Origin of the sequence: Allobacillus salarius, assembly GCF_007559425.1 — a bacterium.
GTDB lineage: Bacteria > Bacillota > Bacilli > Bacillales > Alkalibacillaceae > Allobacillus > Allobacillus salarius.
In genome coordinates, this window is sequence record NZ_VMHE01000001.1 from 1 (window position 1) to 57,671 (window position 57,671).

The following is a 57,671-nucleotide window of genomic DNA, read 5'->3' on the forward strand; positions in this document are numbered from 1 at the left end:
TTGAACCGCCGTATACGGAACCGTACGTACGGTGGTGTGAGAGGTCGGAGGTTAACTACCTCCTCCTACTCGATTTATTCAATAATCGTATTTTTTACATACTTTAATTTTTGCTCCGCTGAATATGTTCGACGTCTTAATATAAATGGATATATGTTGAGGAATATCTAATTATATAAAAGGGAAGTGATTAACAGAACATAGAAAAGCGAGGGATTTACAAGTGAAATGGCGAGGAAGGAAGCAGAGTAGCAATGTAGAAGATCGTCGCGGTCAAAAGGTATCTCGTAAAGGTATTGCAGGGTTAGGTGGAGCAGGTCTCATTATTATAGTAGTATTTGCTCTCATTACAGGGAATCCGATGATGATATTAGAGCAACTGCTAGGCATACAAGGAGAACAGCAATCTACAACCGTGCCATATACTGAATCAAAAGAAGATGAAGAACTTGCAGATTTCGTTTCCGTTGTGTTAAATGATACAGAAGCAGTCTGGTCTGAACGATTCGAAGAAAATGGCATGACTTATAAGGAGCCGACATTAGTACTGTATACGGAGGCAGTTCAAACAGCCTGTGGATTTTCGAGCTCTGCAGTAGGCCCGTTTTATTGTCCTGGTGATCAAAAGCTATATATTGACCTAAGTTTCTATAACCAGCTAAAAACTGACTTCAATGCATCGGGTGATTTTGCAATGGCATATGTTGTCGCGCATGAAGTTGGTCACCACGTACAAACATTGCTTGGTAAAAGTAAAAAATTAAATCAATTACGACAGGAACTAAGTCAAAATAAATTCAATGAGTATTCCGTTCGATTCGAACTACAAGCGGACTATTATGCTGGTGTTTGGGCGCATCATGTTGAAGATTTAGGTTATTTGGAACAAGGAGACATTCAAGAGGCATTGAACGCAGCTTCTGCTGTTGGAGATGACACGATCCAAAAACGGACCCAAGGGTATGTCGTCCCCGATAGTTTCACACATGGAACAGCCGAACAACGACGTACCTGGTTTCAAGAAGGGTACGAAAAAGGTACAATCGAGGGCGGACAACCACTGGATTTAGATCAATAAACTGTCTTTCATTATAAGTTCATTCCATATTTATTTAAAAGATCAATGATTCCGTAACGTGTGTTCCCTTCTCTGCCTGTTACGGTGTCAGCTGTGATTAATGAGTTTAATATAGCTTCTTCCGTAGCTTCGCCGGCAGCTCGAAAAGCATCTTCTAGCAATTCTTCATGGATGAACGAAAAGGATAATGGTTCATGAGCTGAAGAATGGGGTACTGTTGTTGCTGTCGAAAAGCCGATTGCAATATCACCGCTTCCATGACCAATGATTGAACCCGTTCTGGCGAGACCCGTAACCGTTCGCTTTAGAATACGCTTCAGCTGTCGATCGAGCAACGGAAGATCTGTTGCTAGAACAATCATAATAGAACCTTTGTCAGGTGACTTTGAAGCATTTATATGTTTTTCTAATTCTATTCCAATCGGCCGGCCATCAATCGTCAAATCAGTTAGAGTGCCGAAGTTTGATAAAACTAAGATACCTAATGTGTATTGATTTTCTCCAATGTATAATTTTCTTGATGATGTGCCAATACCACCTTTTAAGGAATAACAAACCATTCCTCTACCAGCACCTACAGCACCTTCTTCAACGTAATCTTTTGCATTGTCGATTGCATCGAAAACGTCTTGTCTCGATATCGCTTTCTGGCGGATATCATTTAAGATCATGTCATTGCATTCACCGACAATCGGATTGATCGTTCCGGTCGTGCGGCCAATTTCGGGATTTGATTCAAGCATATAATCAATTAAATAATTCGCAGTTAGTCCGGCGCTTAAAGTGTTTGTCAGTAGGATTGGAGTTTCGATTGTGCCAAGCTCATCTAACTGGGTTAGTCCCATTGTTTTTCCGAACCCATTAATCACATGAGATGCACCAATGACTTTTTCCTGAAATAGATTTCCGGAATGGGGAAGGATGGACGTTACTCCTGTTTGAATAGCTCCTTCATCGATTGTCGAATGACCTACTCGTACACCTTTTACGTCTGTAATCGCATTCTTTTTCCCTGGTTCCATCTGTCCAATCGTAATCCCGTAGTCTCTTAATCGTTTCTGTTGATTCATTTTTTATCACCTACACTGGAAAAGCCCACTTAATCGTGGACTTTAACTTTTATTTTACTGTATTTAAATTTCGAATTTGATTGACTGATTCAGGATTTTCCAAAGCAGATAAGTCACCCGCATCTTCGCCAAGATATGCTGTTCGAATCGCTCGACGCATCACTTTCGCATTGCGTGTTTTTGGTAAATCCTCAACGATATATACTTCACGTGGTGCTATCGCTTTACCCAACCGATTAATGGCATGGTTTGTTAGCTCTTCAATCAATTCGCTTTCAGGTTTGTTTTGATCTTTAATAACGACGAAGGCAACAGGAGATTCACCTTTCACCTCATGTGGGACACCGATTACACCGGCTTCGACAACAGCTTCATGTTCGACATAAATGGACTCTAATTCAGCTGGACCGATTCTTTTACCAGCAACATTCAACGTGTCATCAGAGCGCCCAGTAATCGTATAAAATCCTTCTTCATCGTAAATGACCCAATCGCCATGACACCATGTATCAGGGTAACGATTCCAATAGGTATTTTCATAGCGTTCATTATCTTGATAAAACCCTTTCGTCATACCTACCCACGGTTGTTTAATGACCAATTCACCGACTTCATTTTTTACCGATTGGCCATTTTCATCATAAATATCTACGTCCATGCCAGGAACAGCAGCATTAAAAGCTATCGGAGCGATTGGTTTTACGAGTACATTCGTCAAGATACCTCCGGAAATTTCCGTACCACCTGAGTAGTTGATAATCGGCACTTTACGATTTAGAACCTTTTCAAATAGCCACATCCATGGCTCGTCATTCCAAGGTTCACCTGTCGATCCGACCATTTTTAAGGTTGATAAATCATGCTTTGTCGCATACGATTCGTCCATTGTCATTAACGTACGAATTAAAGTAGGAGAGATTCCTAAATGAGTCACTTGATGCTTTTCAACTAATTCCCAAATCCGACTAGGTTCTGGATAAGTAGGCGTACCTTCGAAAACAGTGATGGTCGCTCCATTCATTAGCCCACCATAGACTAAGAAAGGACCCATCATCCAGCCCATATCCGTATACCAGAAAATATTATCTTGTTCAGTGACATCCATCATGACGCCCGCATCAAATGCTGCCTTAACTGGGAATCCATGATGTGTATGCAATGTTCCTTTTGGTTTACCCGTTGTACCAGAAGTGAAAATGATCATATAAGGGTCATCACCATTTGTATGAACACTTTCGAAATGAGTATCTAACGTTTTTAATTGCTCCCAATCAACATCTCTGTCCGCATCCCTCGAAACTTCTTCATTTGTTCGGCGTACGACAAAGACCTTCTCAATGGAAGGGGAGTCGGCTACTGCTTGATCAGCTTCATCTTTTAAATTGATTTGTTTACCACCACGATGAAAGCCGTCGGCAGTGATTAAATACCTTGCCTGAGCTGCATTGATTCTTGTAGCAATCGCTTCAGACTTATAGCCGGAAAATGCAGGACAAAAGATAGCGCCAATTTTTGAAATGGCGAGCATCGCAATGACCGTTTCCGGAATCATCGGCATAAATATTGTAAATCGATCTCCAAATTTAGCACCTTGAGCGACCAATCCGTTGGCAACTTGATTCACTTGGTCTTGAAGATCTTTATACGTATACGTGATCACTTCTCCATTATCGCCTTCCCAAATAATTGCTTGATTATTTTGCGTTTCTACATCATTTGCAAAGCGATCAAGGGCGTTATAAGCAACATTCATTTTGCCGCCGTCGAACCACTTCGGGTATTTGGTACCGTTTTCAAGATTTAAGACACTTTGATAAGGCTCAAACCATTGCAAGTTTAACTCAAGGTCAACTTCGCCCCAAAATCGTCCGATATCTTGTATGCTTTCACGAAAAAACTCATCATAGTTCTCATGATCAAACCGCTGCATAAAACGGTATAAGCGTGTGTTTTTTACATAATCTGAACTTGGATTCCAAACTGCTTTTGTCACAAAACCCCTCCTGAATTACAGTGTTGAATATTCTGAATATAAATTAATTATAACTTAGATGTGCAATGTTGAGAAGGAAAGACTCATCGAGAGGGGGAGGAGGTTTATCCATAGAATCCGATTGCATTCAATAAAAATACGCCAGTAAATACAACCATTAAAGAACTAGCAATGACTATAGACGTCATTTTCATTTCTTTCGTATCCAACCAAACGAGCAAACCAATGATCAACGTGAATACGAGACCGAAAATGATAGATGCAAAGGGCGTTGTCGGCGTAATAAAATCAAACCAATTAATCGTTAGCATACAATCACCTCAATTATCTGAATTTTATTACTTATATCTTTGCTGATTAATGAATATTTGTCAAATACGTATGTATATGAATTTATTGCAGAACGAACTCAGATGAATGTCGAAGTCGGTTGAATTAATGTGTGAGAGTTTCTTTTTTACTTCGAAGTAGACGGGTTGAACTTCGATCCGAAAACTTCAAAAGGAGGTTTTAAAATGAAAAAAGGGATATACCGAGGTTCATTTTTTGTGATTGGTGTAATAGTAGCTGCTGTATTATTTTTAACAGACATACCTATGGAAGAAAATACAAAATTATGGCTAATGGTGTTTTACATTGTAATCGGGATTTCGGTTACGGAAATTCTAAGAAAGAAACATATAAAAAGAGATAGTGATTAAGGGAAACTTAGGAAATGGCTGCTTTTATTCATTTAAACGTTAACTTCCGATAATATATATTATGTAAACTAAAATTGAGAGTTATTAAGGACAGCGAACTAAACTGTCCTTTTATCGTCGTTAAGTTATTATCATGCTGTTTCTCAAGATCTATCTCATTAAAACTTTCTGACTCATACCTTCCTTTTGCGCATTAACTAACATCGCAACATCTTCATATAAGGATCTCCAATCTTGCAAATCCGGTAATATTAAAAGATTAATATTCATCATATTTATTTACTAACTCATATAACTCTCTAAATTCTTTCTTTCGTTCTTCATCAGATAAACGCTCCGAATCTTCATGAAACGGCATTGCCTCTCTCACTAACCCTTTCAAATATACTCGAATCTGTTCGCCAGTCGATGAGAAGAAATGCACCCCATATCGAGCGATGTGGTTGCCTATCTCTATCTGTGTTTCATAATCAGCACCGATACCTCTATCAACATCCTTTTTCGCTTGTGCGATAAAATCATCAATTGAATCATACTCGGAATCGCTCATCATTTTACTTGAAGTTGAATCAATATAAAGCATAAATTCATCAGCATTCAAAAATGATTTTCCTTTTCCTTTTTCCATCGGTGGATTCGCATAAGCACTAATATATGCCTGCTCTTCGTGTTCACTTAATCTCCCATGAGCTTTTCCTACTTTTCCATCCTGTAACTCCCATATCGTATTATGATGTTCAACTACGTTTGAAAAATCTCCCTGTTTCCATTCCTCTAAAATCTCTCTATAAGTATCTTCATGTTCTAGTCCTTGATATTCGATTTTTTCCAACAACGTATTGATTTTTTCATCAGTCATGAGGATAAATCCTCTTTTCTCATCCGCCTTCACTTTTTGATGGCTCATACGATGAATAAGTGTTTGAACTGTATCATCATCCCACTCATAAATATTCGAGAACGGTTTGTCATCTTTTTTCATATCATCATTCTGTTTAATCGATTCCTCTTTCAAAACTTCAACTTGTTCATCTTTTTCCTCTACACGATCGGAGACCTGCGAATCCTCTTGCGAATCAGCAGAAACACTTCCTGTCGGTTCTTCCTGTGAATCTATCCATAAAAACGCACCAAAAACCAATCCCCCTGCTATGGCTATGACTGATAAAAAAACAGCGACGAACCTTGCTAATCCCTTAAACATTTAATACCTCCCCTGCGATGATTAAAATGTATGGTACTCGAACTCCAATAGAAATAAAATCCCTAGTATAAGTGCAACAATGAATCCAATAGAAGATATAACCAAAACAACCCCCATAAGAATCTTTTTAACCATATAGTCCCCCCCAAAAAAATGATTTGTATTTTTTATTCTATCTTATATGGTAAATATTAACAAACACAAAAAAGAGAGCAGAAATTAAAATCCCCGCTCTCTTTTTGCAATAATGGTAAAATTGTAATTAGGTAGCCTATATACTCGCTTTGTATGATCAAAGTCTATTTTATGAATGGTTGTCTGTTTTTTGTTCGACATTCTTAGTGGACTGTTCTTCTTCTGTTTCACCTTTTTCATCTTTATCATGTTCACTCATTAAATCATTCGTGGACTTCTTGAATTCTTTCAACGTTTGACCGGCCGCTTTGCCGAATTCAGGTAACTTTTTCGGTCCAAATATAACTAATAATAAAATGACAATCAAAATTAATCCTGGTATACCAATTTGACTAAATCCCATTTTGTTACACCTACCTTGCTGAAATGACGTATATTTGTCCTAACTTCTTTTATCATAACATCAAATAAAATCTGGCAAAAGTATTTCTTGTCTCATTCGCTATTTTTAATAAGATAGGACTCCTATTTATTTATAGGAGTCCATGTGCTTGTCATTTATTAGGCTGGATAATCTTGTTACTACCCTCTAGGTGGAAATGGATCGTTTCCATAGCTGTTTGAATCGCTAATTTCACCATTACGATTATGAATGACGTGTTCAGTCTCATCTTTTCGGGCTTTCTCACGTCCTGCGTCAACTGCTAACCCTTTTGTATCATAAAGATCTATCGTCTTTCCGTTCTGAACGTTTTTCCACTCACTTCCATTTGGCACTGTATGAACAGTTGGATTGTTATTTGCCATAATCCTTCACCTCATTTATGTGATGTTACTTCTAATTTTCCCGTTCAGAATTAGAAATAACGATTTAGGATATTAAGTTATTATGACAAAATCGTTATTGTTTTTAACGACCTATAACCGTTTAACGAGATGTACTAACCGATTAAAACCCATGCCTTCTCCACTCACCAATTTTTCCGCCAAGGACGATGATCTTTATACGTTTCGATAACGATTGGGGTTTGTTCTTGCTTAATTGTTCTTTTCTTTTTAAATCGTATAAAAAACAAACTAGCAATGATCAGAATGCTGCTAAAGAGTAAAGTGTACATAATGATTCGCAATAATCCGGGACCGTCAGAATCTTTTGGATTCGGGTTGGCCTTCCCTCCTGCTGTTGAACCGTAAACTGGTTTATCATCAGTTGTGATTTCCTCTGTTGGAAATTGATATTCAAAAATGGATTCATCAGCTTCATTTCTAATTGATAAAAGCCCGTCTGTCGCAATCTCGGTTGTCCAATCTTGTCCCTTTTTTACGGTAAAAGTGAGTGCTTCATCTAAAACGTACTGCTCACCTTCTTCATCTGTGAATTCCTCACCGGATGAAATTGTTTCTGTTTGATATTGATATCCATATTCAATTAATCGCTCGGTATCCATATAAGCGTGTCTAGGATGTTCCGCATTAAGTGTGACTATGACTAACTCAATTCCATCATCCTCAGCGGTTGTTGACAGAGTAAATCCAGCATCATCTGTGTACCCGTTTTTCACACCTGTCACGTCGTCTCGTTGTAAAACGAGTTGGTGATGGTTTCGTAGTGTTGTATCCCAACTTTCACCTACCCACTTTAATTCCCTTGTTCCAACAATTTCCCGGAATGTTTGATTCTCCATTGCATAAGCAGTAATTAATGCCATATCATAAGCTGTTGTTACATGGTCAGGGTCCGGTAGTCCATGAGGGTTTTTGAACGTAGTATTGGTAACTCCTACTTCATTTCGAACAAAATCAGTCATTCGTTTAGCAAAAGCTTCCTCTGATCCATCGAGATGTTCAGCGATAGCAATTCCAGCATCATTTCCAGAATTAATGAGCAATCCTTGGACAAGCTTTTTTAATGTTACCTCTTCCCCTTCCTCTAAATAAACACGTGTCCCTTCTGCTTCTCGTGCATTTTGACTAACGGTGACGATGTCGTCTAAATTGCCTTCTTTAATCGCCAGTAATCCACTAATGATTTTGGTAATGCTCGCCGGGTACATTTCTTTATCTTTTTGCTTTTCATAAAGAATAACACCAGAGTTGGCATCCATTAAAATCGCTGATTCACTATATAATTCAACCTCATCTTCGTCTGCATAAATAGGACTACTATAAAATAACAAGGAAGTGATCATGAATAATAAGATGTTTTTCAGTATATTCATCAAAAAGCTCCTAAACATTATCGATTTTTGTCGTTTTCATCTTACTAAAAGTATAAGGAATCAAAACATATTGTGCAATTGCTTAATAAGAAAATTAAGATTATTACTATCTAATTCAATTGGTATAAGATGCGCTTGTACATCCAAAATATATACAAGAATAGAAAAGTAGGTGGTTGAATGGTTGTTGTTTGGGAATCGCTTCTGATGGTTGTTGCAGGATTATTTTTGTTGCGTTTTGCCGGCAGAAAATCCATATCACAAATGTCACTCGCTCAAACAGTTGTCATGATTTCAATTGGTTCAATCATAATTCAACCTATTGTTGAATCAAGTGTTTGGCGTACATTATTGGCAGCATCAATGTTTATATTGGCGTTAATCATTATGGAGTATTTACAAGTTAAATTTAATTTTATGGAAAATTTCATAACAGGTAAATCAAAAATTGTAATTGAGCAAGGTGAATTAAAAACGAAAAATATGAAAAAATTACGTTTTACTGTTGATCAATTGGAAATGCGATTGCGTCAACAAGGAATCAATCGGCTTAGTGATGTGAAAACAGCGACACTTGAACCGAATGGACAGCTCGGCTATGAATTGTATCCGGATGCAAGACCATTGACTGTAGGAGAATTTAAGGAATTAATGAGTCTATATACAGGTTTGCAAGTTCAACAAAATCGAAATAACCTTCAACAAACGTCAAATATATTTGATGAAATGAAACAAAATACCTATACACCGCAATCTCCTGATCAACTAAAGTAACTTCTAATCAAACATCTGGAAAGAATAACTTCTCTTAAATTTCAAAAGCTATAGGTAAATCATTGAAAAGAGGTTAGCTACATGAGTCATTTTAGTTTAATTCTAAGTAAATTTGTTGCGATGTTAGTTTTACTATATATCATTCTTAACGTCATTTTCGGCGTGAATTTCATGAATGTAGTCTGGGTCACATTAATTCTTTCCATTGCCTCTTACTTAATTGGTGATTTGGTTATATTGCCTCGGACGAATAATATTGTTGCATCGGTTGTTGACTTTGTAATGAGCTTTGGATTGGTTTACTTTTTAGTGGATGCATTCGCGTTTGACAGTAACTTATTTACGGCAAGTTTACTATCTGCGATTGGAGTTACTTTGTTTGAAGCGTTCTTTCACAGTTCGGTTCAAACACAAATAGAAGAAGAAAACAACGTAAATCCTGGGCGATACAATTTACAAACAGAGGTATCAGAAGAAATTGACCCACTCATTGACGATGAGGATCGGGATAATAAATAATTATGGGCAATCGCTCCTGTTCCTACATAATAGGAGTGATTGTTCTCCTAATAACCATTTACCTATGTCATACATACAATAAAACGATGACATAAGGAGGTATGAATTATGGATGAACGCAACTCGCTTTATCAATATGTAGAAGATATGGAAAAGTGGCTCGAACAATTTCAGCATACAATGCATAAGTTGGATAAAAATCCGAGTATCGTTTTCGATAACGAAACTCTCCCAACCATTCAGAAGCAGCTTAACAAGCTAATGACTGATGTGAATTATTATAAAAACACCCCACAAGCACTGTACAAAGATTTAATGAATGACCTACAGAAAGAAGCATCTGCTCTATATAATGGATATCGATCAATCCTGCATTCAAATTCCAAGAAAAATGAACAGAAATCTAAGGTGGAAAAGAAATCGAATTCAAAGAAATCTTCGGAAGAAACGTCAGAGATCGTACCTATAGGAGAGCATAAACTTCCTCCCCTCCCCTATCCTTACGATGCTTTGGAACCATATATCGATAGTGAAATCATGAAGCTACATCATCAAAAGCATCATCAAGGCTATGTTGATGGGTTGAATAAAGCTGAAAAAGAGATGAAGAAAGCAAGAAGGAATGATGATTATGAACTGATTAAGCATTGGGAACGAGAAGCCGCTTTTCATGGAGCAGGTCACTATTTGCATACGATTTTCTGGGACATTATGAATCCGAAAGGTGGCGGAAAACCTAAAGGAGAATTAATGAAGTGGATCAAACAATCTTTCCATAGCTTTGAATCATTTAAAAAACACTTTTCTGAAGCGGCTAAAAATGTGGAAGGTGTTGGATGGGCAATTCTTGTTTGGTCTCCCCGTTCGCACCGGTTAGAGATCTTACAATCAGAAAAACATCAAGTCCTAACGCAGTGGGATGTCATTCCGTTACTTGTGTTAGATGTATGGGAACATGCTTATTATCTACAGTACAAAAATAAACGCGATGAATATGTAGACAATTGGTGGAACGTTGTTTGTTGGGATTCAGTATCTAAACGATTGGAGCAGGCGAAAAAAGTGAAGTGGCAACCTTATTAAAGAACATTAAATCTTGTGTTTGAAAATATGTATATTAACCATAAAAAACCGTCCACTGCCCTATTGGGCTACTATGTGGACGGATTTTTTAGTTTATAATGTTGGTGGTTCATCTTTGGAACCAGGTTCATTTTGATGTGTCTCTTTATTTAATTTCTTTTCAGCTTTACTTAATTGGTTTTTGGCAAATTCTCTACCGCCAATACCAAAGGAAATTGCAAATGCAGTCATTAAACCACCTAGGATTAATAAGAAGCCTAAGTTCACGATGGATGTCGCAAATTTCAGCTGATCAAGTGTCATAAATACAGCGAATACAATGACTACATATTTAATGATTGTCGCAGAAGCCTTGCTTCCAGTGTATCGACGAATCCATTTGTCTAAAAGGTTTGCGATAAAGAAACCAATACCTAAGATCAATAGTGCACTTATTAATAGTGGTAGATACACAAGAATTGCACTACCAATGTTATTCAGTACCTCTAACTGTAGAACGTTTAATGCCTCAACGGTAAAGAATAAAACAATGATGAATTTAACTACGTTTGTGAGTACTCTTGATAAATCGAAGGAAGGCTCTTGAGTTTCACTTACACCAACAGCTTGATAGATTCTGTCGATGCCTGCCCCTTTGAGTACACTAAATAGTAGGTTTCCGACGAATTTCGCAATGTAATAGCCTAATACGACTAGTATAATTGCAACAAAGATGTTCGGAATCATATTTAGAACGGTATTTAAGACTTCTGTTGCTGGTTCTGTAATGGACTTAATATTTAAAGCATCTAATGCCATTGTAATGACTGGAATCAACACTAGAACGTATACGACATTCGCCAATACGTTAGATAAGGCATATTGATTAGGTGCCTCACCTGGTGAGTCAGGATTTAACTTTTGATACCAACCATCGATGTGTAGGCTTTGAAGGAAGTTGAATACTAAATCTTTAATAAGTCTGGCAATAAATACACCTAATACGAGAATGATTGCTGCCCCAATCAAGTCCGGAATGAAGGATAGCATTTGATCCATCATGTTTGTTATCGGCTTGGATACAGAATCCATCCCTAATGCATTAAGAATTGATGGTAAGAATAGGATGAATATGAGGTAGTAAACGATGTTACCGATAATATTGAGAATATCTTCTCCCTGTTCTTTGTTTTGTATAATTGGTGCTTTGCTAATTGCCTTGTGAAAGCCCATTTTAACAAAAACCTTTGTAATGAGGGCTTTAACACCTTTAGCGATAATCCAAGCTAACAATAGAAGTAATAGTGCATAGATGACATTCGGAATTGCTTGGATTATTTTGTCTAACATCGACTCAAGTGAATTTGTAACGTTATCCAATTTCCCACTCTCCTTTATCGTAAAATAATGTTTCATTTAACATATTACCTGCCAGAATGCCGACTAAACATTATTAGTGTTTTTTCAACATTGTTCGGCGAATGTATACATCGACATACAATATATGCTTTTTAAATTTTAAGGAGGATATCAAGTTGGAAAAAGAAAAACGCAATCCATTTAAAACATTAAGTACATTATTGTTGATTTTAGGTGCAATCTACATATTCTTGAATGTCCTACCAATTCATCACGTTAAAGCTCACCCTTTCTTTGAAAATGGGGACAAGCCATTAGTTATTGCGCATCAAGGTGGAGAGCATTTAAGGCCTTCTAACACGATGATCGCCTTTGAGCATGCAACAGAACTTGGAGCGGATGTGCTTGAGACAGATATACATATATCCAAAGATGGGTATTTAATTGCCATCCATGATCCGACAGTTGATCGAACGACAGACGGTACTGGTAGAGTTGTGGATTATACGTTAGAGGAATTGAAGCAATTGGATGCTGGTTATTATTTTGAAAAAAACGGAAAACATCTTTACCGTGGTCAAGGGATTCAGCTGATAACCATCGAAGAATTATTTCAACGGTTTCCAAATATGCGTTTTGTATTAGAAATTAAAAATACAAACCCTGACAATCAAATAGATTCTATTATTAAGAGATTAGTTCATTTAATTAATACATATGAAATGCGGGAACAAGTACTTATCGGATCATTTGACCAAGAAGTAGTCGATCGATTTCGAACTCAGGCAGGTCCTGGAGTCGTAACGTCAGGTGGCAGAGATGAAGTGACGAAGTTTGTTATCTTCAACAAGTTTTTTCTTAAAAATTTTTATCGCCCACAAGTAGAGGCTATACAAATTCCCCAAGCAGAAAGTGGTTTCGATCTAACAACAGAATCTATCGTTACAGGAGCAAAGCGAATAGGCATGAACCTTCACTATTGGACAGTTAATGATCCGAAAGATATGCGAAGATTAATTGAAAAAGGCGCTGATGGCATTACGACCGATCGACCAGATTTACTGATTGAACTATTAAATGAATTAGGTTACTAAACACAAAAAGACTGTAAGGAAGCGATTGCCTCCTTACAGTCTTTTGTAAATTATTGACTCATTTTCTCATAAAACATTTTTGCTTTTTTAACGGCATATCCGCTTCCGCCTTTATCTTGCACGCCTTCCAAGAGAATTCCTAAAACAAAATCAGGTTGATTTTGATCATATGAAATGAATAAACCATTTTGCTCATCATTTTCATCCTCATGGCTAGCTTTTAACTCAGCTGTTCCTGTTTTCCCAGCAATCTCTCTACCATCGATTTCGGCAGCTTTTGCTGTTCCTTCCGTTACAACTTTTCTCAATAAACCTTGTAGGCGTTCGATGTTTTCGCCAGTAGTGATTTCACTGAGCCAAACCTCTGGGGACTCTGATTTGAGCAACAGTGGCTTTTGGACGTTTCCTTCATTTGCAATCCCACCATAAATGGATGACAGGTGAACAATATTAATCAAAACCTCTCCTTGACCGTAAGCAGAATCAGCCAACTGACCTTCAGAACCAAATTCCCCGCTATTGGATATTTGCGACGTAGCCATTGGATAAGCAAATGGAATGGACTCTGCAAAACCTAATGATTCTAGTTCTTTACGGAATGTTTCGCCACCCATTTTTAATCCTTGCATAGCAAAGTAAATGTTATCAGAATGTTTAAACCCTGTTTCCAAGTCGACATTGGTATGATTTGTGCTGACACGAGTTACTTTAAAATCACCCCAAGAATCGTCTTTTTGCCAGCGCTTCTCTTCTATTTTCAATGCCTCGTTTGGATCAAGTGTTCCTGCATTTAATCCCGCAATCGTCGTTAAAAGTTTCATGGTTGAACCAGGTGAATAAGTAGAAGAGAAACGATTAATGAGTGGCTGATTGGCGTCTTCGGATAACTTGCTGTATTCTTCGTCAGTGATTCCGTGAACGAATCGATTTGGATCAAAACTAGGCATACTCACTAAACTCGTTACTTCTCCTGTCTTTGGATCGACTGTTGTAGCCGTTCCCTTCTCTTCTTTCAAAACCGAATATAATTTTGATTGAAGTTCTGCATCAATGGTAACCGTTATATCCTCACCATCTTTTGCTTCCTGCACAGCGATCGGTGTTTTGGACCCATCTGGTTTTTCGATATAAAGCTCAACACCGTTTATACCACGTAGTTGATCTTCATATAACTGTTCCAGTCCTCTTTTCCCAACAATATCACTTGATGAATAACCTTTTCCTTCAAGCTCTTCCAAATCTTCAGCGGTTACTTGTCCGATGTATCCTGTTAAGTGCCCTAATACGTCCTTGTATGGATAGACCCGGTCAACAACAACACGAGATGATACACCGGAAATCGCAACGGCATTTTCCACGATTTCTTCATCATCTAACATAAATTTCTTTACGGGTACAAAATGATTTTCATCGACCCAACTTTGTGTATATTTCTCTTTAATGGACGAAGATGATACATTCAAGATGTTCGCTAATTCTGAAAGAGAATTTTCATTGAAATCCATAGGTGTTACGCCTACTTCATACACTTCACCATTCGCGGCAATGAGATTGCCATTTCGGTCCAATATTTCTCCGCGAGATGCCGGTGTCGTTTGGTATCGGACCTCGTCTTCTGCCTGCATGCCAGGCATGATGAATGAAGGATCCCATTCAACAAACCAACGATCCTCTTCACTTTTTTCATCTTCTTTGTCTTCGTTCAACGGGCGTGTCAATTGTAATGTATTTTCATATTGAATTTGTCCCGCTAATGTGTTGAATGATATTTGAATTGGTACGTCATATTCCGTCATTGTTTCAAGATCTTCATTTTTCAGCTCTTCTACCGGTTCAGTTCGTTCGATAGTAACTTGATCAACAGATAGAGCTTCGTATAAATGATTATATCGCTCAACGAAATCTTCATGAGAGAAAGTTGTCTTTGTATCTTCACTTACATAGCTTTTGTATAATTCTTCAAAGTCATGTTCCATCCACTTCTCTATATAAGCATCAGCTGTTTCGTTTGGGTTTGGATATTGCGTCTCTTCCCCAGTACATGCTGTCAAAAATAATATTATTGTCAAAAATAAAACAATCGTTCTTTTCATTATTGACCTCCTTACTTCTTGAGTCGCCCATTCACCTTGAAACGTTAGCGATAATTATTCAGTACATTTTGTAGCTTTAACGCAAGGCCGATATTCCCATCGACTTTTATTTTTCCCATCATAAAAGCTGAAGTGGCATTCAGTTGCCCATCGATTAATTTATGTAAATTCTCTTCTTTCAGTCGTAAGCTACATTTTGCCTTTTCAGTTGCTTCTGTGCTCAGTTCGGCACCACGTTCAAAAAATTCAACAGAGTACGCTTCGCCATCGTTTAATATAAAATTATAGGTAGCGGACAAATGATCTAATCCACTTGGATCTTCATTCATTTTATTAACCAACGCTTGTAACTTTTCTTTCATCTCATCATCCCCTATTTTTTCTTACTTATTTTCATTATAACAAATATTAAACATTTCGATAGGACTGAAGTTTGAATATGGTCTCTCTAGGGTACTTTATTAATAAACAAAAAGAATGATGAGGTGAAGAAGATGCTTTGGTGGATTGTAGGAATTATACTTGCGATCTGGTTAATTGGTTTTGTACTAGATGTCGCTGGTGGTCTTATTCATTTATTATTAATTGTCGCAGGAATTGTTTTTGTCTTTCAATTGATTACAGGAAAAAGGAAATTATGACGAATCAGTCTTGGGTGTGCATGAGCACTCAAGGCTTTTTTATTTTGCGAAGCCCTTTCAACTGCTATAATTTAGTATTGTTACGGAAGGAGTGCTACTAGATGGATGAGCAAAAAGAAAAAGCCGTGTTCGCCGGCGGATGTTTTTGGTGTATGGTAAAACCATTTGATCAATGGGATGGTGTTTATTCTGTCACCTCTGGTTATACGGGCGGACATGTAGAAAATCCTACATACGAGCAAGTGAAAGAAGGAAACTCAGGTCATTATGAAGCTGTTGAAATTGTGTTTGATGCAAGCAAAATTTCGTATGAATTTATTCTAGACCTTTATTGGAAACAAATTGATCCGCAAGATCCAGGTGGTCAGTTTCATGATCGTGGCCCCCAGTATCGTACAGCGATCTTTTATCAGAACGAAGAGCAAAAATACTTGGCGGAACAATCGAAACGTAATCTAGAACAATCTGGTCGATTTAGTCAACCGATTGTTACAGAGATTTTGGAAGCCACCACTTTTTATCCTGCTGAAGAAGGACATCAATACTTCTATAAAAAGAACGAAGAACATTATTTAAAAGATCGTGAAAAATCTGGTCGAGATGAATTTATCAATCAAAACTGGAACTAAAAAAGCAGCATTCTCGAAATGATCGGGAATGCTGCATTTGTTTATTTTAAGTGTTCATCAAACCAACCGACAATATGATTTAATCTTTCCAGACGCAAGTTGGGCTTCCCTGTTCGTGATAAATTATGGTCAGCTTCAGGAAAACGAACAAATTTCGTTTTTTGCTGACGATATTTTAAAGCGATAAACAATTGTTCTGCTTGCTCGATTGGACAACGAAAATCATTTTCGTTATGAATGATCAATAATGGAGTTTCCATTTGATCGACATAAGCGATCGGTGAGTGTTTCCATAGTTTTTCTACATCCGAAAATTCAGCTTGGATTTGCCAATCGCTGAAATAGTAACCGATATCACTGACGCCGCGGAAACTAATCCAGTTGGATATACTTCTCTGTGTAACGGCTGCTTTAAACCGATTTGTATGACCAACAATCCAGTTTGTCATGAAACCACCATAACTGCCACCAGTTACGCCTAATCGATTTTGATCAATCCAATCATATTGATTCGTAATATAATCGACACCATTCATAATATCTTCATAGTCACCATTTCCATAATCACCTCGTACTGCATCGACGAATTCTTGGCTATAACTATGGCTTCCGCGTGGGTTTACATAGAGGACTGCATAGCCTTTCGCAGCTAATAATTGCATTTCATGGAAAAATGTATTGGCGTAAAACGCGTGTGGCCCACCATGAATATTGACGATCATCGGGTATTTTTTACCCTCTTCGTAGCCGGCCGGTTTCATAAACCAACCGTGAATGGTCCAATCATCTTTACTTGTATAGGAAATGGCTTCAGGTTCAACGACCGTCGTTTTTTCTAGAAAAGCATCGTGAAAGTGAGTGACTTGATCTAACTTCCCCGTTGGAATATCCAAAGAATAAAGCTCGCTTGGACTTGTAGGCGTACTAATCGTTAATAATGCTTGTTGGTTTTCTCCATTCACATCAAACCCATAAATATGGAAGTCATCTTGTAAAGCTGGATACAACTCACCATCGACATTGCCATAATAAAGAACGATGTTTCCTTGTGTTGAAACAGGAAAATAAAAGTCGCGATCGCTAGCCCATACAATTAACTGCAAGACAGGTTGCTGTTGAATATCAGCCACGACAAAATCTCCGACAGGTGCATCGAGTCCTTCCGTCAAGCAAGTTTTAATCCCTGTTTCTAAGTCATAATGATATAGTTCCGTGTGTGTTGCATTTTCGTAAGTTCGTCCCATTTCCACAAATAGTAATTGTTTTCCATTTGGCGAAACACGTAAACCAGCGACATATCCCTCTTCTGTTTCGATTAAAGTGGATTGTTTACTTTCTATGTCATAACGATAAAGATTCATATTAAAGTTAAAATCTTGGTCTTTCTCTTCATCCGTAACATAGAAAAATGATTGACCATCAGGCATCCATTCCATGACACTGAAGTTTTGATGGCCACTTAACAATGTATTCACTTCTTCACTATCAATATCAAGTAGTTTTACTTGTTGATAGCTTTCTTCTAACAACCCAACACCATCTGCTTTATATTTCATCCGTTCAATGACTTTAGGCTTCGGAAAATCTTTTTCATCTTTCTCATCTTTTTTCTCATCATCATCTTGGTCGTTTTCCTTACTTGCAGACACATGATAAATTACTTTTTTTCCATCAGGTGAAAAAATCGCAGAATTTACCCCTTTCTCTTCTTCGGTAATCTGCTTTGCTTCTCCCCCATTTTTGGACATCAAATACACTTGATTCTTTTCATTTCGTGTTGATAAAAATAGAAAATGTTCTCCGTTAGGTCCCCACTGGATACCGGAGACTCTATCTTTACCATGAGTCCAAGCATTGATCTCATTTGTTGCTCGATCCCAATGATACAAGTTTGAGACATACGTATTTTTTTCTTGATCTATCTCCGTTCGGATGAAAAGCGCTTCGTTTCCATCTGGTGAGAATTGTGGATCGGAAACTGACGAAATATGAAACAAATCGTCTGCTTGAATGAAGCTTTGCTTAGCCATATGTACCCCCCTAGAATATGAAAAGCTAGTAGATAAACTCTACTAGCTTTGATAGATTAAGATTATTATAAATTAAAAGATAATTTTTGTCGATTACAAATTACATGGACTGATGCTCAGCAAGAACTTCATTTAGATTGGTTTGTAGCTGTTCTAATGATGAGATGACTTCCTGACTTTCAAAGATTAATTGTTTATGTTTCCGTTCTAAGTCGATGTTTTCCAACGTTTCGTTGATCAATCGCTCTTTTGTTTCGTGTAGCTTTTTCACGAAAGAACTGTGTAATTTCTCATTAAACTGTTGAATGACTTCTGTTTTTTTATTACCGATCCACTGGGTCATTTCTTCAAATAATTCGTTTCGGGCATCTCTTTCAAAAAAGTCCTTTTTGTTTTTAAAGTATTTCAAGAATGATTTCTTTTCATCATCCGTCATTTGAAATGTGAAAGCTGGTAATTCTGTACCGGTATAATCTTCCGTTTCGAAAAATAACTTTTCATGCGGAAAACTTATTTCAATAAATTCATTGAATACATCAATTAACTGATTTTTGATCCGATTCATTTGATCATCCAGTAAAATGTCAATTTCATACCATTCTTTCGTTAATTTTTGTCGAATGAATTGAATAGTTTGTTGTAATGCACTGGCTAGCTCTTCTTTTCCTTTTTTGCCATTAGATTGAATCACTGCTGGATTAATCGTTGCCTTCAACCATTCAATGGACTGGATATCGATTCGCTCCGCTAAATAGTGGGTTAGTTCAGTGGCTTCTTGCGTGAGCTGGTTTTCTAATACACCGCTATCATAGCTAGCGAGCTTCGATTCAAGTTCATTTCTTTCATTTAATCCTTTCGACAATGTTGCTTGCTTTTCGGATTCAGTCAAACTTGCTTCCCGAATCGTTTCAGCAATGAATTGTTGTAAATGAGATAGTTCACCAATAAGGTTTTGAAAGACAATTCCTTTCGCACCCAAATCCATAAACTGATAAAAAACTGTTTGAAGTTGATCTAGTTGTTGAACAGCAAATTCGGCTGGTTGTTCTGTCAAAAGCTCTTTACTGGAGATTGGGAATATTGCTGGTTGTCCAATTCCGTATTGTTTTAGCTGGGATTTCAAATAGTTTTTAACGTCATTTAATTCTTGTTCTGAATCCGCTAAATCGGCTGCATTTAATACGAAAAACATTTTCCCGGCAGTGATTGTCTGACTAAGTCGACCTAGTTGTCTCAAAAATTCACGGTCAGCACGTGAAAAAGCATGGTTATAATAATTGACATATAAAATAACATCCGCTTGTCTTATATATTGAAGTGAAACATTCGTATGTCTTGCATGAATTGAATCCGCTCCGGGTGTATCTACGAGAGTGATTCCTTCTTTTGTCAATGCACAATCATAGAAGATCTCGACTTCTTGGACAAAACAAGATATATGTTCTTTTGTGACATAGTCTGAAAAGGTATTTAATGTTTCTTCTTTTGTTTGACTAAGCCATGTTTTCGCTTGTTGAATTCCTTTTAAATACGCATCAATAAAAGAAGCTTCCGTTCGTTCAAAGTAAGTTCTTAATGTATCCCATTCTTTTTTTAAATATTTCGTGATCTCTGGAATACTCGTAAACTTCTTCCGTGTATATGGTTCAAGGATTTGTTGTAATTGTTCTTGAAGCATTTCATCCGATTTAAAACGTACGATAACTTTTCCGTGCTCATGATCATTCGACACTGGTCTGATTTTATTAATAGCCGCAGTTGTCGGGTTAGGTGAAACTGGTAATAATGAATCCCCGAGCATAACATTGGCAAACGATGACTTACCCGCACTGAAAGCTCCGAATAGTGCAACCGTATATTCTTTTTCTTGCACCTGTTTAAAACGAGTTTTTAACTTCGTTGTCAGTTGCTCGATAATAGGCAGTTGTTCAGCTTGGTGAATGATTGCCTCCGTATCAGATTCAATTTGCGTATAATCCAATGATTGATTGGAAATTTCTTTCATGAATGGTTCATTCGGAGTATTTGTTTCGTCCGTTTGATGATTATCTGCTGCCTGAACGAGTTTTTCAAGACTTTTCTTCTTCCGGTGACTCACCTTTTCTTGCCACGCCTTGTTTGTTTCCTCATTAGTCTGTTGCGTATCATTCGGTTCAAACAACTGACTCCGTAATTGAGTGATCACTTGTTTGATTTCTTTGACAAAATCTTGATTGGTCTCTGCACGGATCGAATTCTGTTCCTGAACAAGCTCATCTAGTTGACGATCGAATTCAGATGACTTCTTTTCACTAATGGATTCGATCAATGGAAGAAACTTTTGAATCAATTGTTGCTGAATCGATTGGTGTAACGCTTTCGTATAAATCAATACGTAATCACCCGTAACTTGGGCAGACGGGTTTACGTTACTTTGAATTAACTCTTGGTCTGCTTGAAACGAAATTTCTTGAACTTGCTGTAGAAGTTCCTTTTCATTCGTAAGCTCACGTACATTCTCTTCTAATTGGGAACGCACAGCCCACACCATTTCCGATTGAATACGGCTGTTTAATTGATGTAAAAATTGATCCATTCTTTCTTGTTTTGCTGCTTCGGTCTTTTTCTTAGCAAAAAGACCACCGACTTTAAAGTTCTGTTGCTGAGAAATTAAGTATTCCTTTGCTAACTCTCGTGTTTCAAAGGTCATTAAATAAGCATTAGATAAAATGGCATCCAACTCTTTCTGAAGCGACTGTTTAACAGTAGTTATTTTGTGTTGGATGTTTTCTTTCTGTTCTTCAATCAACTCTAAACGGTTCAACAATTGTTCTTGCCCCGTGTTTCCTGAATGGTCGCTTTCCCACTGTTCGATGATTAAGTCTAACTCTCGTTTTATTTTTGAATCTAACTGATTCGGTAATTCCACCATTCGCTGTTGTAACGTATCTTTAAATACATGAAATTGATTCAATGGAGATTCTGTATCCTTCAAGGAAGTAAAAAACATAGCTTCTGGATACAAGCTCCATTCTTCATAGGTGACTCTTAATCGTTGTTTATATGAATCAAACAGCAACTCTTTCTCGCGATGTTTATCGATTTGGTTAATCACGATCATATAAGGAACTTCTCGTCGTTCCAACTCTTTTAAAAATCGAAAGTTCACTTCAGACAGCACATGATTGTAATCCATTACATAAATAAATAAATCAATTAAATGAATTTGATTTAACGTACAGTCAAACTCGGCGTCGTCCGAAGAGTCAATACCTGGAGTGTCCATAATCGTCACTTGGTCACGCAAAAAGTCATTTTGTTTATAAATTTGAACGGACTGGACGATGTCGCCATTTTTAGATAGCTGTTTAATTCGTTGCTCATTAACATGGTCATCTTCTGTATATGTACCATCATTCAATTGATAAACAGCCTTATCTTCTCCTGCCCTAATCTCTACAATATTCGCACTCGTTGGGATCGGACTTGAAGGTAAGATTGTTTCACCTAAAAGGGCATTAACCATCGAAGATTTACCAGCGGAAAAATGGCCGGTAAATCCAATGGTCACTTCCTTCTTCTGCCACTTTTCATACAAGTCAATCACTTTATCGTTCAGTTCATTGTATTCATTCTCTGACAATATTTTTAATAATGGATCGAAATTAATCGTGTTTGATTTGTTCATTACTTGATTACTCATTTTCTCGATCTCCCTAGTCTTGTCGTTTTTCTAGATTGTTTCAGCTTTTAATCATGCACAATTTGGTTCTTACCTTTTTGCTTAGCAAGTCGCAAATGGTTCGTTGCTCGGTTTAACAGGTCTTCTTTCGTATCGTCTTTCTCATTGATTGCGATACCGTAGCTGAGTGTAACCTGTTCACCTTCAAGTTCTTTTATCGATTCGAGGTTCGTGTTAAAGTCATTATTCCAGAATGTGATGGCTTTTTGGATTTCTTGTAAATCCGTTGAAAAAGCTAGAACAGCAAAATCCTCGCCACCGTAACGGAAGCAGTAGCCGTCATTGCGTGAAATGGAATGTCTAAGTGTATGACCAAATGCAGTTAAAATGTGGTCACCAATAATGTAACCATATTTCTGATTAAGATGATCAAATTCATCTATATCAATTAAAATAAGTGCAAACTTCCATTCGTTCTGTACGAGCTTTTCCGTAGTATTGTGAAAAGAACGGTGATTATACAAACCAGTTAGAGGATCTTTAACGACCGCATCATCAAAATAGTGAATCTCACGTGGTTCCGGTTTCCGTTGCTTTGTGACGATGAATAATGAAATTCCTACTAACGCTAGAAAAATCATATGAAAACCGTATACCCATAAGTGCCATCCGTCCGTATATTGCTCTTGAAAGATCCAGATGCCTGTAAATCCAATGAAGATCAATCCAAAGATGAAAAGAAACCCGATGAGGCGCCAGTATATGAGACCGTGAATAATGACAAGCAGCAAAAAAGGCGAAAATAGACTATTAACGCCACCAGTGATTAGAACTAACCACAATATGGCGACTAAATCCATGCCGACTGAAACGACAGCAAATACGCGATGGAACTTGTGGAATAATGGCTTGATCCACAAAATGACTTGGATGACTATTGTATAAGCGAAAGCGAATCCAATGAAGTATAAAAATAAATCCTCTTGTGATTTGAGGTAATCAAGATATGTTGAATAGTAAACAAGAAAAGTTACTCCGATAAACATGAGCCACCGGACAATTGAAAAATATTGTTCTGATTTTCGGAAGTTATCTGTATAAATCATATGGATTCCCCTATGTATGTTTTTAATGAAAGATTTCTTGCTGAATTTATACACTAAAAAGAGGCTGAATAAACATCCAGCCTCTTGCTTTGTTTCAATGGGTTACTACTCTTGGAAGAACCTTCTGTTTAGCTCGATGTATTCAGTTTCTTCCGCAGGAACTTCATCCTCATGATAAATAGCTTCAACTGGGCAAACAGCTTCACAAGCTCCACAGTCGATACAAATATCCGGATCTATATAGAACATGTCCTTACCTTCTTCAATACAGTCTACAGGACATACTTCAACGCATTCACCCGCTCTTTCATCTTTACACGGTGATGTAATGACAAATGCCACAATAATTCCTCCTTATTCATATATATCTTTATCCTACCACTATTTTAAACAACCACCAAACAGAAATAAACCCTCTCCATGAAAATTATATGTACTTTTCGTTAAAGTTGCAACAGTCCTCCATCGGTCGCATATTCTATATCAGTTCATTGGGCTTTTTTATAGGTTGGCTTATTATTTACCCGTTCAATCACCCAAGGATTGATCATACATTTGGAGGGATATTTTTGGAAATTATTGTTCAACCTGAAATGACGTTTTTCCGTCTTTCACAAACGTTTGGCATTTCACTGGATTTATTAGTGAAATCCAACCGCTTTTTAGAACCTGATCAGTTGATTCCAGGTCAAGTTGTAAAAATACCTGGTTATGAAACAACTACTCATATCATCCAATCAGGTGATACGCTTTATCGAATAGGGATAGAGTATGATGTGCCTCTGGATCAATTATTAATTAGTAACCAGGTCGATCCGAGAGAACTTGAAGTCGGTCAAACCGTGCGCATTCCCGAGTTAACAGAACAACGAATTACAGATGTGCACAAATCATATACATCCGACCGTGTTGAAGATGAGTTGATGTTGCTCATCTCACGTTATCCTTTTATGGAACTTCAAACGATTGGGGAGTCCGTTTTAGGTAAGCCGATTTATGAGCTGCATATCGGGACAGGAAATAAGCTTGTGCATATCAATGGATCCTTTCATGCAAATGAGTCGATTACGACAAATGTGATTATGGCATTCATAGAAGATTATGCACATGCAATGGTTGATCAAGAGCCCATTCGGGGGATTGATATGAATGCATTTTTTAGAGATGTACGCCTTTCAATTGTCCCATTAGTAAATCCTGATGGTGTCGATTTAGTAAATGGCCAATTACCGAACGATCAAGAAATTCGTGATCAAGTGATTGAAATTAATAATGGAAGCACAGACTTTCGTACATGGAAGGCCAATATTAGAGGGGTTGACTTGAACAATCAGTATCCTGCAGGTTGGATGATCGAGCAACAACGAAAGCCTAAAACACCTCAACCACGAAACTTTCCCGGTTACGGTCCGTTAACCGAACCAGAAGCATTAGCTTTATACAATCTCGCGCTTGCAGAGCAATTTGACCGAGTTCTTGCGCTTCATACACAGGGTGAAGTCATTTTTTGGGGATATGAAGGTTTTGAGCCACCTGAAGCGGAACAGATCGTATTAGAGTATCAACGAGTCAGTTCGTACACACCGATTCGATATGTTGATAGCCATGCAGGCTATAAAGATTGGTTTATTCAAGATTTTCGAAGACCAGGTTATACGATTGAATTAGGTAAAGGTGTCAATCCTCTACCCATCAGTCAATTTGATGATATTTATGAAGATATGTTAGGAATTTTCTTGGCGAATTATTATATATAATCATTAAAAAAGAGAGTACACCCCACTGTTGTTCATTCACAAAGAATGACTACAGTAGTTTGTGTAACTCTCTTTTTTATGCTAAACAGTTTATTCTTCAAAATAGTTTTTGTAGAATCCGCCCATTTTACCTGTATCATCAATCACAAAATAAAATTCTTCCGTTTCATTTTTGACCTGATACGTCTTCCCTACAGTAAGACATTCAGTAACGGTAAACTTTTCCGCATCTGTATTAACACACGTAATTTCTTTAAGTGTTTGATTATCGTTCCATGTTTTGTGAATCATCTTCTTTTCTACCTCTTTTCAATCAAACGTTTGATTAGATTTTAGAGCTTAGTTAAATAACTGTTTATACTTTCCATATCCTTCTTTTTCTAAATCTTCTTTTGGAATAAATCGTAATGCTGCAGAATTGATGCAATATCTCATTCCGCCTTGGTCTTGAGGTCCGTCATTGAATACATGGCCAAGGTGTGAGTCAGCATGTCCACTACGCACTTCTACTCTGCGCATACCAAATGAAGTATCCAACTCTTCATTCAATGGCGCAATCGGTTTTGTAAAGCTTGGCCAACCACAATTAGCATCATACTTATCTGTCGAAGAAAATAGTGGTTCTCCACTCACGATATCTACATAGATTCCCTCTTCTTCATGATCCCAATATTCGTTTTTATAAGGTGGTTCAGTGCCGTCTTCTTGTGTGACTGTGTATTGCATTTCATTCAGACGGTTACGAAGTTCTTCTTTATCTTTGTTTTTCCAGTTGGACTCGATAAATTGCTTTCTTCCTGATCCCTTTTTATAAAGTTGATAATGAAACGAATTTTTTTTGTAATAATCTTGGTGTTCTTCTTCAGCTTCATAAAAGGTTTCTGCTGGACGAATCTCAACGACAATTGGTTGATTGAATTTATTACTCTCTTCCATTTTTTGTTTTGATTGCTCGGCTAATTGTCTCTGTTCATCATCATGATAAAAAATCGCAGGCTTATAAGACTCCCCTCGATCGGCAAACTGACCTTCTGCATCCGTTGGATCAATTTGTTGCCAGTAGATTTCCAACAATTGATCATAAGGGAAAATATTTGGGTTGTATGTGATTTGGACTGCTTCAAGGTGACCCGTCGTTTCTGAAGACACTTCTTGATAAGTTGGATTCTCCACAGATCCGCCTGTGTAGCCAGAAACGATTTTCTCTATTCCTGGTCTCCGATCAAATGGTTCGACCATACACCAGAAGCATCCCCCTGCAAATGTTGCCTTCTTAAATTGTTGTTCCATAATTGACTCCTTTCTGAATAGCTAAATATATAGTTTAGGTCCTGGAATTCCGTCAATCTCACTCTTAGGTTCGACCACATCTGTTTGTTTTTGTAGCGGCTGATCATCAGACTCAGCGGAATAAGTATAATCTTCATCTTCATTCTCTTCGGCTTCTGAGTCTTCTACCTGATCCCCTAACTCTTCCGTTAACATGATTTTAGCCATATCAATTAACATCGGTGCGTTTTTAATTAGTGGTGCGTATTGTTTCCAAATCGGTAAAACCTGTTGAACAATTTGCAACCCTTTATGGACTTTCGTAATTGAATTTACAAGACTACCTGTCTGTGCATAAGTTGGCAAGCCTACGTTTTGCGACATCGGGGATGGTGGTACTCCCTGTGTCTTAATAGGCAAATAATTGAGTGCTTGTTGTAAAAATGGTGGTTTCTGTGCCGGCGGCTGTTGATAAAAACCAAATGGGTACATAAAGAAAACCTCCTCATAAACTACTACTTATAGTCTACGAGTGGGACAGCTATCACGTATGGGCGATTTTATGATAATCGCCAATCGATTGGATTTTTATTCTTCTCGACTAAATACTGATTTGCTTTAGAGAATGGTTTGCTTCCAAAGAAACCTCTATATGCGGATAAAGGACTTGGATGTGCAGAATGGATCACAAGATGTTTAAACGGATTAATGGTTTGTCCTTTTTTTAATGCATGCTTTCCCCATAAAATAAACACAACATTTTCTTTATCCTTACTAATCTTCTCGATGACCTGGTCTGTGAATTGTTCCCAACCTAGATGTCGGTGTGAGAACGCCTCACCATTCCGTACGGTCAAAACTGAATTCAGCAAAAGAACTCCTTGATTTGCCCAACTCGTTAAGTCACCATGAGTTGGTTCGGCTATTTGCATGTCGTCACTCAATTCTTTAAAAATGTTTCGTAGTGATGGTGGAATCGGTTGTCCTTTTGCTACAGAGAAACTTAATCCGTTTGCTTGATTAACACCATGGTAAGGATCTTGCCCGATGATAACCACTTTCGTTTGGTCAAAAGATGTTTCATTGAACGCTCGGAATAAGTCCTCTTTGGCTGGAAAAACGGATTCTTTCTCATATGCGTGCTGTACTTCTTGGATTAATTGTTGGAAATACGTTTGGTTGAATTCATTAGCTAACTGCTCATTCCAATCGGTTGTGATGTGCATAATATTTCCCCTTATTATTTCCTGGGAAACCGCAGGAAACATATACTTTCGACATAATTATGAAAGGATAATGTCATTAATTGACGCTATACAATGAAATTAATTGATATTGGCAAATGGTCAACCCTTTTGAAAAGGATAATTTGACAACTTTTGCAGAGCCAATCTGGTCTGAATCAAGGGAGCGTTGAATATCAATTGGTTCTTCCATTGGAAATATTTGATATCCATCAAAGGTTATTTCAAATAAATCGTTATCATCAGAGATTCGCCGTTCTTGACCACCCGTAATGATTTTCCATTGCATGACAAAATGATTGGACATCCCTTCACCTCTTCTCTATTCCTTACTATTATCCTAGACGATAGTCAGGTGTTGTTTCAAGATATTTGTTACTCTCGTCAGCAATATTGTTTTAAATGAAAAGCTGTACCCAGCTAGTCAAACCTCATGACTCTGCGTACAGCTCTTCGTTAGTAATTCTCGTAATTTAAGTATTCCGACCACATTTCGTCGAATACGGATAGTGCTTCTGGAAAAGGGCTATTGAATTCAAGGTAATCTGTTAGCTCTGCGTAACTGGTTGTTTGCTTTGGAAAATCATGTTCATGGAACATCCAATCAGCCAGTTGTTTATGCTGATCATGCCGGTTCCGGATCCCTCGATAGCTCATGGCAAAATGATAAAAACTTCTCAATTCTACTCACCTACGTTATTCATCAGTATCTGTATAAAGTGCTTTCAAATGTTTCATTCTTCTTCGATAAACGATACCGGACATGAATATCGCAATCTCATATAACAAAATTAGCGGCCCAGCAACAAGTAACTGTAACACGAAATCTGGGGGAGATAACATTGCCCCTAGAATAACAAGAATTAAATAAGCATACTTCCTTGTCTTCTTCATTACTTGTGGATCTAAAATACCTAAACTCGTCAGAAACATAGCAATTAAAGGTACTTCAAAAAAGAGAGCAAAAGGGATTGTTGTTTGCATTATGAATTTAAAGTAGTTTTTGGCTGTGTACATCTCTTGCACGACGCCTTCACTTAAATCCAATAGAAAATGCAAGATTAAATCTTTAATAAAAAAGAACCCAAACGCTAAACCTAATACGAATAAAAGGAACATTGCTGGAATGTACATCAAGCTCACTTTACGTTCCTTTTTCGTCAACCCTGGACTTATGAATAACCATAATTGCAAACCAAAAAAAGGCAAGGTGATCATCAGTCCTGCCATCGTAGCAATCATAATGTAGACCCAAATAATTTCAAATGGGCTCAAAATTGTGAGCTGAAAGGGTACATCACCTTCAACATAAAAATAGATATCTTTTGCGAAATAGAATCCGAGACCAAAAAAAACAATGAATACACCTAGAGAAATGAATAATCTTTTTCTCAATTCCCCTAGATGACTTGTCCAATGCATATCATCTGGAATAGTTTGTGTGTTTTTTGCCATATCTTTCACCCTTCTAACGACAAAGCTTACAATTTCGACCTGATAAAAAAAGTTTTATGAACAAAAGAAGATGTAAGGGGTTCCTTACACCTTCCAGTTCCCAACTTATAATTGATCTTTTTGATTCGTATCTTTTTGATCTTTTGATGAAGAATCATCATTCACTAAATCGTTTGTTGCTTTTTTGAATTCTTTCAAGGTACTACCGAAGGCTTTACCGATCTCCGGAAGCTTGGAAGGTCCAAATACCAACAACGCAACAATCAGAATTAAAATCAAGCCAGGAATACCAATTCCTCCAAGTGACATAGCGTTCACCTCGCGATGATAAATTAGTTTATTTTAATTAACGATGATGGTCCTTTTCATCTTCTTTTTCATTTTTTGTGGAATTTTTGAATTCCTTCAATGTTTGTCCAAATGCTTTACCTAACTCAGGCAGCTTTTTGGGACCAAACAATACAAGTAGAATCAATACAATTAATATCAATCCTGGAATCCCTATATGCACGGCTTACACCTGCCATTTCTTCATCTGTTACCTTCTTATTTTCACCGATTTGGGGAAATATTGCAAACATAAGCTTCATTTTTTACAAAATATTCATGGTTTATTTTCGTTCGTATACATAAAAATCATGTTCGTGTTTATTTTTTTCATCAACAATACCTTTTTGATTGGACACTTCCTCCCAGTGATTCCAATTGACTTTTGGGAAATAGGTATCTCCTTCAAATGTTTCATGGATGATTGTGACATACATTCGGTCAACAAAGTCAATTGCCTTCTCGAATAGCTGTGCTCCACCAATGATAATGATTTCATCATGATCATTAAATCGTTCAAGCTCGTCCCATGAATGAATGATAGTACATCCTTCTTGTTGGTAGTTTTCATCCCTTGTCATAATAATATTCTCTCTATTCGGTAAGGGTCTACCAATGGACTCAAACGTCTTTCGTCCCATTACGATTGGTTTGCCAGTAGTCACTTTTTTGAAATATTTTAGATCGTTCGGTAGATGCCATGGCATACCATTTTGATAGCCAATGACCTGATTTTCATCAAATGCAACCATTAATGAATACATGTTGTAATCACTCCTTAAACAGCGACAGGTGCTTTAATTGGTGGGTGTGGTTGATAGTCCTTAATTTGAATATCCTCTACATCAAAATCGAAAATATGTTGTTTATCTTGATTTAAAGCCAACGTTGGTCCCGCTTTTGGCGTACGGGAAAGCAGCGTTTTCACTTGTTCGAAATGGTTATGGTAAATATGAGCATCTCCAATTGTATGAATAAATTCACCGACCTCAAGGTTACATTCATGCGCGACAAGGTGAGTCAATAACGCGTAACTTGCAATATTAAATGGGATGCCAAGGAAAACATCGCCACTTCTTTGGTAGAGCTGACAAGAGAGTTTTCCATCATCTACATAGAACTGAAATAATGTATGACAAGGCGGTAAAGCCATTGATGGCACATCGATTGGATTCCATGCAGAAACAATTAACCTTCTTGATTGAGGGTTCTGTTTAATTTGTTCAATCACTTGCTTTAGTTGATCGACTGTTTCATCCGCCGGTCCACGCCAGTCTCGCCACTGTTTTCCATATACGTCTCCTAGCTCACCAAAGCGACGAGCAAATGCATCATCCGTTAAAATGTTTTCTTTGAAGATTGCTAACTGTTCTTCATACTGTTTTTTAAACACGCCGTCCTTCTGTGACCGGATACCGAAATCCGTCATGTCTGGTCCGTCATATTCATCACTTTCCACCCAGGACTTAAACGCCCATTCGTTCCATATGTTGTTGTTATGTTCCAATAAATATCGAATATTTGTATCACCTTTAATAAACCAAAGCAATTCACTGACAATTAACCGAAGAGGCACCTTCTTAGTTGTCAATAATGGAAAGTTTTCTTTTAGATCAAAGCGCATTTGATAACCGAAGATCGACCTAGTACCTGTTTTTGTTCGATCATCTCGATCAGAGCCATTTTCCATTACTTGCTTGCATAAATTTAAATAAGCTTGCTCATTTTTATTCAACGCACATGCCTCCCTACCTGTTTCTTATTCATATTGTACCTAACATTGCACATGGATGGTAGAGAAAATCCGCAGAGGTTAATAATTTTAATATGACAATCATATAACAAATGAGTAATATTCGAATAAATATTCTAGCCCATTCATAAAAGTTGTAATATCAAAGTGCAAAGGGTGATGAAAAGATGTTACGCAAAAAAAGAGGAAGACCAATGTTGTTGGGAACCGTTGCTGGAAGTTTGGCCATCAGTTCACCCCTCATCCTTCATGTGCCCGTTGACGCTCAGACGAAAGAACAGTTATCAGAGCTGAAACAATTAAAGTATGGAGACCATGAACAAGCGGTTGTTGAATTGCAACGAAAATTAAAAGTACTTAGACATTATCAAGGCGAGTTTACACCGAACTATAATATTTTGACTGAGCATGCTGTAAAGAGCTTTCAATCAGAACACGCTCTTGAGGTTAGCGGTGAAGTGAATGATGAAACTATTCTTGCTTTGGAAGATGAAATGGATCAACATCATCACGAATCTATTCGGCGCCACGCTGAAAAAATAACATATGGTGAACAGTCCAATCGGGTTAAGAACGTTCAACGAGCTCTGAAATACTTCGGTTATTATGAATTTACGATTGATGGAATTGCCGGAGTGAAAACAAGAGAAGCGTTGGCCAGTTATGGGAACATCGAAGGCTTCGATTTGGCACTGGATACAATGCGTACACCTGAACCGACTGTTCAGCAAGTAGAATCTCCCAATAGGTCGACCAACAGGCAGCAAGTGACACAACTGAGTTCTTCACCAAAGAAGAAAGAACAATCCGTTACAAAAGTAAAAACGACGCAAACGCAAGCGAGCCATGCTTCCGTTATGGCAACAGCTCAAACTTATATTGGAACACCTTATGTGTGGGGTGGTGAAACACCTACAGGATTTGATTGTAGTGGATTTTTACAATATGTATATAAACAGCATGGGATTTCACTGCCAAGAACAGTCAGTGCCATTTGGAATTCCTCACAATCCGTCGTTCAACCGAGCATTGGTGATTTAGTGTTTTTTGAAACATATCAGCCAGGACCATCACATGCCGGCATTTATCTTGGTAACGGGAAGTTTATTCATGCAGGTGCTTCATCGGGCGTCACGATCAGTCATTTAGAAAATAACTATTGGAAATCGCGGTATCTCGGTGCTAAATCGGTTCGTTAGCAATACAAAGGATCACCGGTTCATCTTTTGAATTGGATGATCCTTTATTGTGCATACAACTCTTGCTTACTTCTTTTTCTGCGTTGATTTATGGCTATAATGCTATTGCTTGACGCTAAACTGACTATTCAGTATACTGGAAGTGCAATAAAGATGTGAAGGTTTTAGGCTTTTCTGGCAAGGATTTGATGGATTTCAGATGGTGAATCATTAATCTTGCGAACGAATGAGTCACTTTACATGATTATTGTGAATATCACACACCATCAGGTGAAAGTTTTTAGGAGGATTTATTTAATGGAAAACGGCGTAGTAAAATGGTTTAATGCTGAAAAAGGTTATGGATTCATTCAAGTTGAAGGTGGAGACGATGTATTCGTACACTACTCTGCAATTCAAGAAGAAGGATTCAAAACATTGGATGAAGGTCAAGACGTTGAATTTGAGATTGTGGAAGGCGACCGCGGACCACAAGCAGCTAACGTAACTAAAAAATAATAAACAAAAATATATACTGGTCAAGCCTGTTGTAGGTTTGGCCAGTTTTCTTTTTGTGTAAAACATAAAACTTATGAATTAGCTATTGTTTATTTCCTGAATTTTTATTATGCTTAAAGTTGTCTTTAAACGCAGTTCGCAAAATCCTGCGCAATCAAAACTAAGGAGTGATTTGAATGTCAAACGAATTATTATGGTTAATTTTTGCATTGACCAATTTTTTGATGGTCATATTGATCTACCGTATTTTTGGAAAAAACGGTTTGATTGTCTGGATAGGTATGTCAACTGTACTCGCAAATATGCAAGTGTTAAAAACGGTTGAATTATTTGGTGTAATCGCGACATTAGGTAATATCCTTTATGGGACGATCTTTCTCGCAACAGACATCATTAACGAAAAATACGGTAAAGCTGAAGCACGGAAAGCAGTATGGTTAGGTTTTTATACATTGGTTACGATGACCATTGTTATGCAATTTGCCTTGCTATTTCAACCACATGAATCAGATGTTGCCCATGAAGCACTTTCTGATATTTTCAATCTTGTTCCACAAGTGGCGGTCGGCAGTTTACTGGCATATATCGTCAGTCAAAACATTGATGTCGTTATCTTCGCGAAGCTGAAGGAAAAATTTGCAGGAACGAAATTTTTATGGGTACGTAATAACTTAAGTACAATGATCAGTCAGTTGATTGATACGACAATCTTCTCGGTTATTGCATTTTGGCACTTTCTTACGACGGATATCAGTGTGTGGCTCTCAATCTTCATCTCAACTTATGTCATTAAATTTCTTGTTTCAGCGCTGGACACGCCGTTTATGTATTTGGCTAAAAAAATCCATAAACAATAATGAAAAAAGGATGCTACAAGTCAGTTTGACGGGTAGTCATCCTTTTTTATATTGATTAATCTTATACTTCTTTATCGACTGGATTTTCATCGTTAGAAATCCAGTCACTGAAACTTCCTGGATAAAGCTTTACATTGGTATAACCCGCTTGCTGTAAGGCTAAGACGTTCGGTGTTGCTGTTACACCAGAACCGCAGTAAACGATGACTTCTTTATTTTGGTCGATCCCTTGGAAATGTTTTTCAATATCCGGCTGGCTTTTTAATTGACCTTCTTCAAAAAGTTGTGACCAATCATAATTCAGAGCGCCTGGAATATGCCCTGCTTTATGATCAATTGGTTCAACTTTTCCTTTATATCTTTCCGCGTTTCGTGAATCAATTAAAATCACATCTTCATTTGTTAACTTCTGCTTCACTTCATTTTGATCGGCCATCAACTTTTCGTTCACTTGAAATTCTCCGTATTCAACAGGTGTTTTTTCAACCGTACCTTTTTCAGTAGGAAAATCACGATACTTCCATGCCGGGAAACCCCCATTTAATATGAAAATGCTTGAATGACCCATTGCCATTAGCATCCAATACATTCGAGAAGCAAATGCATGGTTATCATCATAAATAATGACTTCGGTATTCCTGTCAATTCCTCGATCACCTAATTTTTGAGCAAATGCACCCCACTCTGGAAGTGGATGTCTGCCTCCGACTCGATGCTCATGTACTGGATCACTGAGGTCACTATCTAAATTGAAATAAATTGCACCGGGTATATGAGCTGCACGATAATCTGATTCTCCTTTAGATGGGTCTTGTAAGTCGAAGCGGCAGTCTACAAACTGGACGGTTGAGTCTTTCCATTTTTGATAAGCCTCATCAACTGAAATAAACATTACCATCCTCCCCTTCCCTCGTTATATTTTTCTAGAGCTCTGTTCTCCATTGGAATTCGTTTAGACATTAGTCCAATGTGTAAGATAGGGAATATAATTGCTGACCAATAAGCATGAAATAATAATGAAATGACGATAAATTCAAAGAACACAATCCAATAATTAGGATGCTTCACTACGCAAAAAAGCCCTTTATTTACTAGTTTTGCGCCAGGCAGTACAATGACTTTTGTATTCCAGAATCGCCCCATCGTTTGCAGTAACCAAAAACGCAAAAGCTGTAACAAGATAAAACATATAAACCATATGACAGATAAAGTAGCTTGCAGTTGATGGTGGTTATACGCTTCAATAAGCAAAGCCAGGAAGAACAGCGTGTGTACCCATACGATCAGTTTATAATAAGGATCTTGTATCTCTATCGCACCTTGTGCTTTCTGATATTTTTCATTCGACTTGGCGTGTCGTAACTCAAGAAGTCGTTGTAGAATGAGATAAAACCAGATTCCGAGATAAATCATTTTATACGCTCCAATAAAAGCATTTCAGATGAGAACCCCGGTCCTAATGCGGTCACTAGGTTCTTACCTTCTTTTTTGGAGGTTTCTTCATTCAAAAATGCTTCCAATACAAAAAGGACGGTTGCTGAAGACATATTTCCGTATTGCTGTAGAATGGTTGAAGAAAGTAGAACATTTTGATGTTCATATAGCAGTTCTTCAATATTTTTAAGTATTTTTTTACCGCCCGGATGAGCGATCATCTGATTGATATCCCTTAATTCAACGCTGTTACCAGAAAGAAAATCATCTAAGTGGTCTTTCCAAAATGTATTCACAAGTTCGGGTATTTCACGGGAAAAGATGACGTGAAACCCATCATCCTTTACATCCCATCCCATAAGATCCATAGAGTTTTTCTTTATTCTCGAACTGGAGGCGGTCAATTGAAACTGTAAGCTGCCTTCAATAGAAGGGTGATTCGCTCCCAACAGTAATACAGCTCCCGCTCCATCTGAAAATATAGCTGCACCGACAATATCTTTAGGTGTTAAGTCATCTGGATGAAAAGCGACACTCGCCAATTCGGTAGCAACTAATAAAACCGATTTAGTTGGATACGCTTTCAAATAATCGTACGCACGAGACAGCCCACTGGCGCCACCTGCACAACCTAATCCAAATAAAGGAAGGCGTGTAATCCGGTTGTTCAAATCTAACCGGTTGATGAGCTCAGCGTCTAAGGTGGGTGTTAAAATGCCTGTACTATTGACCGTTATGATTGCATCAATATCAGCTAGCTGTATCTGTCTTTGGTTGTTCATACAGTTGGTTACGGCTTCATAAGCAAGTTGAACTCCGTGTTCTTCGTATAATTTGTTCCGTTCTTGAAACGATCTTCGTTTTTTAAAAAAAGAAGGATGAACAACGAAATGGCGTTTACTGATATCCGCTTGGTCAAACACGTTTAAAAAACGACGTAATCGCCGATCTGATACAAAGGAACTAATAAAGTTTTTTGCATCCTCTTGTGTTAATTGCTGTTCGGGAACAGCTGTACCAATCGAATGAATCATAGCCATTTTGGTGTTCCTCCTTCATTTCATGACTGATTTAAGAAAGAGAAATTCCATAGATATCTGAATACTTGTTTGTTAAGTATTCGACAAGATATTGATGGTTTAACCCTTCTCCTGTTACGTCTTTCAGTAAATCGAGAGGTTCTTTCATGCTGCCATGCTTGTGAATATGTTTATTTAACCATTCTTTGATCTTTTTGAGTTCATTTTGTTCGATTGCTTGTTCTATATTTACTTCTTTTTCAAGTGTATGTTTAAACTGGGCTCCATACATATAACCCAATGCATAAGAAGGAAAATAGCCAAAGTCTCCACCAGCCCAATGAATGTCTTGTAACACGCCTTCACGAGCTGTGGATGGTTCTGTTCCTAAGTAATCTTTCATTTTCTCATTCCAAATGCCTGGTAAATCTTTTACGTTTAAATCACCATTCAGTAAGCCTTTTTCAATTTCATATCGAAGCATAATATGTAATGCGTAAGTCATTTCATCTGCTTCAATTCGAATAAACGATGGTTTCACTTCATTAATTGCTCGATAAAACTCTTTTGGTGTAAGGTTTTTAAAAGATTCAGGAGCATACGTTAAAAACGTCGAGTAATTCGTGTTCCAAAATGCTTTACTTCTTCCAATAAAGTTTTCCCAAAATAATGATTGTGATTCATGTATTCCCATTGAAGTTGCTGAGCAAACCGGTAATCCGTAAAGCTTAGGATCAAATCCCTGCTCATACAAAGCGTGTCCGCCTTCATGAATGGTTCCGAATACAGCTGTCCGGAAATCCAATTCATCATAATTTGTCGTCACCCGAACGTCTTGCGGATTGATTCCAATCGCAAAAGGGTGAACAGTTTCATCCAATCTTCCTGCTTCGAAATCATACCCCATTTGATCCAGTACATGTAAGGCAAATGCCTCTTGCTTTTCTTTCGGGAATTGAACGGTAATTTGATCGATCTGTGGTTTGAAAGATGAAGCTTTCACTTGTTCAATTAGACGAGATAAATCTTTTTGTAGCTTCGGAAACACACCATCTAACGTATCGACAGTCATGCCCGGTTCATAATGTTTTAAATGTGCATTATAAATATGGCCTTCATAACCCCAATAATCCGCAAACAGAATATTATAATCGACGATTTTTTCTAAATAAGGCTGAAACATAGAATAGTCGTCTTTTTCCTTTGCTTCTTGCCAAACCGATTCGGATTCAGAAGTGAATTGAACGAACGCTTTGAATTCTTCGACAGGTATTTTATGATGAAAATCATATTCACGTTGAACGAGCTCAATCGATCGTCGGATATAAGGATTTTCAGAAAGGCGTAGTTCATCAATGAATTCTTTCATTCGATCGGACGTCTGTAATTGATGAAGCCTTTCTGACAAATAAGATAATGTTTCGGAACGTTGTTTAATGCCTTTTCTAGGTGCTTTTGTTCGAAGGTCCCAAGCAATTAATTTGCTGGCTTCCATGTAATGTGAAATCTTTTTATATTCATCCAAAAATGATTGTTCTTTTTTTGTGAATTCCATTGTTTAAGCACCTGCTTCCTACTTTGGTTTTCGTCCAAAATATTGATAATAATCCGTTCGAATAAATCCATTAAATAGTTTTCTTTTCTTCGTCGCTTTTTTGCCGTATAACTGTTCAAAATTTTCGTTCGAAGTTAATAGATAAACACTCCAGGTCGGATGATCATGCATAATATTCCCTATGGATTGGTACATTTTCTCTACTTCCTTCTTCTCACCAATCCGGTCACCATAAGGCGGATTTCCGATCAAGTAACCACCTTCAGTTCTAGGTTTAAAATCCTCTACCCGCATTTGTTTAAACTGAATTAAATCTCCTAGTCCAGCTTCTAATGCATTCTGCTCGGAAATTTGAATGGCTTTCGGGTCTAAATCACTGCCTTGAATGTCCAATGGTTGATCATAATTGGCTAAGTCCTCAGCTTCTTCCAAAGCCCGCTCCCAAATATCTTGTGGTAGTGTATTCCATTCTTCAGCGGCAAAGCTGCGATTAAATCCAGGGGCGATATTTTGACCGATTAAAGCAGCTTCTATCGGAATTGTTCCAGATCCGGCGAATGGGTCGACAAACGTCCGATCCGGTCGCCAATTCGTCAATTGAATTAAAGCGGCCGCCAATGTTTCTTTAAGAGGTGCTTCCACTTGGTCTATGCGGTAGCCTCTCTTATGCAATCCAGCTCCAGAGGCATCCAGCGATAAAGTGACTTCGTCCTTCAAAATAGAAACTTCCACTTTATACCGGGGTCCTGTTTCAGGTAATGCGGTATAGATCTTCTTTCGTTCTTGAATTTTTTTCACAATTGCTTTTTTAACAATTCGTTGACTATCCGGTACCGAATAGAGTTTTGATTTGTGCGATTTACCTACAACATGTATAAATCCTTCTTCTTCAATCCATTCATGCCATGGTAGCTCAAATGTCTGGTCAAAGAGTTCTTCAAACGAAAAAGCGGAAAATTGCCCTATCATAATTTTAATACGATCGGCAGTTCGCAACCAAATGTTCGATCGGGCGATTCCTGCTAAATCGGATTCAAATATGACACGGCCATTTTCCGTTTGAATGTTTACATATCCTAGTTGTTTAATTTCTTCTTTGACAAGACCTTCGAGCCCCATTGCTGCTGTAGCAATCAATGTTACATTGTCTTTCAAAAGTATTCATTCCCTTCGAGGGCTCCAACTCTATGTATTAAAAAATTGACCGATAAATGCTACATAAGCCATGTTCTGTTCCTTTGTACTGCAAACGGTGGTCAGCCTCGTACTCCGGTGTAACCATCTATCTGCAAACTTGTCTAACAAGTTTGCCTCTATGCTAGGTTGAATTCCCTGCAATAGAGCGCCCCTACCTTATTTTGGGTTTCTCACTCGAGGGGTTTACCGCGTTCCACCTTGATTGTTTCCAATCAAGCTCGTCTCTGTGGCACTTTAAAGGGTTATGGACCATATCCGTTGAGGACGTAGGTCGAAACCCTGCCGTCAGCGATCATTCGCTGCCTTGACTTATTGTTTCGTCAAGCACGAACACTACAAGCATCTCAGCTTGTGTGAGCATGGACTTTCCTCTCGCAAACATGTACGAGCGGTTACTTGAGCATTTATCTTATTTAGTTTAGTACGTCTATTATAACATAGTAAGAAGGGCCAGTATAAGTAATTTGCTGGAAATTCATCCTTGGTAGTCTTAGTATTTTTTACCGAACACAGCTTTTTCAAGGTTCGACAAACGTTGTAGCACATCAGCATTCACTTGGGAACGTGGCATTGAGCCAGTTTGTGCGTTTGTTGAGCTCGCTTGTGTCAGTCGGCTCACTTCTTCTTTCAGACGCGAAATTTCTTTTTGGAACTGTTCATAATCTTGAATGACAACATCTAAGAACTCGTCCACTTCGTCTTGGTTGTAGCCTCGCATTGTTGTTTTAAATTCTTTATCCAGTATTTCCTGTGACGTTAAATTAATTCCTCTCATTTTCCATTCACCTCCACAATCTATAACTCATTCATCTCTCTAGCTACATCTTCTAATATAAAAGAAGAAATAACATCCATTTCATACATATGATTTTGTTGGTATGTTCTTGCCAAATCCTCAAAATATTTCGGTGAACCCCCGTATTCCTCTTCATAAACGAGGATACAAGCGTCAGTTTTTTCGATAAACCATTTATCCTTGATGACATATTGCCGAGGGTGCTCGTATGGTTTGTTCATTAAAGGTTGATAAAAATCAGCCTGCTTAATCATTTGATAATATTTTTCCTGAACGGGCTCTTTCCATACCTTCTCTTGTTCCGTAAACGGTGGAACAATCGCTACATGAATGGTATATGTTTCTTTTAGTTCTTGAATGAGATCAAATGCCCATGTTTCCACTCCTGGTTGTCCAGAAAGAAGTACCCATTCAACACCCTCATCCAGAAAGCGCAAAAGTGAGCGTTTAATGGCTTCTTTAACAACGAGAATTTTCTCATCTTTGTCATCTCGGATATTCAATTCGTATGGTTTATAACCTGTTATGGTAATTGCATTCATCGTCATAATATCAGTATATCAAAAAATGAGCTAGATTTCTCTAGCTCATTTGACATAATTCTATCTATTTTTTACTTTGACCTGATTCGAGGTCTGTAGTATTAAATGAATAAGGCAATAAACGTTCAAGTATCGTTTCTTCAATGTCACCAGTTCGATTCGCCATATGGATTGGCGTATCCGGTGAAAAGAATTCAGCCATTACTTGCCTACATGAGCCACACGGCGCGACAGGTCGGTCGGTGTTTGCGATGACAGCAAGTTGTTCGAAATCTCTCTCACCTTCTGAAACAGCTTTGAAAATCGCTACTCGCTCTGCGCAACAGCTAACTGGATAAGCAGCATTCTCGATATTACACCCTTGGTATACTTTGCCGTTTTTTGTTACGACAGCTGCACCAACTGGGAACTTTGAGTAAGGAACATAAGCTTTGTCCAACATTTCTTTAGCTAGGTCCATTAATTGATCTCGTTTCATTTCGTTTCTCCCTTCTCATAAATTTTATGCTCAAAATTACTGAGCGTCAAAATGATTTAATACCAAATCGAAATTGTATAAAACCGAATGATATAGCTCCATGAACCTCTTTCTTCTAACGTCATGAAAATAACTATGTAAAATCATAATCTCGAGGTTATCTTTGGTATTTGTAATTTGATTTGGAAAAATCGGGAGTTTGTGAACGAGTTCATGCGCATCTGTCTCCCACTTTTCAATTTGTTCGAAAAGCGGATAAGTTTCTTTTTTAACAATAGCAAAGTCATCATAGTCTTTGCGATTAAACTTTCTACCTTCCGAATATTGATGAAGTAAGTTCTCGAGTAAATTTTCTTTTAGATCTTTTGTGAACGCGATAAATTCTTCCATGATCTCACCTACCAGTGATGATAATGTACCATGAAAAAGTCTATCGCGCCAATGATTCATCTATTTTTTGACTTGTGGTTTTGAAAAGAAACGGTTTTCTAATATCGTCAACTCTTTTTCCAATCGCCCTAGTGATTTTAATAGTAATTCCTTTCGAACGTGGTCTTCTTTAATAATCGGTTTTTTCATCATTGGCGTCCTCCTTTGTATTCGCTTAGCTATACGATTACACGCCATCATAAGAAACTCCTTCAAGCCTGACAAAACTAGAAAAATACCGACAAAGAATCTGTTGAACTACTTTTTCTCTGCAAAGGCATCCTTCGCCTTTTCGATTGTATTCGTCAAATTTTCCAATGCAGCTCGCTTGGCATAAAATTGTTCGCCGATTGTTTTGATTTCTTTTGTTGAGACATCTTTGAACCAGCGTTTTTGAACTCTTTTCTGGTCATGCCAATCCGTCCGTCTTTCTATTAACTGATGTTTTGTATTAGCGAAAGCTTGATCTAGCGTTGGCGTCTCAATACACTTTTCGTTTAAGAATTGCTCGTACTCTGTTCTGCTCCCTGTTACTTCAATTTGATCTGCAAAAGCCTTGAATAATGGGTAGTGATTCGAATCGAATAATATGGAAGCAATTTTCTTTCCGAATTGGATGCGCTTTGTCACTTGTTTGAAACGTGGAACAAAGTCGCCGTAAAGGTCGCCTTTTAATGTCGGTAATAGCACGGCATTCATATGAAAAATCGATTGGAGATGATATGGAATGCGGCGGAACACCTTCTTTTGATAAGGTTCATTCTCAATAATCGGGTGCTGAATTAAGTTTTGCTCATTAATGATTTGGGCATATAATAGTTGATTCAAATCTTTTTTCTTATAAAATTCATACCACATCTTTTCCATGAAAGCCGAGACATGAAAGTGTTTCAATAGAAAAAACATCGGTCTTCTTTGTTCTACGGAAAGCTGATAAATGAGTAATTGAGGATAAGCATCTTGGAAGATATACCAATTCGCACTTTCATAAGTTAAATAAAGGGATTTCAATTCGCGCTTTGACAATAGATTTTGGTATGTTTCCGTAGATAAGTCTGTCATATTCCATCCTGCATTCCGAGAAACAAAGCTCGCCAAAAATGCCCACTGTATATTCGGGTTACGCTCGTAAAAGTCCAAGTAGGCTTTTGTTCTAGATACATTATCGATATTGTGTTTTTCTGTTTGCTCCTTGATATAGTGAATCCATAGCTGAACCATGTATCTCTTCCTTTATGTGTTTTTTATACAGTATGTACAAAGGAGCCTGAACAAAAACATTGGATTTGATATATTACAATGGTCGCATTAGGAAGCTACTCTATTGTTTGGTAAAATGGATAGAAAACACACGTTTGATAAAATAAGATTTAACGATATTGTTAAATAACAGCAATCATAGTTCTGATACAATGAAATAAGGCTTTCATGAAAGGAAGGTAATGATGAATTATCCAAATGGAAAAAAAGCCACCAATCCATCGGCAATCAATCGCTCAAAAAACGTATTGAATACATACGGGAATCGCGGGATGACCCTCGAAAATGAAATTGTCGAAACGAATAAGTTTTATTTAGAAACAAATATTGCTGTCATTCATAAAAAACCAACACCTATTCAAGTCGTACAAGTCGACTATCCGAAACGTAGTGCAGCAACCATTAAAGAAGCCTATTATCGTAGGCCTTCAACGACAGACTTCAATGGATTGTATAAAGGCAGATATGTTGACTTTGAAGCAAAAGAAACGAATAATAAGACGTCTTTGCCATTCTCTAATATTCATGAACACCAAGTAGAACATATGCGACGAGTCGATCAACATGGGGGTATTTGTTTTTTCATTATCCGATTTAAACCATTAAATGAAACTTTTCTGTTGCCAATACGTCCATTTATACGGGCATGGGACACAGAATTTGATGGGAAACGTAAATCCCTTCCCTATAACTTTATAAAAGATAACGGTTTTGAAATTCCTTTTAGATTACAAGCAAAGGTTGACTACATCAAAGTCATCGAGAAGGTATACATTAACGGAGGAGATTGATTATGAGTCAAGAAACAAAAAGTCGAAAGGCTAAGAAACAACAAAATAAAAAGAAGAAAAAATTTAGTTGGAAAAAATTATTCATCAGCTTATTGATTGTCGGTTTGCTAGGTACTGTGGTTGTTGTCGCGGTCGCAATCTCATTCATTAGCGATGCACCAAGCTTGGATGCGGAACAATTAGAAGATCCACTCTCGACAACAATAGTTGATCGAAACGGTGAATTTGTAGCCGAATTAGGTGCCGAAAAACGACGTAAGATTACCTATGAAGATTTGTCTCCATTAATGGAAGACGCTGTCTTGGCTACTGAGGATGTGCGATTTTGGGATCATAGTGGAATTGATTTCAGACGTACAGCCGCTGCGGTACTTGCGAACATTACCGACGGCTTCGGTTCACAAGGCGGAAGTACGATTACGCAACAAGTGGTCAAAAATGCCTTTTTAACGAAAGATAAAAAAATTAAACGAAAAGTCCAAGAGCAATACTTGGCGATTCAATTAGAAAAAGAATATTCAAAACAACAAATCTTAATGATGTACTTAAATAAAATCTACTATGGAAATGGGCTTTATGGTGTTGCGAAAGCTTCCGAAGCTTATTTTGGTAAAAAAGACTTGGGAGAGTTGACGATTGCTGAAGCGGCATTACTTGCTGGAATTCCACAGCGCCCTTCTGCTTATGATCCAGTCAAGAATCCAGATTTAGCGGAAGAACGCCGAAATACAGTGCTCAACTTAATGGTTCATCATGGAAAAATTACGGAAGCACAAGCTGAAGAAGCAAAACAAGTCAAAGTGGCTGACATGATTCAAGACGATTATGAAACAGAAATACCTTATGATTCATTCATCGAACAAGTCGTACGTGAAACGGAAGATGAATTAGGTGATGATGTCGATATCTTCGCATCTGGCCTAACCATTCATACGACGCTCGACCGTTCTGCTCAGGAACAAGTCGAATACTTGTTAAGTGACGAGTCACCTGTCACCTTCCCTGATGACGAAATGGAAGCTGGAATTGCTGCAATTGATACGAAAACAGGTGAAATTCTTGCCATCGGTGGTGGCCGAAATAAAAAAGATGGTATTGGGGCTGGCTTTAACTTTGCATTGAATTCAAAGCGACAGCCAGGTTCTGCTATTAAACCAATATTGGACTTTGGTCCTGCCATTGAACATTTAAAATGGTCAACGTACCATCAAATGAATGATGAGCCAATATCTTTCCCAGGTAAAGATGAGCCAATTAGTAACGCAGGTCGAGGTTATCATGGCTGGATGACAATGCGTGAAGCTTTGTATCAATCCTATAATACGACAGCATATAAAGCGTTTGATGAAGTTGGAGCTGGAAAAGCAGCTGAGTTTGCTGAAGGTTTAGGTATGGAATTGCCGGACTCACTCGTTCCTTCTGATTCAATCGGCGGTGGAGATTTGCATACAAACCCACTGGAGATGGCTGGAGCTTTTGCAGCGTTTGGTAATGAAGGAATATACAATGAGCCTCACTCAGTCAAAAAAGTTGTTATGAGTGATGGAGAAGAAATTGAAATCAATCCAGAGTCTCGTGCAGCGATGTCTGATTACACAGCTTATATGATTACAGATATGTTAAAGGATGTACCTAGAATCGGTACTGGTGCAAGATACACCAATGTAAACATTCCTGTTGCAGCGAAAACAGGTACAACGAATAAAGACCGTGATTCCTGGTTGGTTGGGTATTCAACGAACTTTACTATTTCTGTGTGGGGTGGTTACGATGATGAGAGTCCAATTCCGGACAAATCAATTCCACAACGATTGTTCAGTCAATTGATGAACCACATGTCTGAAGGCGTCGAAACAGCTGATTTTGTAAGACCGAGCTCTGTCGTAGAAGTTGCGGTCGAAAAAGGTTCTCGTCCAGCAAAACTGGCTAGTGATTACACACCATCTGACCAAATCGTTACAGAGTTATTCGTCAAAGGACATGAACCAACTGAAACATCTGACACTTATGTTGAAATGGATCCTGTATCCAACTTCCAGGCAGTTTATGAGGAAGAAGATCAACTCGTTAACTTGTTCTGGGAGCATCCATTACTTGGTGATTCTGATCGAGATATCGATGTTGAATTTGAATTAAGTGTCTCTGTAGATGGTAGTGACATGCAATCTGTTACAACGACCTCTGAGACAGAATTTACATTCGATGAGATTGAACCAGGGTCTACCTATTCGTTTGAACTCGTTGCGATTGATGCCAATAATAGTGAAAACCAAAGTGATCCTGTCACTACCTCGGTAGAGATTCCTGCAGAAGAGGAAGAAGAACCTGAGGAAGAAGAGGAAGAATCAGAAGAAGACAGCGAAGAAGATAACGAAGAAGAAAATGAAGGCAACGACGGAAATGGCAACAATGGAAATGGTAACAATGGAAATGGTAACAATGACGATAATAACACTGGAAACAATAATGACGGTGGCGATAATTCTGCCAACGACTCGGGTGGCCAAGGCCAAGGAAACGATGAAGGTCAAGGTGACGAAGAAGAACAAAGTGGAACTGGTGGAGATGGCTCCACTGGAAGTGATTCTGGTGATGATTCCGATAATGAAGAAGAATCAGATGATACATCAGACTCTTCTTCATCAACCAATAAACCTTCGGAAAATCAAGATAACGCCGCATAATTAGATTTAAAAAAGACATTGAGATTTCGCTCTCAATGTCTTTTTTTTGATAGTTTATTTACGTGCTACTCCCTGAGTTTATGTCTTCAAGGTTACCATGCATTTCTTCAACGTTAATTAGCAGAGTTTCAACATTCATTTTCAATTCTTCAACATTAATCTAAAGTCATCAACATATGTAAAGCCAGCTTTTCAAAAGAAGCTGGCGATTGCTTAGTTCAGTTACGTTTTCGAAATGACTTCCCTCTTCTTCATTCGCTTTTTCCCTTCCCTACAAAGCTCCAACAAAGGACACTCAGGACAGTTTGGTGACTTTGCTCTACAATGATAGCGCCCAAAGAAAATCATTCGATGATGTGTATCGCTCCATTCTTCCTCTGGAATTTTACGCATCAATGTTTTTTCTACTTCAAGTACAGAGTCCTTCCATCGACAAATGCCTAAACGCTTTGAAACTCGTTCGACATGTGTATCAACGGCTATTGCTGGCTTGCCAAAAGCGACAGACATTACGACGTTTGCCGTTTTTCTACCTACACCAGCTAACCCAATTAATTGATCATAATCATTCGGTACTTCCCCATTATGTTTCGCTATTAAATCTTCGGATAGTTTACGTATATTTTTCGCTTTACTTCTAAATAGACCGATTCGTCGGATATCGTTTTCCAATTCCTCTAACGGAACATTTAAATAATCTTCCGGTGACTTATACTTCTTGAATAAATCCGGCGTTACTTTATTAATGAGTGCATCAGTCGCTTGTGCTGATAAAACGACAGCAATTAATAATTCAAATTCGTTTGAATGAGTCAATTCACACTCAGCATCCGGAAACATATCCTCAAATGTATCTAGAACGACTCTTATTTGTTTTTTGTTCAGCAAGGCTTATTCCCCCCTACTCTTCTAACCAATTGTAATAGACGGATGTGTCTCGTTTTTCTTTTGGTTTTTCTTGCATCGGTTCTCTCGCTTGGTTCATGTCGGCAGAACTTCGTATACCTCTCTTCTTCCATTCGGCTAAAATCCGATCAATATAGCGAAAGTTCATTTTACCCATTAAGACTGCTTCTCGTAGAGCTGCTTTAATTAATGCTGGTTTAAATTGATCTTGGTCAAGCCAGTGGCTGACAGTTTCAATTTCTATTGGAGAAAGAGCACGGCCGAATTCTTGCTCAAATAGCCCGAACAGTTTCCCCTCTTCCTTCTTTTCTTGGTCTTTTGTAGAGGAAGTATCTTCATATAATTTGTTGAACAGAGGCTCTAGAGAGTACCATTCATGTACCATGCGTTGCTCATCTTCTATTTGTTCAATACGTAAATAACCGTTGTTTTTTAGCTTTTTTAAAATATTAGCTACTTCATGTGGTGATAGTTGCATATTTTCGGAGATGAAATCAAATGAAGGTAATAGATCGCCTTGTTGCTGTAACGTAATGAGTTGCAAAATAACAATGACATCTTGTTCCGCTAAATCAAGCTTTCGATAGGAGCGTATTAACTCAGTCGGTACACTAATTTGATGCATCATCATTTTTTGATAAGAAAATGGTATATCCAAAAACGATCCCTCTTTTCTAGGTCGTTCATATTTTTTATTGTGTTTAAAGTAAGAATTAGACCGTAAAGTATATGAATAAAAAACAGATGACGATATCTTAAAAAGATGACCCAATATAAATTGAGTCATCTACTTTCTTAAGGATACAGTCGGTTTAACAAGCGTGGGAATGGAATCGTTTCACGGATATGTTCTGTTCCAGAAATCCATGCTACTGTCCGTTCTAAGCCAAGTCCAAATCCGGAATGCGGAACACTTCCATATTCACGTAGCTGCAAATACCACTCATATGCAGGACCTTCAAGCCCGTGTTCTTCATAGCGTTTTTTCATTAATTCATAGTCATATATTCTTTCAGAACCACCGATGATTTCACCATATCCTTCAGGAGCAATCAAATCAGCACAAAGTGCGACTTTCTCGTTAGTTGGATCTGGTTGCATATAAAACGCTTTAATTTCCGTCGGGAAATGAGTGATGAATACTGGTTGATCATGTGCTTCCGCAATCGCTGTCTCATGTGGAGCACCAAAATCATCGCCCCAATCAATATCTTCAAATCCTTCTTTTTTCAAGAATTCAATAGCCTCATCATACGTAATTCGAGGAAATGGCGCTTTTATTTTCTTTAATTGTTCCTTATCTCGTTCTAATACATCTAATTCCATATCACAATTTTTCAAAACAGATTGAACTAGGTGCTGTACGTAATTCTCTTGAATGACTAAGCTATCATCATGGTCCATGAAAGCCATTTCTGGTTCAATCATCCAAAATTCAATTAAATGGCGTCGTGTTTTAGATTTTTCTGCACGGAATGTCGGACCGAATGAGAATACTTTTCCTAATGCCATTGCAGCAGCTTCTAAGTAAAGCTGGCCACTTTGGGATAAGTAGGCATCTTCATCAAAATATTTTGTATGAAATAATTCCGTCGTTCCTTCTGCAGAAGCTCCCGTTAAAATTGGCGGATCAATTTTGACGAAGCCTTCATCATTGAAAAATTCGTATGTTGCACGGATAATTTCATTTCTAATCTTCATAATGGCATGTTGTTTCTTGGAACGTAACCATAGATGGCGATGATCCATTAAGAATTCAGGTCCGTGTTCTTTTGGTGTAATTGGATAATCATGAGCTTCCTGAATGATCTCAAAGCCTGATACTTGTAGTTCATAGCCAAGAGGGCTACGGTCGTCCTTAACAACTTCACCAGTTACATAAAGAGAACTCTCTTGGTTCAGATGTTTCGCTTGTTCGAATAATTCTTCACCTACAACAGACTTTACAATAACACCTTGAATAAATCCTGTTCCATCACGGAGCTGTAAAAATGCAATTTTTCCACTAGAACGTTTATTATGAAGCCAGACACCAATCGTTACCGATTCATTTACATGCTTGCCAACTTCTGCGATTGTTGTTTTCATTAATTACTTCCTCCTTAATTCAACGAATGCTTTTTGACAAAGCGAGCGATTCGTTTAGCTGCTTCTTCTAAGTTTTCCAGTGACGTTGCGTATGAAAGACGGATATTTTCTGGCGAGCCAAAGCCAGAACCAGGAACGACAGCCACTTTTTCTTCCTCTAGCAATTGCTTCACCCATTCATCCGTTGAATCAAAAGGTGAATTTGCTACAACTTCAGATATGTTCGGGAACAAATAAAATGCACCTTTAGGCTTTACGCATGAAATCCCAGGAATTTCAGACATCCATTCATGTAATTTGTTCAGTCGTTCTTCGAAGGCATCTTTCATTTCATTGAGTTTATGCTGATCCATCGAGTATGCGCCAATTGCAGCAAACTGCGAAATGGTTGTCGGATTGGATGTCGAATGAGATGACAAGTTACTCATCGCTTGAATAATTTGTCGATTTCCAGCGGCATATCCAATACGCCAACCTGTCATGGCATGTGACTTACTAACCCCATTAATGACAACGGTATTTTCTTTTAATTCGTCTGATAACTGTGCAATCGATACATGTTCGTCAGATCCATAAATCAACTTCTCATAGATTTCATCTGAAACAATAATTAGATCATGTTTAAGCGCAACTTCTCCAAGTGCCTTTAATTCTTCCTGTGTATAAAGAGTACCAGTAGGGTTTGAAGGCGAATTTAAAATAACAGCCTTCGTGTAATCCGTTATCGAATTTTCCAGCTGCTCTGGTGTAATTTTAAAATCATTTTCTTCTGAAGCTTTTACATAGACGGGCTGCCCTTCTGCTAACTTCACTTGTTCTGGATAACTGACCCAATAAGGAACAGGAATAACGACCTCGTCACCACGGTTCAGTAACACTTGAAACAGATTATACAAAGCATGCTTGGCACCAGTCGTTACGATAATTTCCTCTTCCGTATACGACAATCCCTGATCATCCTGTAATTTCTTGATGATTGCTTGTTTTAAAGCAGGGATTCCACCAGCAGGCGTATAAGTTGTTTTCCCTTCATCCATCGCTTTTTTGGCGACATTTAAAATGTCTTCCGGTGTGTTGAAATCAGGTTCTCCAGCTCCAAGGCCAATGACATCATGACCTTCTTCTTTTAATGCTTTCGCTTTCGATGTAATAGCTAAAGTTGTTGATGGGGTCAGTGCTTGAACGCGATCAGCTAATTCCATATGTAACACCACTCCTTCATTTCGATTTCGTTAATTTCTTTGGAACGAGATTGAATCATAAATTTCCCCGTCACTAAAGGAGAAATTTTGAAAGTAATATTGCTCACTTGTTGTATAGATGATTTCCCAAATGAATCGACCTTTTATAATTCCGGGTGATATAGACACGAGCTCACAATTCGTGCATTGAGAAGACCACTGATTGAGCATTTCTTCTTTTGTTAAGCCTTCTTCTTGTTCGAGTAATTTTATATCATCTACATTTTCTGTTTTCGGTACGAACACATAATAAGCTTTACCTTCGTTATTTTCACCTAAGTAAACAAAATAAGATGATTCACCATTGAATTCAAATGATTCATCTACTGACTCAATTGGGCTGTGTTCAAGAGCAATCGCTGCTACCTGTTCAATGTGATCGTTATGATCACCCTTTGTATTATAAGATGTAATCATCAAAATACTGAAAAGAGCAACCAAAGACAAAACAATCAACAGAACAATTCCGATGACAATATACCTTTTCTTAATTTGCATTCTGTGGAACCTACCTTGCATTTTTCTTTAGACTTTAAGCACACTGTTCATTATAACAGTAAACAACAAAATTTTTCATTGTTTTCATCCAAATTTCATCGGCTATCGTCTGACAAGGAAGATTCGATAAGGATTATTCCCTAGTTCGATGTGAACAGATAGTTTATTCGTTAAAAAGAATGCCTCAATCCACTCTTTCGAAAATACATCATTCAGTAATCTCATTTGTTCTTTCTTAGCTTTTTCTTGAATCACAGCGACACGTGGATCCAACTGATCCAAAAAACTGATATCTAGGTCCTTTTCATAAATATACGAAGGAATATACACAATCGTCGCACGGTCGCTGTTGTGTTTGACTGATGAAGTTTCATACCAATAGGCAGAAAAATTACTCCGTTTTAGCTCTAGGTTTCCTGCTTTACCCTGTTTAGAAGGATAATGCTTTACTTGGTAATGATCTGTGAGTTGAACTGATTTTTCTTTCGATAAATCGGTTACCTCGATACCTTTTTGATCGATGGTGCATGACGGTGAGTTTCCTGGTAGGATCAGTTGGTCAATTAAATACTTTTTTGCCAAAAATGTTAAATTCCCACAATTATGTTCATCAATTTTCGTAATGATAATGCCTCGGATATTGTAATCGTTCCATCGGCCTAATTGATCAAGAATCTGTTGACGGTCAACCTCATGCCCCGTATTGAACAAGTATATATCCGTTTCGTCTACTTTCAGGAAGGCGATATTGCCTTCATTCAACGGATAGTAAATTAATTCATCGTTCTGATCCGTTTGAAAAAGCGGAAAAGAAGTCATGCCGATTAATAGAGCAAGAATGATTTTCAATGGCTTCACCTATCCATAAAGATTTCTGACATCCTTCTTATCATTTGTCATTGTCTTTATCATATGAGAGCCATTTTTTTGCATGGTCGATAAGTTGTTGCGTATCTTCATAAAGTACTGGTGTTTCACCGAGTGATTGAATAAATTGTTTTCCATAACGTTTACTCATTACACGTTTATCTAAAATAATCATTAATCCACGATCTTCAGAATGCCGGATTAATCGACCGAAAGCTTGGCGAAATCTGGTGATTGCCAATGGTAATGCCAACTGCTCAAAAGGGTTTTCTTTCTGTTGTTTCATTACATTCCACTTCGCCTGGTATACGGGATGATTAGGCGATTCAAATGGCAGCCGAGCTATACAAATGACCTTTTCGGTATCATTTAAAAGGTCTACCCCTTCCCAAAAAGAGTTCGTCCCTAACAATACACCGTCATCTGTTTCTTCAAATAGTCTTTTCAATTTATCTCGACTACTTGATTGAACCCCTTGTGCGAAAATCGACACTGTCCGAGACGTTGGTTGTAAACGTTCGTACGTATCTTTTAATAATTGATAAGACGTAAATAATATGAGCATTTTTTTATTCGTTTGTGCATGGAAACGGTCGACAAATGAAGCGACGTGTTGAGCATAAGTTTTTGCACTCACATCCGTTATATTCGGAAAATCGGCTGGAATTAGCACTTCTGTACGATTGGTATATACACTTGGCAATGCATATAGGGATGTAGGTGTATCTTCCGGTAAACCAATTTGTAATAAAAAATGTTGGAATGAATTCTTTAATTGTAAAGTAGAACTCATAAAAACAATGCTATTCGTATATCGTCCATACCAACTACTTAACTGTTCACTCAAATCTAGTTGCTCAATATTTAATGACGCTGCATTTTTCGCACCTTGTTGATCAATTTCAATCCAACGTACCATTTTCTTTTCTTGTTGGAAAAATGTCGTTAAAAATTCGATGATTTCCTCTAACTGTCGATTCGCTTTCGTTTGAATCGACCGTTCAAGGTCTGTTTTTAAATATTTTTTTAAGATTGAATTTCTTAACTGATCACAGCTTAACAAAAATTGATTCAATTGTTCGCGAATTTCGCCGCTAAAAATCATTTCTAAAGCTTCTTCGTCAACCGATAGTTGTATCTTACCCGTATCAGACACAGGGTCCTTTGGTGAATGAAGAAAGTCTACCGCTTGATAAATTAATCTGAAGAAAGAGTCTGCATTTATCTTTGCAGTTTCAATGACTTCGCTCATACCAATACGAGCGAGAGACTGAAACAATTGCAATGTAGATATATAATCAATTTGATTCGACAGTTGATTCCTTGTGACATTTTCAAAATGATGAGCTTCATCGACGATAATCTGCCTGCTCGGTGGAATAGCTTTCCTTCCTTTTTTAAAGTCAGCGGTTAAAAATGCATGGTTTACGATAACAATCGCTGCTTTTTTTGCTCTTTCTTTAGCGAAAAAGAAATAGGAAGATCTGTCCGTAGGTTCATCATCATGATCACAAGAAATCAATTTCCAAATATCCTGACCTCGAGATGGAAGTTGGAGCTCTTCTACATCTCCTGTCTCCGTCTCTGTTAACCAAACGAGAATAATTGCCAATGATAATGTAATATCAAAATTTGCCGAATCTTTAATGGAACGGTCGTAAAATGCCTTGAACCTCCGCACGTGTAAATAGTTACTTGGACTCTTCAATAAAGCAAGACTCCCAGCTGGGAACAAGTTCGGGTAACGTTCGCTATATTTAAAAATTTGTTTTTGTAATTGTAAAGTGTATGTACTGATGATCGTACGGACATTATATTTACGGCTATATGCATAAGCCGCCAATAAATAAGCTAACGTTTTACCTAGTCCTGATGGTGCTTCGATCACTCGGTGTTGCTTTTTTTGAAAGGCATCATAAATCTCTTTTGCAATTTCTTGCTGACCTTCTCGACTCTCGAATAAAGGTTCTGAAAACGTTTCGTTTAAAAATTGATTAAAATCATCAAAATGGACGTCTTTAATGACGTCGGTCTCATGTATTTGCTTAATTGCTAAACCGTATTGATAATCAAGTGCATAATTTGAATCGCTGCGTTGTCGTTTCTCAGCGATCAAGTCATCGAAGAAAAACTCTGTATCTGTTTGGAAATTACTAATTAACGGCTTCAACTGAAGCAATGTTTCTAGTGGTAGTCCATTCATTTTTTGAATGATTTCCAAAAAGATAAGAGCTGTTACATATGCATCAGATAGCGCACGATGTGGCTTAAAATGCTCAATATTTAAATAATTAGTCAAATCCTGAAGCCGATAACCTGGTGCTGATGGGAAAAAAACACGTGACAATTCTACTGTATCGATTACTGCACATGCAATCGGAGAGTGTCCGGCCTTTACTAAGCTTTGATTTAAAAATTCATAATCAAAGTGAACCGGATGTGCGATAAAAAAGCAGTCATCAAAGAAAGGCAGGATTTCTGGAATTACTTCTTTGAAAGTCGGTGCATCGACTAAGTCCCTTTCGCTAATACCTGTCAATTGCGAAACAAATGGGGGAATTGACCCATTCGGTTTAATATTTGCTTCATACTCATCGACGATTTTGCCGTCTTCAATAACTACAATGCCAATTTCGATAATTTCGTCTCCGTTTTTTACTGAGTTTCCTGTCGTTTCTAAATCGACCGATACAAATCGAGTCATTTTTTTCCTCCTCTCCACCATAAATGTTAGGATGACAAAACAAACTCCCACTTGAAATGGGAGTTATAAAATCGTTAATGGTGGTTCCTCTTCAAGCTGCTGTTCGATTTGGTTTTTTTCATTCAAAATAGCGATTGAGGGGCGATGTTCGCCTAATTCTTTTTCGTCGATTTGGACATAGGAAATAATGATGATTTGATCCCCTGGTTGAAATTTACGAGCTGCTGCTCCATTCAAACAAATAACACCACTGTCTGGTTCACCGGAAATCACATAGGTTTCAATCCGCTCCCCATTGTTATTATTGACAATTTGCACCTTTTCATGAGGCAAGATGCCTACCTTCTTCAATAATGTGGAATCTATCGTTATACTTCCAACATAGTTTAAGTTCGCTTCAGTTACTGTTGCTCTATGAATTTTCGCATTCATCATGGTACGGATCATGATTACTCTTCACCTCTGTAGATTTCTTCACCCGATTGATTAAGGATAAGATTATCAATAAGCCGGGCTTCTTTATAATGCACTGCAACTGCAATAATAATTGAATCACTTTCTTTTATTAAAGGCAGTAAATCTGGGTAAGTCAAACAATCTACATAATCAATTTCAGCACTGACTCGCTCTTGTAGTCTATGTTTTACGTGATCGATTACTTGATCACGTGACCAGCTTTCATTCGACTGTATAAAGTGTTGACCAGCTTTCAATGCTTGATAAATATTTGGCGCTTCTTTCCGTTCGGCAGCAGATAGTCTAACGTTTCGACTACTCATGGCTAATCCATCTGATTCACGTTCAGTCGGAATTGGAACAAGTGTAATATCATAATTTAGATCTTCAATTAGTGCGTCGACAACAGCTACTTGTTGTGCGTCTTTTAATCCAAAATAAGTTTTTGTCGGTTGAATAATGATGAATAATTTAGATAAAACCTTCAAAACCCCTTCGAAATGACCGGGTCTACTAGCACCACATAGAACATCCTGCCTAGCGAGAAGACTCATTTGAATAACACTTTGTTTCGGGTACATCTCTTCGACAGTTGGATGAAAGACGATATCCACACCAGCTGCTTCCAAAAGCTCAGCGTCACGTTCTAAATCTTTCGGATAAGATGTTAAATCACTCGTTTGATTGAATTGTAATGGGTTTACGAAAATACTAACGACAACTATGTCATTTTCCTTTCGTGCGTTATTGACTAACTGTAAGTGACCTTCGTGTAAATAACCCATTGTGGCTACGAAGCCTATCGATTGACCATTTTGATGAAATTCCTTGGATTTTTCTCTCATTTGCTTAATGGTGTTTATACGTATCATTTTTCTCCACCATATAACCCATCAAGCACATCATCGTTGATGGCATATGTATGCTCATCTGATGGAAATGCAGTTGTTTTTACTTCACTTATGTAGGTTCTAATTGCTTGATCGATACTCTCATTTAAGTTAGCTTGCGGTTTAACAAACTTTGCGAGACGCTCCACGCCATATTGCAATAGATCGTGGTAGACAAGTACTTGGCCATCAGTTCCATTCCCTGCTCCAATACCGATTGTTGGAACGTTCGAGTTTTTCGTTATATTTGTCGCAAGTTTTGCAGGCACACATTCAAGAACGATCGAAATAACTCCCGCATCGTTTAATGCATTGGCATTCTCAATTAATAGCCTTGCTTCTTCGGTTGTTTTACCTTGAACGCGATAGCCACCTAAGACCTGGAATGTTTGTGGTGTTAAGCCGATATGTCCAACGACTGGAATACCTGCTTGTGTCAGCTTACGAATTAATGGGGCAAGCTCTTGTCCCCCTTCGAGTTTCACTGCATCTGCTCCAGTTTCTTGAACGATTCGAGCAGCATTTTTCATTGCTTCCGCTTCAGAGACATGAAAAGACATAAAAGGTAAATCAACGACGGTAAACGTATTAGGTGCCCCGCGTTTGACTGCTTTCCCATGATGAATCATATCATCGACTGTCACTGGAATTGTTGAATCGTAGCCAAGAACAACCATTCCCAATGAATCTCCAACTAAAATCATATCCACACCTGCATTCTCAGCTGTTTTGGCAGATGGATAATCATAGGCAGTTAACATGGTGATTTTTTTATTTTCCTGCTTCATCTTTTCAAAGGTACGTCTTGTTTTCATAAGTAAAGACTCCTTTACCAATAAATTTCTGCCGAGTACAAGGCAGTTTGCCTACCCAATTCATCTTCAATAAGAAGCGCACCATCGTGTTGAATTCCAACAAATTTTGCTTGAAACGTTTCTTTTGTTTTAATTGTTAACCACTCATTTAAGCGATACGCGTGTTGCTCCCACTCTTTCTTAATCGGTTCAAATCCTTCTTCTATAAATGTATCATACTTTTCTTCCAGTCGCTGCGCAACCTCGTGGAAAACTTGCGTTAAATCGTATGACTTACCTGTTTCTATTTTTAAAGAAGTCACTTTTTCTCTAAGGTCTTCCGGAAATTGATCCTGATCTTGATTAATGTTCATTCCGATGCCAAGTAATATGTACTCAATTTGATCTTGTTCAGCTTGCATTTCGGTCAAAATACCCGTCAGTTTAAGTCTTCTTGAAAAAACATCATTCGGCCATTTGATTTTCACTTCTAGACCTAATTGACGAAACGCTTCAACTAGCGCAACAGCTGCAACCAAGGTTAATTGTGTAGCGTCTTTCGGTTCCAAAGATGTTGGACGTAAAATGACCGTAAACCATAATCCGTGCTTGTCTTCAGAATGCCATGATCGTTTTAGCCTGCCACGACCCTTTGTTTGATGATCAGCGATAATGACGGTACCGTGCGGTGCGTCCTCTCTCGCTAGATCGTGTCCTAAAAATTGAGTCGAGTCGATTGATTTACGGTGAATCAAGTTTTTACCAAGCCATTTTGTTGATAGGCCCCACTGTATAGAAGAAGCTGATAATTCATCAGGGAATCCGATAATACGGTATCCTTTGTTTCTTACGGCTTCTATTTGATAGCCATCTTTTTTCAGCTCATTCATGTGTTTCCATATCGCTGACCTAGATATACCGAGTTGCTCAGATAATCGTTCACCTGATATATATCGATCGGAATAATTTGAAAGTAACTCAATTAGTTTTGTTCGGTTTGATTCCATGTTTTCACTTGCCTTTCGATTTCATCTTTTTGATTCGGCAACTCCTGGCGCAACACTTGGTATTCCAACTCACTGAGATAATCGCTGATCCATTTTCCTTTTTTTCGTCCAGGAAATAAACGGATCAAGTCAGATCCGTTAATTGCCAAGTCGCTTTTTTGCTTAATAGGCAACTGTTCGAACATCGAATAAAGTTCACTTAAATCATAGGACTTACCTTCAGCTAAGCGAATGTATTCGTTCCATGATGGTATATGGTCAAACGTCAATTGATACAACAGATCATTCGTTAGTCCCGTTGTTTGATG

General features: G+C 37.9%; 62 protein-coding genes and 1 other RNA gene (1 of these 63 running past the window's edge). 14 read left to right on the forward strand and 49 right to left on the reverse strand.

The genetic code is table 11. The features are described 5' to 3' along the window. Positions 1–223: 223 nt before the first annotated feature. The gene (gene ypfJ / locus FPQ13_RS00005) at positions 224–1,078 is read left to right on the forward strand and encodes a KPN_02809 family neutral zinc metallopeptidase (protein ID WP_144087249.1); all 855 of its coding nucleotides are present in this window, start codon (positions 224–226) and stop codon (positions 1,076–1,078) included. 11 nt (positions 1,079–1,089) lie between these two features. Here the strand turns inward: ypfJ and FPQ13_RS00010 are convergent, their stop codons facing one another. From FPQ13_RS00010 to FPQ13_RS00020, 3 genes are all read right to left on the reverse strand, one after another. Beyond that, positions 1,090–2,148 carry a DmpA family aminopeptidase gene (locus tag FPQ13_RS00010; RefSeq protein ID WP_144087250.1) on the reverse strand — a complete coding sequence of 353 codons (1,059 nt, stop codon included), beginning with the start codon at positions 2,146–2,148 and terminating at the stop codon, positions 1,090–1,092. A gap of 49 nt (positions 2,149–2,197) precedes the next feature. After that, the gene (locus FPQ13_RS00015; protein WP_246065277.1) at positions 2,198–4,141 is read right to left on the reverse strand and encodes an AMP-binding protein; all 1,944 of its coding nucleotides are present in this window, start codon (positions 4,139–4,141) and stop codon (positions 2,198–2,200) included. Between the two features lie 104 nt (positions 4,142–4,245). Then, positions 4,246–4,452, reverse strand: coding sequence for a hypothetical protein (locus FPQ13_RS00020; protein ID WP_144087251.1), 207 nt, complete (start codon positions 4,450–4,452; stop codon positions 4,246–4,248). Between the two features lie 204 nt (positions 4,453–4,656). Here FPQ13_RS00020 and FPQ13_RS00025 point away from each other — a divergent pair, with 204 nt between their 5' ends. Then, complete coding sequence (locus FPQ13_RS00025; RefSeq protein WP_144087252.1) at positions 4,657–4,842, forward strand: hypothetical protein; 186 nt, start codon at positions 4,657–4,659, stop codon at positions 4,840–4,842. Between the two features lie 259 nt (positions 4,843–5,101). Here FPQ13_RS00025 and FPQ13_RS00030 read toward each other — a convergent pair whose 3' ends face one another. The 4 genes from FPQ13_RS00030 to FPQ13_RS00045 all read right to left on the reverse strand — a co-directional run bounded on the left by FPQ13_RS00030 (position 5,102) and on the right by FPQ13_RS00045 (position 8,400). Then, complete coding sequence (locus FPQ13_RS00030) at positions 5,102–6,046, reverse strand: DUF6241 domain-containing protein (protein WP_144087253.1); 945 nt, start codon at positions 6,044–6,046, stop codon at positions 5,102–5,104. 304 nt (positions 6,047–6,350) lie between these two features. Beyond that, a complete protein-coding gene (gene tatA / locus FPQ13_RS00035; protein ID WP_144087254.1) occupies positions 6,351–6,584 on the reverse strand; it encodes a twin-arginine translocase TatA/TatE family subunit in 234 nt (77 codons plus the stop codon). A gap of 179 nt (positions 6,585–6,763) precedes the next feature. Next, positions 6,764–6,988, reverse strand: coding sequence for a DUF2188 domain-containing protein (locus FPQ13_RS00040; protein ID WP_144087255.1), 225 nt, complete (start codon positions 6,986–6,988; stop codon positions 6,764–6,766). A 164-nt stretch (positions 6,989–7,152) separates the two neighbouring features. Then, entirely contained in the window at positions 7,153–8,400 is a 1,248-nt protein-coding gene (locus FPQ13_RS00045) for a D-alanyl-D-alanine carboxypeptidase family protein (protein WP_246065279.1), read from the reverse strand. A gap of 180 nt (positions 8,401–8,580) precedes the next feature. On the opposite strand from FPQ13_RS00045, the gene FPQ13_RS00050 reads away from it, so the two are divergent. The 3 genes from FPQ13_RS00050 to FPQ13_RS00060 all read left to right on the forward strand — a co-directional run bounded on the left by FPQ13_RS00050 (position 8,581) and on the right by FPQ13_RS00060 (position 10,776). Continuing rightward, positions 8,581–9,174 (forward strand): DUF421 domain-containing protein, encoded by a 594-nt coding sequence (locus tag FPQ13_RS00050; protein WP_144087257.1) that lies wholly within the window; start codon positions 8,581–8,583, stop codon positions 9,172–9,174. 81 nt (positions 9,175–9,255) lie between these two features. After that, entirely contained in the window at positions 9,256–9,693 is a 438-nt protein-coding gene (locus tag FPQ13_RS00055; RefSeq protein ID WP_144087258.1) for a YndM family protein, read from the forward strand. A gap of 108 nt (positions 9,694–9,801) precedes the next feature. Beyond that, positions 9,802–10,776: a superoxide dismutase gene (locus FPQ13_RS00060; RefSeq protein ID WP_186279489.1), complete on the forward strand. Its 975-nt coding sequence runs from the start codon at positions 9,802–9,804 to the stop codon at positions 10,774–10,776. A gap of 93 nt (positions 10,777–10,869) precedes the next feature. On the opposite strand, the gene FPQ13_RS00065 is transcribed toward FPQ13_RS00060, so the two are convergent. Then, positions 10,870–12,135: a mechanosensitive ion channel gene (locus tag FPQ13_RS00065; protein WP_144087259.1), complete on the reverse strand. Its 1,266-nt coding sequence runs from the start codon at positions 12,133–12,135 to the stop codon at positions 10,870–10,872. 155 nt (positions 12,136–12,290) lie between these two features. Here FPQ13_RS00065 and FPQ13_RS00070 point away from each other — a divergent pair, with 155 nt between their 5' ends. Continuing rightward, entirely contained in the window at positions 12,291–13,208 is a 918-nt protein-coding gene (locus tag FPQ13_RS00070) for a glycerophosphodiester phosphodiesterase family protein (RefSeq protein ID WP_144087260.1), read from the forward strand. A gap of 50 nt (positions 13,209–13,258) precedes the next feature. Here the strand turns inward: FPQ13_RS00070 and FPQ13_RS00075 are convergent, their stop codons facing one another. Both FPQ13_RS00075 and FPQ13_RS00080 read right to left on the reverse strand, forming a co-directional pair. Then, on the reverse strand, positions 13,259–15,301 hold the full coding sequence (locus tag FPQ13_RS00075) for a penicillin-binding transpeptidase domain-containing protein (RefSeq protein WP_144087261.1): 2,043 nt from the start codon (positions 15,299–15,301) through the stop codon (positions 13,259–13,261). A 44-nt stretch (positions 15,302–15,345) separates the two neighbouring features. Beyond that, positions 15,346–15,663: an SCP2 sterol-binding domain-containing protein gene (locus FPQ13_RS00080; RefSeq protein WP_144087262.1), complete on the reverse strand. Its 318-nt coding sequence runs from the start codon at positions 15,661–15,663 to the stop codon at positions 15,346–15,348. A 132-nt stretch (positions 15,664–15,795) separates the two neighbouring features. On the opposite strand from FPQ13_RS00080, the gene FPQ13_RS00085 reads away from it, so the two are divergent. Further along, on the forward strand, positions 15,796–15,942 hold the full coding sequence (locus FPQ13_RS00085) for a lmo0937 family membrane protein (protein WP_186279490.1): 147 nt from the start codon (positions 15,796–15,798) through the stop codon (positions 15,940–15,942). Positions 15,943–16,043: 101 nt separating this feature from the next. Then, positions 16,044–16,571, forward strand: coding sequence for a peptide-methionine (S)-S-oxide reductase MsrA (gene msrA / locus FPQ13_RS00090; protein WP_144087264.1), 528 nt, complete (start codon positions 16,044–16,046; stop codon positions 16,569–16,571). A gap of 41 nt (positions 16,572–16,612) precedes the next feature. Here msrA (FPQ13_RS00090) and FPQ13_RS00095 read toward each other — a convergent pair whose 3' ends face one another. The 4 genes from FPQ13_RS00095 to FPQ13_RS00110 form a co-directional block, all read right to left on the reverse strand. Continuing rightward, positions 16,613–18,601, reverse strand: coding sequence for a S9 family peptidase (locus tag FPQ13_RS00095; protein WP_144087265.1), 1,989 nt, complete (start codon positions 18,599–18,601; stop codon positions 16,613–16,615). A gap of 100 nt (positions 18,602–18,701) precedes the next feature. Next, on the reverse strand, positions 18,702–22,283 hold the full coding sequence (locus FPQ13_RS00100; protein ID WP_144087266.1) for a dynamin family protein: 3,582 nt from the start codon (positions 22,281–22,283) through the stop codon (positions 18,702–18,704). Between the two features lie 47 nt (positions 22,284–22,330). Next, entirely contained in the window at positions 22,331–23,368 is a 1,038-nt protein-coding gene (locus tag FPQ13_RS00105) for a GGDEF domain-containing protein (RefSeq protein WP_144087267.1), read from the reverse strand. Positions 23,369–23,473: 105 nt separating this feature from the next. Further along, the gene (locus FPQ13_RS00110) at positions 23,474–23,710 is read right to left on the reverse strand and encodes a ferredoxin family protein (protein ID WP_144087268.1); all 237 of its coding nucleotides are present in this window, start codon (positions 23,708–23,710) and stop codon (positions 23,474–23,476) included. A gap of 227 nt (positions 23,711–23,937) precedes the next feature. On the opposite strand from FPQ13_RS00110, the gene FPQ13_RS00115 reads away from it, so the two are divergent. After that, the gene (locus tag FPQ13_RS00115) at positions 23,938–25,125 is read left to right on the forward strand and encodes a M14 family metallopeptidase (RefSeq protein WP_144087269.1); all 1,188 of its coding nucleotides are present in this window, start codon (positions 23,938–23,940) and stop codon (positions 25,123–25,125) included. A gap of 90 nt (positions 25,126–25,215) precedes the next feature. Here the strand turns inward: FPQ13_RS00115 and FPQ13_RS00120 are convergent, their stop codons facing one another. From FPQ13_RS00120 to FPQ13_RS00170, 11 genes are all read right to left on the reverse strand, one after another. Beyond that, on the reverse strand, positions 25,216–25,416 hold the full coding sequence (locus FPQ13_RS00120; RefSeq protein WP_144087270.1) for a DUF6501 family protein: 201 nt from the start codon (positions 25,414–25,416) through the stop codon (positions 25,216–25,218). 48 nt (positions 25,417–25,464) lie between these two features. Beyond that, positions 25,465–26,415 carry a peptide-methionine (S)-S-oxide reductase MsrA gene (gene msrA, locus FPQ13_RS00125; protein WP_144087271.1) on the reverse strand — a complete coding sequence of 317 codons (951 nt, stop codon included), beginning with the start codon at positions 26,413–26,415 and terminating at the stop codon, positions 25,465–25,467. Positions 26,416–26,436: 21 nt separating this feature from the next. Continuing rightward, the gene (gene vrrA / locus FPQ13_RS00130) at positions 26,437–26,886 is read right to left on the reverse strand and encodes a VrrA/YqfQ family protein (RefSeq protein ID WP_144087272.1); all 450 of its coding nucleotides are present in this window, start codon (positions 26,884–26,886) and stop codon (positions 26,437–26,439) included. A 68-nt stretch (positions 26,887–26,954) separates the two neighbouring features. Beyond that, entirely contained in the window at positions 26,955–27,620 is a 666-nt protein-coding gene (locus tag FPQ13_RS00135; RefSeq protein ID WP_144087273.1) for a uracil-DNA glycosylase, read from the reverse strand. 76 nt (positions 27,621–27,696) lie between these two features. Further along, a complete protein-coding gene (locus tag FPQ13_RS00140) occupies positions 27,697–27,945 on the reverse strand; it encodes a DUF2584 family protein (RefSeq protein ID WP_144087274.1) in 249 nt (82 codons plus the stop codon). A gap of 149 nt (positions 27,946–28,094) precedes the next feature. Further along, positions 28,095–28,319 carry a YozE family protein gene (locus FPQ13_RS00145; protein ID WP_144087275.1) on the reverse strand — a complete coding sequence of 75 codons (225 nt, stop codon included), beginning with the start codon at positions 28,317–28,319 and terminating at the stop codon, positions 28,095–28,097. 15 nt (positions 28,320–28,334) lie between these two features. Beyond that, complete coding sequence (gene tatC, locus FPQ13_RS00150; RefSeq protein WP_144087276.1) at positions 28,335–29,093, reverse strand: twin-arginine translocase subunit TatC; 759 nt, start codon at positions 29,091–29,093, stop codon at positions 28,335–28,337. A gap of 105 nt (positions 29,094–29,198) precedes the next feature. Continuing rightward, the gene (gene tatA, locus FPQ13_RS00155; RefSeq protein WP_144087277.1) at positions 29,199–29,402 is read right to left on the reverse strand and encodes a twin-arginine translocase TatA/TatE family subunit; all 204 of its coding nucleotides are present in this window, start codon (positions 29,400–29,402) and stop codon (positions 29,199–29,201) included. Between the two features lie 37 nt (positions 29,403–29,439). Beyond that, positions 29,440–29,604, reverse strand: a complete 165-nt coding sequence (gene tatA, locus FPQ13_RS00160) for a twin-arginine translocase TatA/TatE family subunit (protein ID WP_144087278.1) — start codon at positions 29,602–29,604, stop codon at positions 29,440–29,442. Between the two features lie 100 nt (positions 29,605–29,704). After that, positions 29,705–30,184 carry a dihydrofolate reductase gene (locus FPQ13_RS00165; protein ID WP_144087279.1) on the reverse strand — a complete coding sequence of 160 codons (480 nt, stop codon included), beginning with the start codon at positions 30,182–30,184 and terminating at the stop codon, positions 29,705–29,707. A 14-nt stretch (positions 30,185–30,198) separates the two neighbouring features. Next, positions 30,199–31,155, reverse strand: a complete 957-nt coding sequence (locus FPQ13_RS00170) for a thymidylate synthase (RefSeq protein ID WP_144087280.1) — start codon at positions 31,153–31,155, stop codon at positions 30,199–30,201. 185 nt (positions 31,156–31,340) lie between these two features. Here FPQ13_RS00170 and FPQ13_RS00175 point away from each other — a divergent pair, with 185 nt between their 5' ends. From FPQ13_RS00175 to FPQ13_RS00185, 3 genes are all read left to right on the forward strand, one after another. Beyond that, positions 31,341–32,372, forward strand: a complete 1,032-nt coding sequence (locus tag FPQ13_RS00175; RefSeq protein WP_144087281.1) for a C40 family peptidase — start codon at positions 31,341–31,343, stop codon at positions 32,370–32,372. Between the two features lie 297 nt (positions 32,373–32,669). Next, complete coding sequence (locus FPQ13_RS00180; protein ID WP_144087282.1) at positions 32,670–32,870, forward strand: cold-shock protein; 201 nt, start codon at positions 32,670–32,672, stop codon at positions 32,868–32,870. A 176-nt stretch (positions 32,871–33,046) separates the two neighbouring features. After that, positions 33,047–33,727 carry a queuosine precursor transporter gene (locus tag FPQ13_RS00185; protein WP_144087283.1) on the forward strand — a complete coding sequence of 227 codons (681 nt, stop codon included), beginning with the start codon at positions 33,047–33,049 and terminating at the stop codon, positions 33,725–33,727. Positions 33,728–33,788: 61 nt separating this feature from the next. Here the strand turns inward: FPQ13_RS00185 and FPQ13_RS00190 are convergent, their stop codons facing one another. From FPQ13_RS00190 to FPQ13_RS00240, 12 genes are all read right to left on the reverse strand, one after another. After that, positions 33,789–34,619, reverse strand: a complete 831-nt coding sequence (locus FPQ13_RS00190) for a sulfurtransferase (protein ID WP_144087284.1) — start codon at positions 34,617–34,619, stop codon at positions 33,789–33,791. Then, a complete protein-coding gene (locus tag FPQ13_RS00195; protein ID WP_144087285.1) occupies positions 34,619–35,140 on the reverse strand; it encodes an isoprenylcysteine carboxyl methyltransferase family protein in 522 nt (173 codons plus the stop codon). Before FPQ13_RS00195 ends, FPQ13_RS00190 begins: the two co-directional genes overlap by 1 nt. Then, entirely contained in the window at positions 35,137–36,201 is a 1,065-nt protein-coding gene (locus FPQ13_RS00200) for a type III polyketide synthase (RefSeq protein WP_144087286.1), read from the reverse strand. Before FPQ13_RS00200 ends, FPQ13_RS00195 begins: the two co-directional genes overlap by 4 nt. A gap of 31 nt (positions 36,202–36,232) precedes the next feature. Next, positions 36,233–37,735: a carboxypeptidase M32 gene (locus FPQ13_RS00205; protein ID WP_144087287.1), complete on the reverse strand. Its 1,503-nt coding sequence runs from the start codon at positions 37,733–37,735 to the stop codon at positions 36,233–36,235. Between the two features lie 18 nt (positions 37,736–37,753). Further along, positions 37,754–38,890, reverse strand: coding sequence for a THUMP domain-containing class I SAM-dependent RNA methyltransferase (locus tag FPQ13_RS00210; protein ID WP_246065281.1), 1,137 nt, complete (start codon positions 38,888–38,890; stop codon positions 37,754–37,756). Between the two features lie 59 nt (positions 38,891–38,949). After that, positions 38,950–39,336: RNase P RNA component class B (gene rnpB, locus FPQ13_RS00215), an RNA gene on the reverse strand. Between the two features lie 86 nt (positions 39,337–39,422). Then, a complete protein-coding gene (gpsB, locus tag FPQ13_RS00220) occupies positions 39,423–39,707 on the reverse strand; it encodes a cell division regulator GpsB (protein ID WP_144087288.1) in 285 nt (94 codons plus the stop codon). A 20-nt stretch (positions 39,708–39,727) separates the two neighbouring features. Continuing rightward, positions 39,728–40,270 (reverse strand): SLOG family protein, encoded by a 543-nt coding sequence (locus FPQ13_RS00225; RefSeq protein WP_246065283.1) that lies wholly within the window; start codon positions 40,268–40,270, stop codon positions 39,728–39,730. Between the two features lie 64 nt (positions 40,271–40,334). After that, the gene (gene cdd, locus FPQ13_RS00230; protein ID WP_144087290.1) at positions 40,335–40,748 is read right to left on the reverse strand and encodes a cytidine deaminase; all 414 of its coding nucleotides are present in this window, start codon (positions 40,746–40,748) and stop codon (positions 40,335–40,337) included. Positions 40,749–40,784: 36 nt separating this feature from the next. Then, positions 40,785–41,138 carry a DUF1798 family protein gene (locus tag FPQ13_RS00235; RefSeq protein WP_186279491.1) on the reverse strand — a complete coding sequence of 118 codons (354 nt, stop codon included), beginning with the start codon at positions 41,136–41,138 and terminating at the stop codon, positions 40,785–40,787. 60 nt (positions 41,139–41,198) lie between these two features. After that, complete coding sequence (locus FPQ13_RS13895) at positions 41,199–41,327, reverse strand: hypothetical protein (RefSeq protein ID WP_281281160.1); 129 nt, start codon at positions 41,325–41,327, stop codon at positions 41,199–41,201. A 108-nt stretch (positions 41,328–41,435) separates the two neighbouring features. Then, positions 41,436–42,398: a DUF2515 family protein gene (locus tag FPQ13_RS00240; protein WP_144087292.1), complete on the reverse strand. Its 963-nt coding sequence runs from the start codon at positions 42,396–42,398 to the stop codon at positions 41,436–41,438. A gap of 224 nt (positions 42,399–42,622) precedes the next feature. On the opposite strand from FPQ13_RS00240, the gene recU reads away from it, so the two are divergent. Together recU and FPQ13_RS00250 are read left to right on the forward strand one after the other, a co-directional pair. Next, complete coding sequence (recU, locus tag FPQ13_RS00245; RefSeq protein WP_144087293.1) at positions 42,623–43,228, forward strand: Holliday junction resolvase RecU; 606 nt, start codon at positions 42,623–42,625, stop codon at positions 43,226–43,228. Positions 43,229–43,230: 2 nt separating this feature from the next. Beyond that, positions 43,231–45,912 carry a transglycosylase domain-containing protein gene (locus FPQ13_RS00250; RefSeq protein WP_144087294.1) on the forward strand — a complete coding sequence of 894 codons (2,682 nt, stop codon included), beginning with the start codon at positions 43,231–43,233 and terminating at the stop codon, positions 45,910–45,912. A gap of 222 nt (positions 45,913–46,134) precedes the next feature. On the opposite strand, the gene nth is transcribed toward FPQ13_RS00250, so the two are convergent. The 12 genes from nth to FPQ13_RS00310 all read right to left on the reverse strand — a co-directional run. Next, positions 46,135–46,800, reverse strand: coding sequence for an endonuclease III (nth, locus tag FPQ13_RS00255; RefSeq protein WP_144087295.1), 666 nt, complete (start codon positions 46,798–46,800; stop codon positions 46,135–46,137). A gap of 13 nt (positions 46,801–46,813) precedes the next feature. Next, a complete protein-coding gene (locus FPQ13_RS00260) occupies positions 46,814–47,476 on the reverse strand; it encodes a DnaD domain protein (RefSeq protein WP_186279492.1) in 663 nt (220 codons plus the stop codon). A 137-nt stretch (positions 47,477–47,613) separates the two neighbouring features. Continuing rightward, positions 47,614–48,906, reverse strand: a complete 1,293-nt coding sequence (gene asnS / locus FPQ13_RS00265) for an asparagine--tRNA ligase (RefSeq protein WP_144087297.1) — start codon at positions 48,904–48,906, stop codon at positions 47,614–47,616. 14 nt (positions 48,907–48,920) lie between these two features. Then, positions 48,921–50,108 (reverse strand): pyridoxal phosphate-dependent aminotransferase, encoded by a 1,188-nt coding sequence (locus FPQ13_RS00270; RefSeq protein ID WP_144087298.1) that lies wholly within the window; start codon positions 50,106–50,108, stop codon positions 48,921–48,923. A 30-nt stretch (positions 50,109–50,138) separates the two neighbouring features. After that, positions 50,139–50,645 (reverse strand): cell wall elongation regulator TseB-like domain-containing protein, encoded by a 507-nt coding sequence (locus FPQ13_RS00275; protein ID WP_144087299.1) that lies wholly within the window; start codon positions 50,643–50,645, stop codon positions 50,139–50,141. A 102-nt stretch (positions 50,646–50,747) separates the two neighbouring features. Continuing rightward, positions 50,748–51,494: a hypothetical protein gene (locus FPQ13_RS00280; RefSeq protein WP_144087300.1), complete on the reverse strand. Its 747-nt coding sequence runs from the start codon at positions 51,492–51,494 to the stop codon at positions 50,748–50,750. Positions 51,495–51,534: 40 nt separating this feature from the next. Then, complete coding sequence (gene dinG, locus FPQ13_RS00285) at positions 51,535–54,216, reverse strand: ATP-dependent DNA helicase DinG (protein WP_186279493.1); 2,682 nt, start codon at positions 54,214–54,216, stop codon at positions 51,535–51,537. 63 nt (positions 54,217–54,279) lie between these two features. Beyond that, complete coding sequence (gene panD, locus FPQ13_RS00290; RefSeq protein WP_144087302.1) at positions 54,280–54,663, reverse strand: aspartate 1-decarboxylase; 384 nt, start codon at positions 54,661–54,663, stop codon at positions 54,280–54,282. A 2-nt stretch (positions 54,664–54,665) separates the two neighbouring features. Then, positions 54,666–55,544: a pantoate--beta-alanine ligase gene (gene panC, locus FPQ13_RS00295; protein WP_144087303.1), complete on the reverse strand. Its 879-nt coding sequence runs from the start codon at positions 55,542–55,544 to the stop codon at positions 54,666–54,668. Next, the gene (panB, locus tag FPQ13_RS00300) at positions 55,541–56,377 is read right to left on the reverse strand and encodes a 3-methyl-2-oxobutanoate hydroxymethyltransferase (RefSeq protein ID WP_144087304.1); all 837 of its coding nucleotides are present in this window, start codon (positions 56,375–56,377) and stop codon (positions 55,541–55,543) included. The genes panC and panB overlap by 4 nt, the downstream gene beginning before the upstream one ends. 14 nt (positions 56,378–56,391) lie before the next feature. After that, entirely contained in the window at positions 56,392–57,363 is a 972-nt protein-coding gene (locus FPQ13_RS00305) for a biotin--[acetyl-CoA-carboxylase] ligase (RefSeq protein ID WP_144087305.1), read from the reverse strand. Then, a protein-coding gene (locus FPQ13_RS00310) for a CCA tRNA nucleotidyltransferase (RefSeq protein ID WP_144087306.1) crosses the window boundary here: on the reverse strand, positions 57,339–57,671 show its 3' portion. The gene runs 873 nt beyond the window's last position; 333 of the gene's 1,206 nt are visible here — the last part of the coding sequence; the start codon falls outside the window, past its right edge; it ends in the stop codon at positions 57,339–57,341. Before FPQ13_RS00310 ends, FPQ13_RS00305 begins: the two co-directional genes overlap by 25 nt.

Excerpts from the sequence above, each read along its gene's own strand:
- panC (WP_144087303.1), bottom strand. The coding sequence starts at position 55,544 with ATGATACGTATAAACACCATTAAGCAAATGAGAGAAAAATCCAAGGAA.
- FPQ13_RS00235 (WP_186279491.1), bottom strand. The coding sequence starts at position 41,138 with ATGGAAGAATTTATCGCGTTCACAAAAGATCTAAAAGAAAATTTACTC.
- FPQ13_RS00020 (WP_144087251.1), bottom strand. The coding sequence starts at position 4,452 with ATGCTAACGATTAATTGGTTTGATTTTATTACGCCGACAACGCCCTTT.
- FPQ13_RS00050 (WP_144087257.1), top strand. The coding sequence starts at position 8,581 with ATGGTTGTTGTTTGGGAATCGCTTCTGATGGTTGTTGCAGGATTATTT.
- FPQ13_RS00195 (WP_144087285.1), bottom strand. The coding sequence starts at position 35,140 with ATGATTTATCTCGGAATCTGGTTTTATCTCATTCTACAACGACTTCTT.
- FPQ13_RS00270 (WP_144087298.1), bottom strand. The coding sequence starts at position 50,108 with ATGGAATTAGCTGATCGCGTTCAAGCACTGACCCCATCAACAACTTTA.
- FPQ13_RS00240 (WP_144087292.1), bottom strand. The coding sequence starts at position 42,398 with ATGGTTCAGCTATGGATTCACTATATCAAGGAGCAAACAGAAAAACAC.
- FPQ13_RS00200 (WP_144087286.1), bottom strand. The coding sequence starts at position 36,201 with ATGGCTATGATTCATTCGATTGGTACAGCTGTTCCCGAACAGCAATTA.
- tatA (WP_144087277.1), bottom strand. The coding sequence starts at position 29,402 with ATGTCACTTGGAGGAATTGGTATTCCTGGCTTGATTTTAATTCTGATT.
- FPQ13_RS00095 (WP_144087265.1), bottom strand. The coding sequence starts at position 18,601 with ATGGCTAAGCAAAGCTTCATTCAAGCAGACGATTTGTTTCATATTTCG.
- FPQ13_RS00075 (WP_144087261.1), bottom strand. The coding sequence starts at position 15,301 with ATGAAAAGAACGATTGTTTTATTTTTGACAATAATATTATTTTTGACA.
- FPQ13_RS00305 (WP_144087305.1), bottom strand. The coding sequence starts at position 57,363 with ATGGAATCAAACCGAACAAAACTAATTGAGTTACTTTCAAATTATTCC.
- FPQ13_RS00165 (WP_144087279.1), bottom strand. The coding sequence starts at position 30,184 with ATGTATTCATTAATGGTTGCATTTGATGAAAATCAGGTCATTGGCTAT.
- FPQ13_RS00205 (WP_144087287.1), bottom strand. The coding sequence starts at position 37,735 with ATGGAATTCACAAAAAAAGAACAATCATTTTTGGATGAATATAAAAAG.
- FPQ13_RS00080 (WP_144087262.1), bottom strand. The coding sequence starts at position 15,663 with ATGAAAGAAAAGTTACAAGCGTTGGTTAATAAAATGAATGAAGATCCA.
- panD (WP_144087302.1), bottom strand. The coding sequence starts at position 54,663 with ATGATCCGTACCATGATGAATGCGAAAATTCATAGAGCAACAGTAACT.
- recU (WP_144087293.1), top strand. The coding sequence starts at position 42,623 with ATGAATTATCCAAATGGAAAAAAAGCCACCAATCCATCGGCAATCAAT.
- vrrA (WP_144087272.1), bottom strand. The coding sequence starts at position 26,886 with ATGTACCCATTTGGTTTTTATCAACAGCCGCCGGCACAGAAACCACCA.
- FPQ13_RS00060 (WP_186279489.1), top strand. The coding sequence starts at position 9,802 with ATGGATGAACGCAACTCGCTTTATCAATATGTAGAAGATATGGAAAAG.
- FPQ13_RS00225 (WP_246065283.1), bottom strand. The coding sequence starts at position 40,270 with ATGAATGCAATTACCATAACAGGTTATAAACCATACGAATTGAATATC.
- FPQ13_RS00175 (WP_144087281.1), top strand. The coding sequence starts at position 31,341 with ATGTTACGCAAAAAAAGAGGAAGACCAATGTTGTTGGGAACCGTTGCT.
- msrA (WP_144087271.1), bottom strand. The coding sequence starts at position 26,415 with ATGGAACAACAATTTAAGAAGGCAACATTTGCAGGGGGATGCTTCTGG.
- FPQ13_RS00010 (WP_144087250.1), bottom strand. The coding sequence starts at position 2,148 with ATGAATCAACAGAAACGATTAAGAGACTACGGGATTACGATTGGACAG.
- FPQ13_RS00055 (WP_144087258.1), top strand. The coding sequence starts at position 9,256 with ATGAGTCATTTTAGTTTAATTCTAAGTAAATTTGTTGCGATGTTAGTT.
- FPQ13_RS13895 (WP_281281160.1), bottom strand. The coding sequence starts at position 41,327 with ATGAAAAAACCGATTATTAAAGAAGACCACGTTCGAAAGGAATTACTA.
- tatC (WP_144087276.1), bottom strand. The coding sequence starts at position 29,093 with ATGGCAAAAAACACACAAACTATTCCAGATGATATGCATTGGACAAGT.
- gpsB (WP_144087288.1), bottom strand. The coding sequence starts at position 39,707 with ATGAGAGGAATTAATTTAACGTCACAGGAAATACTGGATAAAGAATTT.
- asnS (WP_144087297.1), bottom strand. The coding sequence starts at position 48,906 with ATGAAAACAACAATCGCAGAAGTTGGCAAGCATGTAAATGAATCGGTA.
- FPQ13_RS00105 (WP_144087267.1), bottom strand. The coding sequence starts at position 23,368 with ATGATTTATACAGATAACTTCCGAAAATCAGAACAATATTTTTCAATT.
- FPQ13_RS00030 (WP_144087253.1), bottom strand. The coding sequence starts at position 6,046 with ATGTTTAAGGGATTAGCAAGGTTCGTCGCTGTTTTTTTATCAGTCATA.
- FPQ13_RS00045 (WP_246065279.1), bottom strand. The coding sequence starts at position 8,400 with ATGAATATACTGAAAAACATCTTATTATTCATGATCACTTCCTTGTTA.
- FPQ13_RS00275 (WP_144087299.1), bottom strand. The coding sequence starts at position 50,645 with ATGCAAATTAAGAAAAGGTATATTGTCATCGGAATTGTTCTGTTGATT.
- FPQ13_RS00190 (WP_144087284.1), bottom strand. The coding sequence starts at position 34,619 with ATGTTTATTTCAGTTGATGAGGCTTATCAAAAATGGAAAGACTCAACC.
- FPQ13_RS00085 (WP_186279490.1), top strand. The coding sequence starts at position 15,796 with ATGCTTTGGTGGATTGTAGGAATTATACTTGCGATCTGGTTAATTGGT.
- FPQ13_RS00025 (WP_144087252.1), top strand. The coding sequence starts at position 4,657 with ATGAAAAAAGGGATATACCGAGGTTCATTTTTTGTGATTGGTGTAATA.
- FPQ13_RS00250 (WP_144087294.1), top strand. The coding sequence starts at position 43,231 with ATGAGTCAAGAAACAAAAAGTCGAAAGGCTAAGAAACAACAAAATAAA.
- FPQ13_RS00140 (WP_144087274.1), bottom strand. The coding sequence starts at position 27,945 with ATGTCCAATCATTTTGTCATGCAATGGAAAATCATTACGGGTGGTCAA.
- FPQ13_RS00040 (WP_144087255.1), bottom strand. The coding sequence starts at position 6,988 with ATGGCAAATAACAATCCAACTGTTCATACAGTGCCAAATGGAAGTGAG.
- msrA (WP_144087264.1), top strand. The coding sequence starts at position 16,044 with ATGGATGAGCAAAAAGAAAAAGCCGTGTTCGCCGGCGGATGTTTTTGG.
- FPQ13_RS00185 (WP_144087283.1), top strand. The coding sequence starts at position 33,047 with ATGTCAAACGAATTATTATGGTTAATTTTTGCATTGACCAATTTTTTG.
- cdd (WP_144087290.1), bottom strand. The coding sequence starts at position 40,748 with ATGAAACGAGATCAATTAATGGACCTAGCTAAAGAAATGTTGGACAAA.
- panB (WP_144087304.1), bottom strand. The coding sequence starts at position 56,377 with ATGAAAACAAGACGTACCTTTGAAAAGATGAAGCAGGAAAATAAAAAA.
- tatA (WP_144087254.1), bottom strand. The coding sequence starts at position 6,584 with ATGGGATTTAGTCAAATTGGTATACCAGGATTAATTTTGATTGTCATT.
- FPQ13_RS00180 (WP_144087282.1), top strand. The coding sequence starts at position 32,670 with ATGGAAAACGGCGTAGTAAAATGGTTTAATGCTGAAAAAGGTTATGGA.
- dinG (WP_186279493.1), bottom strand. The coding sequence starts at position 54,216 with ATGACTCGATTTGTATCGGTCGATTTAGAAACGACAGGAAACTCAGTA.
- FPQ13_RS00135 (WP_144087273.1), bottom strand. The coding sequence starts at position 27,620 with ATGCACATCACAACCGATTGGAATGAGCAGTTAGCTAATGAATTCAAC.
- FPQ13_RS00100 (WP_144087266.1), bottom strand. The coding sequence starts at position 22,283 with ATGAGTAATCAAGTAATGAACAAATCAAACACGATTAATTTCGATCCA.
- FPQ13_RS00120 (WP_144087270.1), bottom strand. The coding sequence starts at position 25,416 with ATGATTCACAAAACATGGAACGATAATCAAACACTTAAAGAAATTACG.